Annotated in this window: 56 protein-coding genes (1 of these 56 running past the window's edge); 17 read left to right on the forward strand and 39 right to left on the reverse strand. The window is 65.6% G+C overall.

Going from position 1 to position 55,934, the window contains the following annotated elements; all coding sequences use genetic code 11:
* Window positions 1–102: 102 nt before the first annotated feature.
* The 9 genes from ALC15_RS13510 to phnG are packed head-to-tail and all read right to left on the reverse strand — an operon-like array spanning window position 103 to window position 7,076.
* Complete coding sequence (locus ALC15_RS13510) at window positions 103–714, reverse strand: pyridoxamine 5'-phosphate oxidase family protein (RefSeq protein WP_050627644.1); 612 nt, start codon at window positions 712–714, stop codon at window positions 103–105.
* A 35-nt stretch (window positions 715–749) separates the two neighbouring features.
* Complete coding sequence (gene phnN / locus ALC15_RS13515) at window positions 750–1,343, reverse strand: phosphonate metabolism protein/1,5-bisphosphokinase (PRPP-forming) PhnN (RefSeq protein ID WP_050627645.1); 594 nt, start codon at window positions 1,341–1,343, stop codon at window positions 750–752.
* Window positions 1,340–2,494, reverse strand: coding sequence for an alpha-D-ribose 1-methylphosphonate 5-triphosphate diphosphatase (locus ALC15_RS13520; protein WP_050627646.1), 1,155 nt, complete (start codon window positions 2,492–2,494; stop codon window positions 1,340–1,342). Before ALC15_RS13520 ends, phnN begins: the two co-directional genes overlap by 4 nt.
* A gap of 13 nt (window positions 2,495–2,507) precedes the next feature.
* Entirely contained in the window at window positions 2,508–3,206 is a 699-nt protein-coding gene (gene phnL / locus ALC15_RS13525; protein WP_050627647.1) for a phosphonate C-P lyase system protein PhnL, read from the reverse strand.
* A gap of 8 nt (window positions 3,207–3,214) precedes the next feature.
* Window positions 3,215–4,012 (reverse strand): phosphonate C-P lyase system protein PhnK, encoded by a 798-nt coding sequence (phnK, locus tag ALC15_RS13530; protein ID WP_050627648.1) that lies wholly within the window; start codon window positions 4,010–4,012, stop codon window positions 3,215–3,217.
* Window positions 4,005–4,889 carry an alpha-D-ribose 1-methylphosphonate 5-phosphate C-P-lyase PhnJ gene (locus ALC15_RS13535; protein WP_050627649.1) on the reverse strand — a complete coding sequence of 295 codons (885 nt, stop codon included), beginning with the start codon at window positions 4,887–4,889 and terminating at the stop codon, window positions 4,005–4,007. Before ALC15_RS13535 ends, phnK begins: the two co-directional genes overlap by 8 nt.
* Window positions 4,886–5,989 (reverse strand): carbon-phosphorus lyase complex subunit, encoded by a 1,104-nt coding sequence (locus ALC15_RS13540; protein ID WP_050627650.1) that lies wholly within the window; start codon window positions 5,987–5,989, stop codon window positions 4,886–4,888. Before ALC15_RS13540 ends, ALC15_RS13535 begins: the two co-directional genes overlap by 4 nt.
* 3 nt (window positions 5,990–5,992) lie before the next feature.
* On the reverse strand, window positions 5,993–6,601 hold the full coding sequence (gene phnH, locus ALC15_RS13545) for a phosphonate C-P lyase system protein PhnH (protein ID WP_050627651.1): 609 nt from the start codon (window positions 6,599–6,601) through the stop codon (window positions 5,993–5,995).
* Window positions 6,602–6,605: 4 nt separating this feature from the next.
* Window positions 6,606–7,076 (reverse strand): phosphonate C-P lyase system protein PhnG, encoded by a 471-nt coding sequence (gene phnG / locus ALC15_RS13550; RefSeq protein ID WP_094193865.1) that lies wholly within the window; start codon window positions 7,074–7,076, stop codon window positions 6,606–6,608.
* Window positions 7,077–7,180: 104 nt separating this feature from the next.
* On the opposite strand from phnG, the gene phnF reads away from it, so the two are divergent.
* On the forward strand, window positions 7,181–7,906 hold the full coding sequence (gene phnF, locus ALC15_RS13555) for a phosphonate metabolism transcriptional regulator PhnF (RefSeq protein ID WP_050627652.1): 726 nt from the start codon (window positions 7,181–7,183) through the stop codon (window positions 7,904–7,906).
* A gap of 181 nt (window positions 7,907–8,087) precedes the next feature.
* Here the strand turns inward: phnF and phnE (ALC15_RS13560) are convergent, their stop codons facing one another.
* The 4 genes from phnE (ALC15_RS13560) to phnC all read right to left on the reverse strand — a co-directional run bounded on the left by phnE (ALC15_RS13560) (window position 8,088) and on the right by phnC (window position 11,719).
* Window positions 8,088–8,936, reverse strand: coding sequence for a phosphonate ABC transporter, permease protein PhnE (gene phnE, locus ALC15_RS13560; protein WP_050627653.1), 849 nt, complete (start codon window positions 8,934–8,936; stop codon window positions 8,088–8,090).
* On the reverse strand, window positions 8,933–9,817 hold the full coding sequence (gene phnE, locus ALC15_RS13565; protein WP_050627654.1) for a phosphonate ABC transporter, permease protein PhnE: 885 nt from the start codon (window positions 9,815–9,817) through the stop codon (window positions 8,933–8,935). Before phnE (ALC15_RS13565) ends, phnE (ALC15_RS13560) begins: the two co-directional genes overlap by 4 nt.
* An 81-nt stretch (window positions 9,818–9,898) precedes the next feature.
* Window positions 9,899–10,828 (reverse strand): phosphonate ABC transporter substrate-binding protein, encoded by a 930-nt coding sequence (gene phnD, locus ALC15_RS13570; RefSeq protein WP_050627655.1) that lies wholly within the window; start codon window positions 10,826–10,828, stop codon window positions 9,899–9,901.
* A 75-nt stretch (window positions 10,829–10,903) separates the two neighbouring features.
* Window positions 10,904–11,719, reverse strand: coding sequence for a phosphonate ABC transporter ATP-binding protein (gene phnC / locus ALC15_RS13575; protein WP_021076809.1), 816 nt, complete (start codon window positions 11,717–11,719; stop codon window positions 10,904–10,906).
* A 210-nt stretch (window positions 11,720–11,929) separates the two neighbouring features.
* On the opposite strand from phnC, the gene ALC15_RS13580 reads away from it, so the two are divergent.
* The 3 genes from ALC15_RS13580 to ALC15_RS13590 are packed head-to-tail and all read left to right on the forward strand — an operon-like array spanning window position 11,930 to window position 14,466.
* Entirely contained in the window at window positions 11,930–12,595 is a 666-nt protein-coding gene (locus tag ALC15_RS13580; RefSeq protein ID WP_050627656.1) for an LbetaH domain-containing protein, read from the forward strand.
* Window positions 12,592–13,764, forward strand: a complete 1,173-nt coding sequence (locus ALC15_RS13585) for an alpha-D-ribose 1-methylphosphonate 5-triphosphate diphosphatase (protein ID WP_050627657.1) — start codon at window positions 12,592–12,594, stop codon at window positions 13,762–13,764. The genes ALC15_RS13580 and ALC15_RS13585 overlap by 4 nt, the downstream gene beginning before the upstream one ends.
* A gap of 9 nt (window positions 13,765–13,773) precedes the next feature.
* Window positions 13,774–14,466: a DUF1045 domain-containing protein gene (locus ALC15_RS13590; RefSeq protein ID WP_050627658.1), complete on the forward strand. Its 693-nt coding sequence runs from the start codon at window positions 13,774–13,776 to the stop codon at window positions 14,464–14,466.
* On the opposite strand, the gene ALC15_RS13595 is transcribed toward ALC15_RS13590, so the two are convergent.
* Window positions 14,463–15,413 carry a LysR substrate-binding domain-containing protein gene (locus ALC15_RS13595; RefSeq protein WP_244486056.1) on the reverse strand — a complete coding sequence of 317 codons (951 nt, stop codon included), beginning with the start codon at window positions 15,411–15,413 and terminating at the stop codon, window positions 14,463–14,465. The two genes, ALC15_RS13590 and ALC15_RS13595, sit on opposite strands and share 4 nt — an antisense overlap.
* Window positions 15,414–15,583: 170 nt before the next feature.
* On the opposite strand from ALC15_RS13595, the gene ALC15_RS13600 reads away from it, so the two are divergent.
* On the forward strand, window positions 15,584–16,714 hold the full coding sequence (locus ALC15_RS13600; protein ID WP_063781814.1) for an aromatic ring-hydroxylating oxygenase subunit alpha: 1,131 nt from the start codon (window positions 15,584–15,586) through the stop codon (window positions 16,712–16,714).
* A gap of 30 nt (window positions 16,715–16,744) precedes the next feature.
* Window positions 16,745–17,533 carry a crotonase/enoyl-CoA hydratase family protein gene (locus ALC15_RS13605; RefSeq protein ID WP_050627659.1) on the forward strand — a complete coding sequence of 263 codons (789 nt, stop codon included), beginning with the start codon at window positions 16,745–16,747 and terminating at the stop codon, window positions 17,531–17,533.
* Window positions 17,534–17,541: 8 nt separating this feature from the next.
* On the opposite strand, the gene hemC is transcribed toward ALC15_RS13605, so the two are convergent.
* From hemC to ALC15_RS13675, 15 genes are all read right to left on the reverse strand, one after another.
* Complete coding sequence (gene hemC / locus ALC15_RS13610; protein ID WP_094193866.1) at window positions 17,542–18,513, reverse strand: hydroxymethylbilane synthase; 972 nt, start codon at window positions 18,511–18,513, stop codon at window positions 17,542–17,544.
* Window positions 18,514–18,615: 102 nt separating this feature from the next.
* Window positions 18,616–19,236 (reverse strand): bifunctional nicotinamidase/pyrazinamidase, encoded by a 621-nt coding sequence (gene pncA, locus ALC15_RS13615; RefSeq protein WP_050627770.1) that lies wholly within the window; start codon window positions 19,234–19,236, stop codon window positions 18,616–18,618.
* Complete coding sequence (locus ALC15_RS13620) at window positions 19,236–20,054, reverse strand: aspartate dehydrogenase (protein WP_050627660.1); 819 nt, start codon at window positions 20,052–20,054, stop codon at window positions 19,236–19,238. Before ALC15_RS13620 ends, pncA begins: the two co-directional genes overlap by 1 nt.
* A complete protein-coding gene (locus ALC15_RS13625) occupies window positions 20,054–21,472 on the reverse strand; it encodes a M20/M25/M40 family metallo-hydrolase (RefSeq protein WP_063781818.1) in 1,419 nt (472 codons plus the stop codon). Before ALC15_RS13625 ends, ALC15_RS13620 begins: the two co-directional genes overlap by 1 nt.
* A 130-nt stretch (window positions 21,473–21,602) precedes the next feature.
* Window positions 21,603–22,103: a RidA family protein gene (locus ALC15_RS13630; protein WP_063781815.1), complete on the reverse strand. Its 501-nt coding sequence runs from the start codon at window positions 22,101–22,103 to the stop codon at window positions 21,603–21,605.
* A gap of 25 nt (window positions 22,104–22,128) precedes the next feature.
* Window positions 22,129–22,533 (reverse strand): c-type cytochrome, encoded by a 405-nt coding sequence (locus tag ALC15_RS13635; RefSeq protein ID WP_198960987.1) that lies wholly within the window; start codon window positions 22,531–22,533, stop codon window positions 22,129–22,131.
* Window positions 22,534–22,535: 2 nt separating this feature from the next.
* On the reverse strand, window positions 22,536–24,128 hold the full coding sequence (locus ALC15_RS13640; RefSeq protein ID WP_094193867.1) for an NAD(P)/FAD-dependent oxidoreductase: 1,593 nt from the start codon (window positions 24,126–24,128) through the stop codon (window positions 22,536–22,538).
* A gap of 124 nt (window positions 24,129–24,252) precedes the next feature.
* A complete protein-coding gene (gene cnbZ, locus ALC15_RS13645) occupies window positions 24,253–25,005 on the reverse strand; it encodes a 2-amino-5-chloromuconate deaminase CnbZ (RefSeq protein WP_050627663.1) in 753 nt (250 codons plus the stop codon).
* A gap of 502 nt (window positions 25,006–25,507) precedes the next feature.
* Window positions 25,508–26,728, reverse strand: a complete 1,221-nt coding sequence (locus tag ALC15_RS13650) for an ABC transporter substrate-binding protein (protein ID WP_050627664.1) — start codon at window positions 26,726–26,728, stop codon at window positions 25,508–25,510.
* 233 nt (window positions 26,729–26,961) lie between these two features.
* Window positions 26,962–28,431: an amidase family protein gene (locus tag ALC15_RS13655; protein ID WP_430649162.1), complete on the reverse strand. Its 1,470-nt coding sequence runs from the start codon at window positions 28,429–28,431 to the stop codon at window positions 26,962–26,964.
* Window positions 28,432–29,187, reverse strand: a complete 756-nt coding sequence (locus ALC15_RS47585; RefSeq protein WP_347336288.1) for an amidase family protein — start codon at window positions 29,185–29,187, stop codon at window positions 28,432–28,434. It lies immediately after the preceding gene.
* Window positions 29,187–29,849: an amidase family protein gene (locus ALC15_RS47590; RefSeq protein WP_347336289.1), complete on the reverse strand. Its 663-nt coding sequence runs from the start codon at window positions 29,847–29,849 to the stop codon at window positions 29,187–29,189. The genes ALC15_RS47585 and ALC15_RS47590 overlap by 1 nt, the downstream gene beginning before the upstream one ends.
* 24 nt (window positions 29,850–29,873) lie before the next feature.
* Entirely contained in the window at window positions 29,874–30,668 is a 795-nt protein-coding gene (locus ALC15_RS13665; protein ID WP_050627666.1) for a FadR/GntR family transcriptional regulator, read from the reverse strand.
* 122 nt (window positions 30,669–30,790) lie between these two features.
* On the reverse strand, window positions 30,791–31,909 hold the full coding sequence (locus ALC15_RS13670; RefSeq protein ID WP_050627667.1) for an amino acid ABC transporter permease: 1,119 nt from the start codon (window positions 31,907–31,909) through the stop codon (window positions 30,791–30,793).
* Window position 31,910: 1 nt separating this feature from the next.
* On the reverse strand, window positions 31,911–33,098 hold the full coding sequence (locus ALC15_RS13675; RefSeq protein WP_050627668.1) for an amino acid ABC transporter permease: 1,188 nt from the start codon (window positions 33,096–33,098) through the stop codon (window positions 31,911–31,913).
* A gap of 95 nt (window positions 33,099–33,193) precedes the next feature.
* Here ALC15_RS13675 and ALC15_RS13680 point away from each other — a divergent pair, with 95 nt between their 5' ends.
* From ALC15_RS13680 to ALC15_RS13700, 5 genes are all read left to right on the forward strand, one after another.
* Window positions 33,194–34,069 carry an SIS domain-containing protein gene (locus ALC15_RS13680; protein WP_050627669.1) on the forward strand — a complete coding sequence of 292 codons (876 nt, stop codon included), beginning with the start codon at window positions 33,194–33,196 and terminating at the stop codon, window positions 34,067–34,069.
* A gap of 5 nt (window positions 34,070–34,074) precedes the next feature.
* Window positions 34,075–35,424 (forward strand): aspartate aminotransferase family protein, encoded by a 1,350-nt coding sequence (locus ALC15_RS13685; RefSeq protein ID WP_050627670.1) that lies wholly within the window; start codon window positions 34,075–34,077, stop codon window positions 35,422–35,424.
* A gap of 12 nt (window positions 35,425–35,436) precedes the next feature.
* Entirely contained in the window at window positions 35,437–36,447 is a 1,011-nt protein-coding gene (locus ALC15_RS13690) for an amino acid ABC transporter substrate-binding protein (RefSeq protein ID WP_050627671.1), read from the forward strand.
* Window positions 36,448–36,618: 171 nt separating this feature from the next.
* Window positions 36,619–37,254, forward strand: a complete 636-nt coding sequence (locus tag ALC15_RS13695) for an aspartate/glutamate racemase family protein (RefSeq protein ID WP_050627672.1) — start codon at window positions 36,619–36,621, stop codon at window positions 37,252–37,254.
* Window positions 37,255–37,438: 184 nt separating this feature from the next.
* A complete protein-coding gene (locus ALC15_RS13700) occupies window positions 37,439–38,380 on the forward strand; it encodes a YiiG family protein (RefSeq protein ID WP_050627673.1) in 942 nt (313 codons plus the stop codon).
* Between the two features lie 183 nt (window positions 38,381–38,563).
* Here ALC15_RS13700 and ALC15_RS13705 read toward each other — a convergent pair whose 3' ends face one another.
* A complete protein-coding gene (locus ALC15_RS13705) occupies window positions 38,564–39,898 on the reverse strand; it encodes an MFS transporter (protein ID WP_050627674.1) in 1,335 nt (444 codons plus the stop codon).
* 315 nt (window positions 39,899–40,213) lie between these two features.
* On the opposite strand from ALC15_RS13705, the gene ALC15_RS13710 reads away from it, so the two are divergent.
* Window positions 40,214–41,413: a multidrug effflux MFS transporter gene (locus ALC15_RS13710; RefSeq protein ID WP_430649163.1), complete on the forward strand. Its 1,200-nt coding sequence runs from the start codon at window positions 40,214–40,216 to the stop codon at window positions 41,411–41,413.
* Between the two features lie 17 nt (window positions 41,414–41,430).
* Here the strand turns inward: ALC15_RS13710 and ALC15_RS13715 are convergent, their stop codons facing one another.
* Window positions 41,431–41,850: a DUF983 domain-containing protein gene (locus ALC15_RS13715; protein WP_050627676.1), complete on the reverse strand. Its 420-nt coding sequence runs from the start codon at window positions 41,848–41,850 to the stop codon at window positions 41,431–41,433.
* A 134-nt stretch (window positions 41,851–41,984) separates the two neighbouring features.
* Here ALC15_RS13715 and ALC15_RS13720 point away from each other — a divergent pair, with 134 nt between their 5' ends.
* From ALC15_RS13720 to ALC15_RS13730, 3 genes are all read left to right on the forward strand, one after another.
* On the forward strand, window positions 41,985–43,322 hold the full coding sequence (locus tag ALC15_RS13720) for an aminotransferase-like domain-containing protein (RefSeq protein WP_244486060.1): 1,338 nt from the start codon (window positions 41,985–41,987) through the stop codon (window positions 43,320–43,322).
* Between the two features lie 108 nt (window positions 43,323–43,430).
* Window positions 43,431–44,732 carry a serine hydrolase domain-containing protein gene (locus tag ALC15_RS13725; protein WP_430649160.1) on the forward strand — a complete coding sequence of 434 codons (1,302 nt, stop codon included), beginning with the start codon at window positions 43,431–43,433 and terminating at the stop codon, window positions 44,730–44,732.
* Between the two features lie 261 nt (window positions 44,733–44,993).
* Window positions 44,994–45,998: an NHL repeat-containing protein gene (locus ALC15_RS13730; RefSeq protein WP_050627678.1), complete on the forward strand. Its 1,005-nt coding sequence runs from the start codon at window positions 44,994–44,996 to the stop codon at window positions 45,996–45,998.
* Between the two features lie 183 nt (window positions 45,999–46,181).
* Here ALC15_RS13730 and ALC15_RS13735 read toward each other — a convergent pair whose 3' ends face one another.
* Window positions 46,182–47,414 carry a rhodanese-like domain-containing protein gene (locus ALC15_RS13735; RefSeq protein ID WP_050627679.1) on the reverse strand — a complete coding sequence of 411 codons (1,233 nt, stop codon included), beginning with the start codon at window positions 47,412–47,414 and terminating at the stop codon, window positions 46,182–46,184.
* Window positions 47,415–47,661: 247 nt separating this feature from the next.
* Between ALC15_RS13735 and glgC the strand changes: the two genes are divergently transcribed.
* Both glgC and glgA read left to right on the forward strand, forming a co-directional pair.
* Window positions 47,662–48,924, forward strand: a complete 1,263-nt coding sequence (gene glgC, locus ALC15_RS13740; RefSeq protein WP_050627774.1) for a glucose-1-phosphate adenylyltransferase — start codon at window positions 47,662–47,664, stop codon at window positions 48,922–48,924.
* Entirely contained in the window at window positions 48,921–50,372 is a 1,452-nt protein-coding gene (glgA, locus tag ALC15_RS13745) for a glycogen synthase GlgA (RefSeq protein ID WP_050627680.1), read from the forward strand. Before glgC ends, glgA begins: the two co-directional genes overlap by 4 nt.
* Window positions 50,373–50,456: 84 nt before the next feature.
* Here the strand turns inward: glgA and ALC15_RS13750 are convergent, their stop codons facing one another.
* The 7 genes from ALC15_RS13750 to ALC15_RS13770 form a co-directional block, all read right to left on the reverse strand.
* On the reverse strand, window positions 50,457–50,774 hold the full coding sequence (locus ALC15_RS13750) for a hypothetical protein (RefSeq protein ID WP_050627681.1): 318 nt from the start codon (window positions 50,772–50,774) through the stop codon (window positions 50,457–50,459).
* A 141-nt stretch (window positions 50,775–50,915) separates the two neighbouring features.
* On the reverse strand, window positions 50,916–51,296 hold the full coding sequence (locus tag ALC15_RS46155) for a serine hydrolase (RefSeq protein ID WP_244486079.1): 381 nt from the start codon (window positions 51,294–51,296) through the stop codon (window positions 50,916–50,918).
* Window positions 51,182–52,045, reverse strand: coding sequence for a serine hydrolase (locus ALC15_RS13755; protein ID WP_244486062.1), 864 nt, complete (start codon window positions 52,043–52,045; stop codon window positions 51,182–51,184). The genes ALC15_RS46155 and ALC15_RS13755 overlap by 115 nt, the downstream gene beginning before the upstream one ends.
* 173 nt (window positions 52,046–52,218) lie before the next feature.
* Window positions 52,219–52,383 (reverse strand): hypothetical protein, encoded by a 165-nt coding sequence (locus ALC15_RS44140; protein WP_157860907.1) that lies wholly within the window; start codon window positions 52,381–52,383, stop codon window positions 52,219–52,221.
* A gap of 182 nt (window positions 52,384–52,565) precedes the next feature.
* Window positions 52,566–54,788 (reverse strand): fused MFS/spermidine synthase, encoded by a 2,223-nt coding sequence (locus tag ALC15_RS13760; protein ID WP_200914670.1) that lies wholly within the window; start codon window positions 54,786–54,788, stop codon window positions 52,566–52,568.
* A 175-nt stretch (window positions 54,789–54,963) separates the two neighbouring features.
* Window positions 54,964–55,452: a DUF417 family protein gene (locus ALC15_RS13765; RefSeq protein ID WP_050627682.1), complete on the reverse strand. Its 489-nt coding sequence runs from the start codon at window positions 55,450–55,452 to the stop codon at window positions 54,964–54,966.
* A 140-nt stretch (window positions 55,453–55,592) separates the two neighbouring features.
* A protein-coding gene (locus ALC15_RS13770) for an ABC transporter substrate-binding protein (protein WP_050627683.1) crosses the window boundary here: on the reverse strand, window positions 55,593–55,934 show its final stretch. 876 nt of this gene lie beyond the right edge of the window; the window shows 342 of its 1,218 coding nt (coding positions 877–1,218); its start codon lies beyond the right edge, outside the window; its stop codon occupies window positions 55,593–55,595.

Below are 55,934 nucleotides of genomic sequence, written 5' to 3' on the forward strand. Positions count from 1 at the left end.
GGGTGAGGGGGACTCACCGCATATCTCACGCTCACCGTCATCGCGGCACGACCCCTCACCCCGACCCTCTCCCCGCAAAAGCGGGGCGAGGGAGACAAGACATCACCACATCGTCTGCCGCGCGCGCTCCGGCCATTCCCGATCGTACTTCTCGCCGCCGACCGTGTGCTCGCTCATCTCGGCAAGGATCTGGCCCGGCGTCGGCAGGGTTGCCGGATCGATTCGCTTGTCCGGATTCCAGAGGTCGGAGCGCACGATCGCGCGGGCGCACTGGAAGTAGATCTCCTCCACATTCATCACGATGACAGTGCGCGGCGCCTTGCCTTCCATCATGAAGGAGGCCAGCAGCTCCGGCTCGGCCATAATGAAGGCGCGGCCGTTGACGCGCAACGTGCTGCCCGATCCCGGGATCAGGAACAGCAGCCCGACGCGGGGATCGCGCACGATGTTGCGCAGCGAATCGCAGCGATTATTGCCGCGGCGATCCGGCATCATCAGCGTCTTCGCATCATGGATGCGCACGAAGCCCGGCAGGTCACCGCGCGGCGAGCAATCGAGCCCTTCGGGGCCGGAGGTCGCCAGCGACACGAACGGTGATTTCTCGATGAGCACACGATAGAGCGGCGTCACGTGATCGGCGACCTTCACGGTCGACGCGTCGTTCGGGAAACCGTAGATCGCCTCAAGCTGCTCGATCGTAGAGATCACCGACATCAGTGCTGTTCTCCTTTGTGGCCACTCGTGTGCTGTCACTCGTCCCAGCGTTCGCCCTTGATGATGCGGACGAGCTGTCGCGCGTGATACTCGGCGGTGCCGGAATTGACGATGGTGAAATCGGGCGTCGAGGTGCTCTCGTCGACGGTGCGGGCCAGCCGCTGCGCGAGCAGGCCGTCGCTGCTGCGCGCCCGCATCGAGAGCCGGGCGGCCAGCACATCCGGCGGCGCCGTGACCAGCACCACAACGGCACTGGCATAGTTGCGGCGGGCGGCCGCGATCACCATGCGCGAGACGTTGGCGATCACGGTACGTCCGGCGCGGATCTCGTCGTTGATGGCCCGCGACAGCGCATAGCGATGGCCATGCGCTTCCCAGTGCATGGCGTATTCGCCGGCCGCGGCCGCTTGCTGGAAAGCCTCCGCGCCGATCTCCTCATTGTCTTCCGACGCCGAGGCCTGGCGGGTGATCAAACGGCGCGGAAACACGACGTCGCGATCATCGGCGCAGGCCGCTTTCGCCAGCCCAAGCAGCGTATCCTTGCCGGCGCCGCTCGGTCCGACCACCAGGATCAACCGGCCCGGCCCGATCGCAGCGCGCTGCTCGGCGATCACGGACGCTTCGGTCACGCGACCCTCCCCCCTTCGCGCCAGACGCTGCGCACCACCGGCAGGTCACGCGCGACGTGCACGCGGATCAAATCGGCGCGCCGGCCGACCGCGATCTCGCCACGATCGGACAGGCCGACCGCTTCGGCCGGCGTCTTGGTCACGGTGCGCACGGCGGAGGCAAGGTCGATCGCCGGCACATGCCGCGGCAGTTGCAGCGCCGCCATCAACAGGCTCGACGGAATGTAGTCCGACGACAGGATATCGAGCATGCCCTCATTGGCGAGATCGACGGCGGCGATGTTGCCGGAATGCGAGCCGCCGCGCACCACGTTCGGCGCACCCATCAGGATGTCGATGCCGGCGGCGTGCAAGCCCCGCGCGGCTTCCATCGTGGTCGGGAATTCCGCGACCGCGACCCTGTCGTTGACGGCGTCGACCACGTTCTCGTCGGTGGTGTCGTCGTGGCTTGCCAGCGGGATCTTGTACTCATGGGCCAACGCGACGATCGCGCGGGTGTTCGCAACGGCATATTCCTTCTGATAGGCGAAGCGCCGCGCGAACAGCACATCGAGCTGGGCGTCGGTCATGCCGCCGCCCTTGCCACGGTAGTAATCGCGCAGCTTGACCTCGTCGCGGAACTGGCGTTGGCCCGGCGTGTGGTCCATCAGCGACATCAGCCGCACGTCCGGCCGGTCGATCAGCTCCTTGGCCTCGGCGACGACGTCAGGCATCGGCACCTCGCAGCGCAGATGTAGGAAGTGATCGGCGCGCAGCAGGTTCTCCTCGCGCGCCGCCGAGATCGCCGCCGCCAGCACGCCGGCGCGGCCATCGACGTCCTCGGCGCCGTCCTCGCGCCAGACCCGCAGCGAGTCCAGCACCGTGGTGATGCCCGAGGTCGCGAGCTGCCCGTCATAGGAGATCACGGCGGCGACCGGATTCCAGAACACCTTGGGCCGCGGCACGTAGTGCATCTCGAGATGGTCGGTGTGCAGCTCGATCAGCCCGGGCATCACGAGGTCGCCGCCGGCATCTTCGGCGGCCTCGGGCGCCCTGCCCTCGCCGAACTCCGCGATCTTGCCGTCAACGATAGCCACCCAGCCCTGCTCGATCACGCGATCGGCGAGGACCAGCCGAGCGTTGCCGATGATGGTGTCTTGCTTGGCAGTCATTTCAAACGGTCCTTCAGGCAGCAGCAGCGAACGAGGTCACATCGACGATGCGATCGGCAATCAGATGACGGATTTCGTCGTCATGGACAATCGCGACCATCGCGACGCCCCTGGTCTTTTTCTCCGCAATCAGCTCGACCACCACTGCGCGATTCGCCGCATCGAGCGAAGCGGTCGGCTCGTCCAGCAGCAGGATCGGCAGGTCCGAGATGAAGCCGCGCGCGATGTTGACGCGCTGCTGCTCGCCGCCGGAGAAGGTCGAGGGCGGCAGGGACCAGAGCCGCTCCGGAATGTTGAGCCGGCGCAGCAGCTTCCCTGCGCGCTCGCGGGCTTCCTCGCGCGCCACGCCATTGACGATCAGGGGTTCGGCGACGACGTCGATGGTCGCCACCCGGGGCACGGCGCGCAGGAACTGGCTGACATAGCCGATGGTCGAGCGGCGGATGCTCAGCACCTGGCGCGGCTCGGCGGTCGCAAGGTCGATCACCTTGCCGTGGTGGCGGATGCCGATTCGGCCGCTGTCGCAGCGATAATTGCCGAAGATCATCTTCAGGATCGAGGATTTGCCGGCGCCCGACGGGCCCGACAGCACCACGCATTCGCCGGGATCGGCGTGGAACGAGACGCCGCGCACCACGGGCAGCTCGACGCCGCCCTGCAGATGCATGGTGAAAGTCTTCTCGGCGTTGGCAAGTTCGATCATCGCGGTCATTGGCAAGCTCATGGCGGCAGAATCGAGGAAACGAGCAGCTGGGTATAGGGCTCGCGCGGATCGTCGAGCACCTGGTCGGTGAGGCCGGTCTCGATGACGCGACCGCCCTTCATCACCATCACGCGATGCGACAGCAGGCGCGCGACGGCAAGGTCGTGGGTCACGACGATCGCGGCAAGGCCGAGCTCGCTGACGAGGTTGCGCATCAAGTCGAGCAGGCGCGCCTGCACCGAGACGTCGAGGCCGCCGGTCGGCTCGTCCATGAACACCAGCCGCGGCTCGGTGACGAGGTTGCGCGCGATCTGAAGCCGCTGTCGCATGCCGCCGGAATAGGTCTTCGGCGCATCGTCGATGCGGCCGACATCGATCTCGACCCGATCCAGCCAGGTCGACGCGGTGTCTCTGATACGACCGTAGTGATTCCAGCCGACCGCCATCAGCCGTTCGCTGACATTGGCGCCGGCCGAGACGCCCATGCGCAATCCCTGCGCCGGGTCCTGATGCACAAAACCCCAGTCGGTACGGAACAAGAAGCGCCGCTCCGCCTCGCCGAGCTCGGCGAGATCGCGCAGCACGCCGTCGCGCATCCGGTAGGAGACGCGGCCCGCGCTCGGCGCGAGCTGCGCGGAGAGCAGCTGCAGCAGCGTCGACTTGCCCGAACCGGATTCGCCGACGATCGCCAACACCTCGCCGGGATAGAGCGCGAACGAGACATCGCGGCAGGCCGGCAGCCGGCCGTAATTCTTGGCAAGTCCTTCGGCCACCAGCAGCGGCTGGTCGTTGTCGGGGCTCGAAAGCTCAGACATGCGCCTTCTCCTTGTGCGGTGCCGCGCTCTCGGTGCCATGATGCCCGGCGGCCTGGCGCTGCTCGCAGAAGTCGGTATCGGAGCAGACGAACATCCGGCCGCCCTTGTCGTCGGTGACAATCTCGTCGAGATAGGAATTGTCGGCGCCGCACAGCGCGCAGGGCGCGTTGAAGCGGTAGCGCGTGAACGGATGATCCTCGAAGTCCAGCGAGACCACCGTGGTGTAAGGCGGGATCGCGTAGATGCGCTTCTCGCGTCCGGCGCCGAACAACTGCAGCGCCGCGCAATTGTCCATCTTCGGGTTGTCGAATTTCGGCGTCGGCGACGGGTCCATCACATAGCGCGCATTCACCTTCACCGGATAGGCGTAGGCGGTCGCGATGTGGCCGAAGCGCGCGATGTCCTCGTACAGCTTGACATGCATCAAGCCGTATTCAGCGAGCGCATGCATGCGCCGCGTCTCGGTCTCGCGCGGCTCGAGGAAGCGCAGCGGCTCGGGGATCGGCACCTGATAGACCATCACCTGCCCCGCATGCAGCGTCGCCTCGGGAATGCGGTGCCGGGTCTGGATCACGGTCGCATCGGTCGTCGAGGTCGTGGTCGCGACTCCCGCGGTCTTGCCGAAGAACTTGCGGATCGAGATCGCGTTGGTGGTGTCGTCGGAGCCCTGGTCGATCACCTTCAGCACGTCGTCGGGACCGAGGATCGCCGCCGTCACCTGCACGCCGCCGGTGCCCCAGCCATAGGGCATCGGCATCTCGCGGCTCGCGAACGGCACCTGATAGCCGGGGATCGCGATCGCCTTCAGAATCGCGCGGCGGATCATCCGCTTGGTCTGCTCGTCGAGATAGGCGAAATTGTATGCCGGCGCGTTCATTCCGCGGCCTCCTGCAGTTCGACCGCCTGATTGGCCTCCGCGAACTCCTGCCGCAGCTTGCGCAGCAGGCCGAGTTCGGACTGGAAGTCGACGTAATGCGGCAGCTTGAGATGTTCGACGAAGCCGGTCGACTGAACATTGTCGGAGTGCGACATCACGAATTCCTCGTCCTGCGCCGGCGCCCCCGCCTCCTCGCCGAGCTCGCGCGCACGGAGCGCACGGTCGACCAGCGCCATCGACATGGTCTTGCGCTCGCTCTGCCCGAAGGCGAGACCATAGCCGCGGGTGAAGCACGGCGCCTCGGTGGTCGAGCCCTTGAACTGGTTGACCATCTGGCACTCGGTCAGCTCGATCGAGCCGAGCGGCACGGCGAAGCCTGCATCCTCGGCGAAGAACTCGACCTCGACCTCGCCGAAGCGGATCTCGCCGGCGAACGGATGATTGCGGCCGTAGCCGCGCTGCGTCGAATAGCCGAGAGCAAGCAGGAAGCCTTCGTCGCCGCGCGCCAGGTTCTGCAGCCGCAGGTCGCGATCGGCCGGGAAGCTCAGCGGCTCGCGCGTGAGGTCGCCGACCGGCGCGTCGCTTTCTGCCTGCGGCGACGTCTCGATCAGGCCGTCGCGGCCGAGAATGTCGGTGACCCGCGGCGTGGCCGCCTGCGAGGCCTCCGCCGTCATCGGCTGCTCCGGCACGAAGCCTTCCGCGAGCTGCGGATCGAGCAGGCGATGGGTGTAGTCGAAGGTCGGCCCCAGGATCTGGCCGCCCGGAACGTCCTTGAAGGTCGAGGAGATGCGCCGCCACACCTGCATGTCGCCGGTGTTGACCGGCTCGGTGGCGCCGAACCGCGGCAACGTGGCGCGGAAGGCGCGCACCAGGAAGATCGCCTCGATCAAGTCGCCGCGCGCCTGCTTGATCGCGAGCGCCGCAAGCTCGCGGTCGTACAGCGAGCCTTCGGTCATCACGCGATCGACCCCGAGCGCGAGCTGCTCGGAGATCTGCGCCAGCGTCACCTCGGGCACATCGCGATCGCCGCGCCGTTCATGCGCCAGCAGCCGATGAGCGTTCTCGATGGCGCGCTCGCCTCCCTTGACGGCTACATACATCGCTCACACTCCGCTTGCGATCAGCCGCGTGGTGCGCGGAATCGCGACAATCTTGTCGTCATGGACCAGCACGACATCGATGCCGCGCGGGAACAGGGCTTCGTTGATCGACAGCCGCTGGAACAGGTCGCGCGGCTTGATCATCGCCTGCAGCACCGCGCTGCCGTCGATGCCCGGTCCCTTCAGCTCGAAGGCCGGCCCCTGGGTCAGGCTGTCGACCTGCAGGATCAGCGTGGTCGACCGGTCCGGATATTCGCTGCTGCCGAACGCGAAGCGCTCCAGCGCCGGCAGGTTCGCGGCATCGCCGATCAGCGCGAAGCTCGCGATCGAGGAATCCGCGATCACCGGCGCGCTGGCGTGAAATTTCAGCCATCGCGCGACGTCCGGCGTCGCCGACATCGCGGCGTCGAGCCAGATCGGCGTGTCGTGATCGAACAGCGTCAGCGCAATCGCGGCCGAACCGCGCATCATGCCGGCCGGCGTTCCGACATCAGCGGCGACGCGCTGCACGCTGCCCGGGCGCGCCATCGCATCCATCACGGAGCGGAACGTTGATTGCGCCGACAGCACCTTGTCGGCAAAGCCTGCGGGCATTTCGGCAATCGTCGTCATTGCATCATCCCTCACCGCGCACCATCGTGTAGAAATCGACCCTCGTCGCCGCGGTCTCAGCCGCCTTGCGGCTGCGCTCGGCATCCACAGCGGCACGCAGCGGCGCGATCACCTTGGCCTCCACCTCGCCGGACAATTCCGCCGACTGCACCATGGCGTCGCACAGCGCGATCATCCGCGCCTTCTCGGCGTCACGGCCGAGCGTGTAGCCGAAGCCGACCTCGCCGCTCGCAAGCCGCACCGCCGCGCGCGACACCGTCGCTTCGCCGAGATTGAACGGCGCGCCGTCGCCGCCGACCCGGCCGCGCAGCATCACGAGGCCGTTCTCCGGCTCGCGCAGGTTCTCGTGCTTCGGGATCGCGATCGCCGCCAGCCGGCCTGCGATGTCGGCAGCGGCCGAGTGCGCGAGCACCGTCATCGCAGCCTTGCGCTGGGCCTGCTTGCTGTTTGGTCCGGTCGAACTGGTCGAACTCATGTGCAACCTTGCGTGCATCAAGTTGTCTATGTTAATAGACAACTTGATAGCCGAGCGCCATGACTGTTTCGTGACAAGCCGAAGATTTCTGGTATCACCGCGCGATGAGCATGCAGGAAAGTTCCGGCGTCGCCTTGTGGCGGCAAGTTGCCGACGGCATCGAGCGCGGCATCGCTGACGGCCGCTTTGCCGCCGGCGAAAAGCTGCCGGGCGAGATGGAGATCGCGGAGACGTACCGGGTCAACCGCCACACGGTGCGGCGCGCGCTCGCCGCACTGGCCGAGCGCGGCCTGGTGCGCGCCGAGCGCGGCAGCGGCACCTATGTCGAAGCTCAGCGCCTGGCCTATCCCTTGCGCTCACGCACGCGATTTTCCGAAATCGTCGGCGCCGGTGGTCACGAGCCGCGCGGCCAGTTGATCGATGCCGGCGAGGATATTGCCAACCGCGAGATCGCGCGCGAACTCGGCCTGAAGATCGGCGCCCCGCTGATCCGGATCGAAGCGGTGCGGCTCGCCGACCGGACGCCGATCTGCGTTTCCACCACCTGGCTGTCGGCCGAGCGGTTTCCCGATGCCGGCAGCGTGTTCGCCAACGTCCACTCGATGACCAAGCTGCTCGCGCATTACGGCGTGAAGGATTACCACCGCGCGTCGACCCGGATCACCGCGGCGATTGTCGATGCGACCGACGCCGCCCGGCTTGATTTGCCGCTGGGACGGCCGGTGCTGGTGGTCGACGCGACCGACGTCGATATGCTGGACCAGCCGCTGGTGACCAAGCGCTCGCGCTTCGCCGCCGAGCGCATGGAGTTCCTGGTCGAGAACGGTTGACGGCATACGCGCTCGCTCCGCACGATTTCGGAATACTGGAAATCTATCCCTGAGTTGCCCGACGCGTCAAGTTGCCTTGTCGAATGCCGGCGACCGCCGGCTCCTTTGCATGGGGTTGTTTTCGTTATTTTGGCTGCGCGCAATGGCGGCAGCCGCACGCGGGGAGAGGCGAAAGGAGAAGCTATGCTACCGCCCGCTGGCCGATGATGGCAAAGCGCAGCTTGCTGGAGATGAAGTCGATCGCGGCGACCGCGATCAGGATCATCTGGATCAGGAACGACACCTTCTGCCATTCCAGCACGCGGATCTGCTCGGCGAGCTGCAAGCCGATGCCGCCGGCGCCGACGATGCCGATGATGGTGGCGGAACGGGTGTTCGATTCGATGAAGTAGAGCACCTGGCCTGCGATGACCGGCAGCACCTGCGGCAGCAGTCCGAACCGGATCTCATGCAGCGCATTGCCGCCAGAGGCACGGATACCCTCGACCTGCTTGCGGTCCGCCGCCTCGATTGCCTCCGAGAACAGCTTTCCGAACGCGCCGAAGTCGGAGACCATGATCGCCAGCACGCCGGCGAACGGGCCGAGGCCGACGACGTTGATCCAGACCAGCGCCCAGATCAGCGTATCGACGCCGCGGATCGAGTCCAGGAAACGGCGCACCGGAAAGCGGATCAGGTTGGACGGGATGATGTTGCGCGCCGCCAGCAGGCTGACCGGCAGCGCGAACAGCGCTGCGAGCGTGGTGCCGAGCAGCGCGATCGACAGCGTCTCGCCGAGCGCCTGCATGTAGAGCGGGAACGATGAGCCGGGGTTCGGCGGGATCATCATCATGGTGATCCAGCCGAGCTGGCTCATCCCGGTGATCAGCTTGGTCGGCGAGAAGTCGAGATCGACCAGGCCGTAGACGAAGATCGCGAGCGCTGCGGCGATCATGGCCGGCATTGCCAGCCGCGCCGACGCCGGACGTTCGAACACGCCGGGATATTTTCCGCGCAACTCAGCGGTGTCCGGTTTCGGCATCTGGCTCATCGGCGGGTCTCCTTGCCGAACAGCCGGCCGCGCAGCCAGCCGGTCGAGATGTCGATGATGAAGACGGTGACGATGATGGTGACGAGGATGGCGCTGACGTCGGAATAGTAGAACTTGCGGATCGCGACCACGAGCTCCTGCCCGATGCCGCCGGCGCCGACGAAGCCCATCACCGACGCTTCGCGGACGTTGATCTCGAAGCGCAGCAGCGCGTAGCTGGCATAGCCCGCCGAGACCTGCGGCAGGATGGCAAAGCGCATGCAGGACAGCCAGCTGGCGCCGGTGGAGCGGATGCCCTCGACCGGCTTCATGTCGGCATTCTCGACGATCTCGGCGAACAGTTTTCCGAGCGCGCCGGTGGTGTGGATCGCGATCGCCAGCACGCCGGCCATCGGCCCGAGGCCGAACGCGATCACGAAGATCAGCGCGAACACGATGCCGGGCACTGTGCGGGCGAATTCGAGCAGCCGGCGGATGATGAAGCGCACCCACGGTCCCGGCGAAGTGTTCTGGGCGGCAAAGAAATTCAGCATGAAGGCGAACACCGCACCGGTCAGGGTGCCGACGTAACTGATCAGCAGCGTCTCGCCGAGCAGGCGCAGCCACTTCTTCAGCCCCCAGAACCATTCCAGCGGGTCGGTCCAGACCCGCGCACCGGAGTCCAGCGTCAGGATGCGGTCGAAATAACTGAGGAAGTTGCCGAAATAGGTGAAGAACGTGTGCAGGTTCACTTCGGCGCCGAGCGCGGCGATGAACAGTGCCGCGCAGAACACCGCGGTCGCCACCGTCGCCTTCAGCCGCTTGCGCGCAACCGCCTCGCGATAGGCATCGTTCAGCGTCGCCAGTTGCTGCGATGGAAGGATGGATATGGCGGTCGCCATCGATGCGGGCCAGTCTGCTGGATGGATGAACGAAAAGGGCCGGGTTGTCGAAACCCGGCCCAAGTCAGCGACGATGTGTGATCAGGAGCCCTTCTTGCGCAGGGCGTCGACGAACTTGATCAGCTCGATGGTCTTGTCGTAGTCGGCGTTGGTGACCGTCTGCCACGGCAGGTTCTTGCCGTCGGACAGCTTCTTGAAGGCTTCCGGATCCTTCTTCGGCATGTCGAGGAAGGCCTGCTTGATCTTCGCCTTCATGTCGTCGGGAAGGCTCTCGAGGTAAGCGTAGGGCGAGTTGATGATCAGGTCGGACTTCACGATGATCCGGAAGTCTTCCTTCTTCAGCGGCGTGCCGTCGCTCGACTTCACCATGTTCTTGGCGAGCATGCGGGTCAGGTTGGAATCGTCGTCGGCATTCCACCAGTTGGCGGCAACGTCGACGGTGCCCTGCGCCAGCGCCAGCACCGCGTTCTCGTGGCTGCCGGTGAACACCACCTTGGAGAAATAGGTCTCCGGATCGATGCCCGTCGCGTTCAGCTTGAAACGCGGCATGTTGTTGCCCGAGGTCGAGTTCGGATCGACCAGGCCGAGGTTCTTGCCCTTGAGGTCCTCGACCTTCTGGTACGGGCTCTTGGCGAGCACGTAAAACACCGAATAGTAGCCCTTCGAACCATCGGCATTGACGTCGATCACGAACGCATCGGTCTTGACGCCGGTGAGACGGGCGCGGGCAAACGACGCCGGGCCGTAATAGCCGATGTGGATGTTGCCGGCGCGCTGGCCCTCGATGACGGCCGCGTAGTCGTTGGCGACGCGCAGGTTCACCTTGATGCCGAGTTCCTTGGTCAGATACTCCGTGAGCGGACCGTAGCGCTCGGTGACGCCGGAGCCGTTTTCGGCCGGGATCACGGCAAAGGTGATCTCCGGATATTTGGCCTTCCAGTCCTCGGCCGAAGCCGAGCCGGCGAATGCCAGTGCGGCTGCGCCGGCCAGAATGATGCGACGAGTGATCATGTTACCCCTCTTTGGTAGTTACGCCTGTTGGCCGGGCGAAATGCCCGGTCGTCCAGATTTTCGGTGATGCGACGCTCAGGCCGCGGCTGCGGTGCCGAGCGCCGGAGCAGTTGCGCCGTCGGGCGCCGGCAGCGGTGCTGCGCCGATGACGTCATTGGCCTCGAGGTCATAGAGCTCGCGGGCGATATGGTCGGTGAGCGCCGCCGGCGCTCCGTCGAACACCACGCGGCCGGCCGCCATGCCGACCAGGCGGTCGCAGTAAGTGCGCGCGAGGTCGAGCGAGTGCAGATTGCAGAGCACGGTGATGCCGAAATGCTTGTTGATGCGCAGCAGTGCATCCATCACGATCTTGGTGTTGCGCGGATCGAGCGAGGCGATCGGCTCGTCGGCGAGAATGATGTCGGGCTCCTGCACCAGCGCGCGGGCGATCGCGACGCGCTGCTGCTGACCGCCCGAGAGCTGGTCGGCGCGCTGCGCCGCAAGCTGGGCGATGTCGAACTGCTCGAGCGCAGACAGCGCCAGCGCCCTGTCCTGCTCCGGCCAGACCTGCGCCAGCGAGCGCCATGACGGGATCTGGGCGAGCCGGCCCATCAGCACATTGGTCAGCACGTCGAGACGGCCGACCAGATTGAACTGCTGGAAGATCATCGCCGAGCGCGCCCGCCACTGGCGCAGCGCCTTGCCGCGCAGCGCGGTGACATCGGTGCCTTCGAACAGGATACGGCCGGAGGTCGGATCGGCGAGACGGTTGATCATCCGCAGCAGCGTCGACTTGCCGGCACCGGAGCGACCGATCACGCCGACAAAGCTGCCCGGCGCAATCGAAAAGGAAGCGTTGTCGACTGCGGCTTTTGCGCCGAAACGGCACGTCAACCCTTCCACCACCAGCATGTAATGCTCCAACCGCGTCGCGTTGGGCCATCGCTATCCCCGGCGTTTTACAGTTATGTGACGGCTGCGCCGCGGTGCGGCGATCGTACACACCCTCGCGCGTCGCTCCCTTGCCGTCATCGCAACGTCATGATGTTGTCATCAAGCATCCCGATGACGAGCGCGCATCCCACGGAAGCCCAAGATTCTTCGAGATTTGCGGAGGCCCTGATGGCCGGAAAAACACTCTCGGTTGTGCCGACTGTCGACCCGACTGCGTCGGTGCGCGAGAGCAAGCTCGGCAAATACACCGAGGTCGGCGCGCGCACGATCCTGCTTGAAGTCAGCATGGATGACTATTCCTACGTCGTGAACGACAGCCAGATCACCTACACCTCGGTCGGCAAGTTCTGCTCGATCGCGGCAATGACGCGGATCAATCCCGGCAACCACCCGATGCATCGCGCGACTCAGGCACATTTCACCTACCGCGCCAGCGCTTATTTTCCCGGAGAGAGCGACGACACCGACTTCTTCGACTGGCGACGTGCGCATCACGTGCATATCGGCCATGACGTGTGGATCGGTCACGGCGCGATTTTACTGCCGGGACGGAACGTCGGAACCGGCGCGGTCGTCGCCGCCGGCGCGATCGTGACCAAGGATGTCCCTGCCTATACCATCGTTGCCGGTAATCCGGCGCGTCCGGTGAAGCGGCGCTTCTCCGAGGCAACAGCGGATCGCCTCACTGCGCTCGCGTGGTGGGATTGGGATCACGAAACACTTCGTCGTGTCCTGCCCGACTTTCGCAGGCTGGCGGTCGAGGAATTCCTCGACAAGTATGAGGCCGAGGCCGTATCCCAATCACAGGACAAGCAACGGAGCGCCGCATCGTGACGGACATTTTCATCGAGGGCGGACGCACGCTGGTTGACGGTGCCCTGGTCGAGACCTCGCTGCGGACCTCGGGCCGCGACATCGGCGCGCTCGACGCCGAGCAAGGCCGCGCCGCGCTCCACATCGATGCCCGCGGCCTGCTGGTGCTGCCCGGCATCATCGATCTGCACGGCGATGCGTTCGAGCGGCAGATGATGCCGCGGCCAAGCGTCGACTTCCCGACCGACGTGGCGTTGATCGACAGCGACCGGCAGGCGATCGCCAACGGCATCACCACCGTCTTCCATGGCACGACGTGGTCGTGGGAGCCCGGCCTGCGCAGCGCGGAAAATGCGCGCAAGCTACTCGATGCGATCGAGGCGCTGCGGCCGCAGCTTGCCGCCGACACGCGCTTCCATCTGCGCCACGAGACCCACAATCTCGAAGCCGAGGCCGAGATCATTCAATGGCTCACCGAAGGCCGCATCGACCTGTTCGCCTTCAACGACCACAGCAATGTCAAGCCGAAGAAGCGCAACCAGCTGGCTGAGCGCACCGGGCTCTCGCTCGAGGCCGTCAACGACATGCTCGATCGGATCGTGTCGCGCCGTGCCGAGGTGCCCGCCTCGATCGCGCGGCTTGCGGCGGCCGCACGCGCGGCTGATATCCGGATGCTCTCGCATGACGACAACAGCCCGGCGATGCGCCAGGAGTTTCGCGCGCTGGGCGCCACGATCGCCGAATTCCCCGTCAATGAAGAGACCGCGCGCGACGCCGCCGCGGCCGGCGACTTCATCGTGTTCGGCGCACCCAACGTGGTGCGCGGCGGCAGCCACACCGGCTGGACCAAGGCATCCGACATGATCGCGCAGGGCCTCTGCTCGGTGCTGGCCTCGGACTACTATTATCCGGCGCAGCTGCTCGCAGCGTTCCGGCTCGCCGCCGACGGCATCCTGCCAATGACCAAGGCCTGGGACCTGATCTCCTCGGCGCCGGCGCGCGCGGCGGGACTCGCCGATCGCGGCGTGCTCGCCGCCGGCCGCCGCGCCGACATCATCGTCGTCGACGACAAGGTGCCGCTGCGCCCGCGTATCGTCGCGGTGATCGTGGCGGGACACCTGGTACATCTGGCGGATGCGAGCTGCCTCGTTCATTCGCTCGCGCCGCGCAAGACGGTTGCGGCGGCGTAGCTCAGCCCCATGGCCAACACTCCACGCTACGCGATCTATTATGCGCCGTCACGCGACAGCGCCCTGCACCGCTTTGGCTCAACGCTGCTCGGCTACGACGCCGTTGACGGCCGCGACCTGCCGTTTCCCGACGGCGTTGCACCCGACTGGCGCGAGGTCACCGAGGACCCGCGCAAATACGGCTTCCACGCCACGCTGAAGGCGCCAACCGCGCTCGCCGATGGCAGGACTGAGGCCGAACTGCTCGATGCCTGCGCCGCCTTCGCCGGCCAGGCCCGGCGGATTCCCGTGATCGAACCGGTGGTCGACGCCATCAGCGGCTTCATTGCCGTGATCCCGGCGAGCCGCTCCGACGATCTGCAGCAGCTTGCCGCCGACTGCGTCGCGGAATTCGACACCTTTCGTGCGCCTCTGACGCCGGAAGATCGCGCGCGGCGCAAACCCGAACGTCTCACCGAGCGGCAGCGCGATTATCTCGACCGCTGGGGCTATCCCTACGTCATGGAGGAATTCCGCTTCCACATGACGCTGACGGGACGGCTGAGCGACGAGCGGCGCGGCCCGATCGTGGCACGGTTGCGCGAGCGATTCGCGGCGATCGAGCTTGCGACGCTCGCAATCGACCGCATCGCGCTATTCAAGCAGACGGACAGCGCATCACGCTTCCGCATCATCGGAAGCTGGCCACTGCAGGCGAACTAGTCCGGCTTGGCGATCTCGGCGAGCAGCCACTTCTTGAAGGTCTGCAGCGCGCGATTGCGCTGCGCGCCCGGCGGATGAACCAGCCAGTAGCTGCCGGTGACGTGGCCGACCGGCAGGAGCCGGCGGATCGTGCCGCGCCGTTCGCTTTCGGCGATGAAGGGCTCGAGCGCGAGCGCAACGCCCGCACCGCGTTCGGCGGCCTGCAGCGCGGCGACAAAGCTGTCGACCGAGATCGCGCGCGCCGCGGCCGGCGCCGGCTCGCCGGCATGCTTGAACCACAGCGGCCAGGCTGCCGGAAATGTCGTGACGTGGATCAGCACGGCGCGACCGAGGTCGGCGGCGGTGCGCAGCTTCAACCGCCGCGCCAGCGCCGGTGCGCCGACCGGAACGGTTCTTACCTCCATCAGGCGATGCGCGACGACGCCTTCGGGCTTGTCAGGCCCGAAACTGATGCCCGCGTCGAACGTCTCGGTGTCGAAATCGACATTGCGGTTGGAGGTCTCGATCGCGAGATCGATTTCGGAATGCCGGGTGAGGAACGCGGATAGCCGCGGGATCAGCCAGGCCGACGCGAATTGCGGCAGCACCTTGAGCCGCAGCCGGCGTTGACCGGCCGCCTCGACCGCCGACTCCGCCTGCGCCAGCAACGCGAACGCGCGGCCGGTCGCAGCAGCCAGCTTCTCGCCGGCATGGGTCGGCCTGGTAACGCGATGGGCGCGATGAAACAGCGCGACGCCGAGATGGACCTCGAGATTGCGGATGCGATGGCTGATCGCCGAGGCGCTGACGTTCAGCACGCCGGCGGCCTCCTTGAAGCTGCCGAGCCTGACCGCGACGTCGAACGCCTGCAGCGCCAGCAGATGCGCCGGCCTGAGGCTCGCGGCAGCGAGGTCGTCCCGCTCCTGCGCTGCGGGCCGGCGGCCCGGCCTTGGGTTGTTCCTGCTCATCGGCCGATCCTAACGGCCGGCCGCCGCCGATGTCGCGTGGAAAATCCACTTCAGATGAATGTCATTCATGCGAGCCGGGCTCCTTTCGCTTGTCGCATGCGGGACAATGGGAGAGTCTGTCCCTGAAGCGGGACCGGGCGGCAAGTCCGGCCAATGTAGGGAGAACGGCGATGACGACACAGCTCGCGGACGAAGCCGCCATCGTTGAGCGCATCCTCAGGCATATCGATGCGAAATCGACCGATCTCAGCGACGGCGTCTGGCACGAGCCCGTCGCGCATTATCAGTCGCAGGATCGCTTCGCGGCCGAGATCGAACAGGTGTTCCGCCGCACGCTGACACCGTTCTGCCCGTCCGCCGCGCTCGCCGAGACCGGCGCCTATGTTGCGCGCGACGCGGCGCTGACGCCCGTTGTCGCAATCCGCGGCGCCGACGGCATTGCGCGTGCGTTCCGCAATGCATGCCGGCACCGCGGCGTGCAGCTTGTCGACGGCGCGGGCTGCAAGAAGGCGCTGACTTGCCGCTATCACGGCTGGACCTACGGCCTCGACGGCCGGCTGCGCGGTGTCCCCGACGACCATGGTTTTCCCGGGCTCGACAAGAACACGCACGGCCTTGTGCCTGTCACCTGCATCGAACGCGATGGCCTGGTGTTCGTCGCGCAGGACAATCCCGCCGCAACCTCGGACGCGACCGGCATGCCGGCGTTGTTCGGTGACGACTGGAAGCTTTACTCGACCGCATCGCAGGAGGTTGAGGCCAATTGGAAGATCGTCGCCGAAGGCTTCCTCGAAGGCTATCACATCCGGTCGACGCATCAGGATACGTTCTATCCGCTGCAATACGACAATCTCAACGTGATCGAGGCCTTCGGGCGCAACAGCCGGATCAGCTTCCCCTATCGGCGCATCGAGAAGCTGCGCAACGTGCCGCCACGCGAGCGCAGAACGGCCGGCATGCTGACGCATGTCTATCACCTGTTCCCGAACGTGATGCTGTCGACCTTCCCGACCAACCGGTTGATGACGGTGCTCGAGCCGCTCGCGGTGGACCGCACCCGGCTCGTTACCTACACGCTGTCGAACCAGATCGCCGCGGAAGATGGCCGCGCCGCGGTCGCCCAGGGACGCGACTTCGTCACCGCGGGCGCGGCTGAGGATCGCGAGATGGCTTGCGCCGCGCAGCACGGGCTCGCAACGCGGGCCAACGAGCACTTCACCTTCGGCCTGTTCGAAGGCGCGATCAGGCATTTTCACCAGAACCTGGCCGCGATCATCGACAGCCGCACCGGCGCGCGTTGACCCGTTGCACCACTGCCCAGAGGACCGAGCATGCAGGACCACCCGACCGTCAAATACCGAACCGAGCAGGCCATCGCGATCGTGACCATCGATCGCTATGACGAGGCGCGCAACGCGGTCAATCCGGAGACCGCGCAGGGCCTGGCCCAGGCCTTTCGCAGCTTCGATCGCGATCCGTCGCTGTCGGTCGCGATCCTGACCGGCGCGGGCGGCGCGTTCTGCGCCGGCTTCGACCTCAAGCGCACCGCGGCCGGGCATCGCGGCCACCGCGTCGAGAGCGGCGACGGTCCGATGGGCCCGACGCGGATGAAGCTGTCGAAGCCGGTGATCGCCGCGGTCGAGGGACCGGCGGTGGCAGGCGGACTCGAGCTTGCAATCTGGTGCGATCTCCGCGTCGCGGCGCGTGACGCCACCTTCGGCGTCTATTGCCGGCGCTTCGGCGTGCCGTTGATGGATCTCGGCACCGTGCGCCTGCCGCGGCTGATCGGGCACAGCCGCGCGATGGACATGATCCTTACCGGCCGCGGCGTCTCCGGCGAGGAGGCCGTAAGGATCGGCCTCGCCAACCGCGTGGTCGCACCGGGCACCGCGCTCATGGAGGCACGCAGCCTCGCCCACGATCTGTGCCGCCTGCCGCAGGCGGCGCTGCGCAGCGACCGGCTCTCCGCGATCGAGCAATGGGAGCTCGGCTGGGAGCAGGCCACGCTGAACGAATTCCGCCTCGGGCTTGCGACGGTCGCGAGCGGCGAGACCGAGGCCGGCGCCCGCCGCTTCGCCAGCGGCAAGGGCCGGCACGGCGATTTCGCCGACATCGCCTGAGCAGCACGCTACTCGTCTGGCCGGGTCCGGGCGATGATCTCGGCGGCGCCCTTCTCCAGGAGCTCCATGCCGACGGCGCGACCGAGCTCCCGCGGCCGATCGGCGGGCCCACTCCGCGTCACCTCGATGAAGCCGGCACCGGCTTCATCCAGCACCGAGGCGCGCAGCGTCATCTCAGCTCCCGCGAGCGTCGCGTGGCCGGCGATCGGCGAGTTGCAATGGCCGTTGAGCACCCAGAGCACCTCGCGCTCGGCCTCGGCGGCCAGCCGTGACGCTGTGTTGTCGATCGCAGCGAGCCGCGCCCGCGTCGCCCAGTCGGTCTCGACGCATTCGACCGCGACGATGCCCTGGCCGACCGCGGGCAGCATCTCGCCGACCGAGAAATCGTGGGCGATGCGCGCGGTCATGCCGATGCGCTCGAGGCCGGAGCGCGCCATAACAAGCGCATCGGCCGGCCCCACCTCGCCGCCATCGGGCAGCCGCTGCTTGTCGCCACGATCGAGTTTTGCAACACGCGTGTCGGCGGCGCCGCGATAATGGATCACGGTCGCTTCCGGAAACAGCCGGCGCAGATAGGCGGCACGGCGCACGGCGTTGGTGCCGATCATGAAGCCCTTGCCGCGCGCGGCGCGCAGGGTGTCCAGCGACAGGCCGGGCCGCAGCACGAGACTGTCATTGGCGGCATCGCGCGCCAGCATGGCCGCGAGGACGAGGCCCGGCGTCTCTTCATTGCCCGGCACGTCTTTCAAGGAATGCATCGCGGCCTGCAGCGTGCCTGATCGCATGGCCTCGCGGATCTCGGCGACGAAGGCGCCGCCCTTGCCGCCATGGCGCAACAGCTTGCTGGTTTGGTCTTGATCGCCGCGGGTCTCGAACTTGACGATCTCGACGGCAAGGTCGGCCGCCGAGGCACGCAACAGCCGCGCGACCTCGTCCGTCTGCGCGAGCGCCATCGCGCTCTTGCGCGTCCCGATCCGCAAAACCTGTCCCGACACGAAAGCTCCGCTGCGTGGTCATCAACGGCTGGGGAATAGAACAAAAGGCCAGTTAAAACAATGGTTTTCGCCCCCATTTGGCGATGCTCAGGCAATCTCCTCAACAAGCGCGACGCCGGCCTCGCGCATCGCGGCGGTGGCAACAGCAAGCGAACCGCCGAGATCGATGGCACGGCAGGCGGACAGCACGACCGTGGTCTCAAAGCCGAGCCGCCGCGCATCGAGCGCCGAATATTGCACGCAAAAGTCCGTCGCCAGCCCGGCCATCACGATGCGCCTCAGGCCGCGCTCGCGCAGATAGCCGGCGAGCCCGGTCGGCGTGGTGCGGTCGTTCTCGAAGAACGCCGAATAGGAGTCGATCGCGGGCCGGAATCCCTTGCGGATCACGAGCTCGGCCCGGTCGGCCGCAAGCCCGCGGTGAAGCGCGGCGCCCGTTGTGCCCTGGATGCAATGATCCGGCCACAGCGTCTGCGGCCCATAGGGCATGGCGATCGAGGAGAACGGCGCCGCCCCCGGATGCGAGCTCGCGAACGAGCTGTGACCCGCCGGGTGCCAGTCCTGGCTCAGCACGACATGGTCGAAGCGCGCCGCGAGCCGGTTGACCACCGGCACAACGGCATCGCCGTCCGCGACCGCCAGCGCGCCGCCCGGGCAGAAATCGTTCTGCACGTCGATGATCAGCAGCAGGTCGTCGGGCCCGATCTTCATCATGTGCCGATCCGCAAGGAGGCGCGCAGCTTGCGCAGGCAGGCGATCACCGACAGCGCGGTGATGCGGCCGGTCTTCGGATTCTCCGAGGGAATGTTCTCGATCATCATCGAGAACCGCGCGGAATCGGAATCGACCTCGATGCGGTGGGTGTTGCGCGTCACCGTCGGATCCGCCCAGATCTCGACCCTGGTGCGGTCAGGGCCGATGCCGGCGAGCGACAGCGCCACCGCGACGTTGAGATTGGCGGGAAAGCCCTTGGCGGCATCGCGCGCGCTGCCTTCGAAGATGCGCAGCGGCTCGGTGATCCCTTCGATCTTGATGTTGTTCTCGACCAGATGCGGCGCGCCGAGCAGGCCCGCGACCGGCTTCCGCGTCACCAGCTTGGCCGAATGAATGGTCCCGATCGCCGCTGCGGTCACGGCGTCGAGCCCGATCAGCGCACCGGTCGGCACGATGATCTGGCCGCCATGAGCCCTGGCGAGATCGACGAGATCCTCATTCTGCAACAGTGCGCCGACGCTGAGCACAACAGCGGTCTTGCCGCGCTCGACCACCGGCGCCACGATCGAGCGGACCACCTTGCTCGGGGCGCACTCGACCACGATGTCGGCGACATCAGCCAGCTGCTCGATCGTCACCAGCTTCGGCGCGGACTTGAGCTCCGCAACCCAACCGCGGTGCTTGTCCGGGTTGTTCGCGGACACGGCGACCAGCGTCAGGCCTTCGATGCCCTGATCGAGCGCCTTGACGACATCAGTGCCGATCGCACCGAGACCTGCGACCGCTACCCGCAACTTTGTCTGGTTGTCAGCCATCATTTCCCGCCGGCGAGCATCTTGACCAGGCGATAGAGATACTCCTGCCCTTCATAGAACGATTTGACGAGCACGCGCTCGTCCTTGCCATGGTTCCGGTTGTCATCGACATCGGCGCCGAGCCCGGAATGACCGTAGGTCGGAATTCCCGCGTTGCGCAGGTAGCTGCCGTCGGTGGCGCCGGTGCTCATGACCGGAACGATCGCGGCATCCGGCCAAAACTCCTTCGACAGCTTCTCGATCGAGCCCATGATCTCTTCGTTCAGGGGCGACGGCGGGCTCAGCACGGCCTTGCCGGTCGGGGTCACCGCAATCTGCTTGTCGTCGAGCACGCGCTCGATCGCCGCCTGAACACCTTCGACCGGTTCGCCGGGCAGGATCCGGCAGTTCACCTTGGCGGTTGCCAGCTGCGGCAACGCGTTGATGGCGTGGCCACCCTCCAGCATGGTGGCGACGCAGGTGGTGCGGAGCTGCGCATTGTAGCCGGGATTCTCCGACAGCCGCGCCAGCGCCGCCGCGTCGGGTTGCGGCGCCAGGATGGCCTTGATGTCGTCGGCATGCGACTTGTCGACCTCAGCGGTCTTGGTGAAATAGATCCGCGTCGTCTCGTTGAAATTCATCGGGAAGTCGTATTTGGAAAGCCGGACGAGGCCTTCCGCGAGGCGGTAGATCGCATTGTCCTTGCGCGGCAGCGACGAGTGCCCGCCGCGATCCTTCACGGTGAGCTGATAGCCGATCGAGACCTTCTCGCTGGTCTGCACGGTGTTGCGGATCGCCTTGCCGTTCTTCAGGCCGACGCCGCCGCCTTCGTTGAGCGCGAACTCGGCATCGATTAGGTCGCGGTGGTTCTTGATCAGCCATTGCATGCCGAGACCGTTGGCATCGAGGATCTCCTCGTCAGTCTCGAGGGCGACGATGATGTCGCGGTCGGGCTTGTAGCCTTCCTTCTTGTAGCGGATCAGGTTGGTGATGAAGGAGGCGGCCATGTACTTGTCGTCGCTCGAACCGCGGCCGTAGAAATAGCCGTCCTGCTCGGTGAGCTTGAACGGATCGACCGTCCAATCCTCGCGCAGCGCAGGCACGACGTCGATATGGGCGACCAGGAGGATCGGCTTGCGGGCGCCGGAGCCGTGCAGCCGCGCCACAAGATTACCCTTGTGCGGCGCGGGCGAGAACACATGCACGTCGGCCTCGGGGAAGCCGGCCGCACGGAGCCGCGCGCCCATCGCCTCGGCCGCCTTCTGGGTGTCGCCGGTCGCGGTGGTGGTGTTGATCTCGACCAGCTCCTGATAGAGGCCGCGGGCAAATTGCTGCTGCTCGGTCAGCCCTTCCGCACTGGCGCCAGACGCGAGCAGCATCGGAGCGAGCGCTGCCGCAAATTGCAGCGATCGAACCATGTTTCGGGCGTTGTGCGACATCGTGCTCTCCCAGAATTCCACCACCTGATCGGCGACGAATTCAGACAGGCGGCACACGCTTTGGCAAGACGGCTAGCCCTTCAATTTCCGCGCGCATGCTCCGCAGTTTCGCGCATGCTATTTGGAGCCCTTATTTGGCTTCCCTATTAGTATCCTTGGCCGCGATCACCTCGATCTCGACCAGGAAGCCGGGATTGGCGAGGGCTGCGACGCCGACCACCGAGCGCGCCGGCAAGTTCGGCTGGCTGCCGCCGAAGAACTGGGTGTAGCCCTCCATGAAGGCCTTGAAGTCCATCGGCGCGGAGGCGTTGTGGACCAGGAACACCTGCATCTTGACCACGTCACCCATGCCGAGCCCCTGGCCTTCCAGAATAGCCTTGATGCGGTTGAGCACACCGACGGTCTGGGTCTTGGTGTCGCCATAGGCCTGCGGGCTCGACGGGTCGGCGTCCTTGTTGACGACAGGGGGCACCTGGCCGCTGACATAGACCGTCGTGGTGTTGCCGGTGACCGTCACGGCCTGCGCAATCGGGAATGTCGAGTTCGGAATCGGATGCCTGACCACGTCAGCCGAGGCCGCGGTTGCCATCGCCGACAGCGCGGCGCCCAGCACAATACCGATCAATTTCATCAAACTCTCCCCATGAGTTGCGTGGTCAGCGGCGGGCGTCCTGAACGTCCTTGGTCGTCACCGCGTCCTGATAGCTGTTGCCGAAGTGTGTCCGCAGATAATTCACAACGGCGGCCACCTGACCATCGGTCATCATGTCGCCGAACGCCGGCATGCCGCGGCGGCCGTTGATGACGAGGTAGATCGGATAGCTGCCGGATTCGAGAGCCTTGTTGCCGGCGAGCGAAGGATAGGTGCCGGCGCCGCTGGCGCCCGTGGCATCCGGCATGTGACAGCCCTGGCAGACATTGGCGAACAACTCCTCACCGGTCATCTCGACGAAACGGTAGCCCGACGAGAAGGTGCGCTTGCCCGCCCCGCTGTCCTGCCCGAGGGCCGCGGACGCCGACAGCAGCGCCAGCGTAGCGATCACAGATGTTGCGGTCCGCATCATCATGTCTTCACCACGCGTTCGTGCAATCGGGTAATCGCGTCGAGTGCGGACAGGATTGCGCCCTCCTGCCAGGCCGGCAGCTGCGAGGCGTGCTCGCCCGCCAGCACGATGCGGCCGTCGATCTGGCAGAGATTGCGGTAATGCTGCGCCCGTCCGGCCTCGGTCCATTCGCCGGCGCAGCCGAGCGTGAACGGCACGCGATGCCAGGCCACCGCGACGCCATTCTCGAATTCGCTCTTGTATTGCGGATGGATCTTGGAGCCGAACTCGACCGCGCTGGCGACGCGCTCGGCCGGCGTCATCGCGGTGAACTCGAAGGAATTGGCGCCCTCATAGAGATAGGCGCCGAGCAGCACGCCGCGGCCGCCGCGGTTGAAGTCATAGTTCGGATAGCCGATATTCCGGATCGGCAGGTCGGTGTAGCTGATGCCGCCATAGATCGCCTCGTCCTCCTCCCAGAACCGCCGCTTGAACTGCAGCCCGACCTTTACCGAGGCGGCATAGGGCAAGGAATCGATCGCATTTTTCATTGGCCCACCGACGTCGACCGGCAGCTGGCTCAGGATCGGCAGCGGGATGGTGCAGATGCACCAGTCGGCGGTCGCCTGCTGCACCGCGGATGGACTGGCGGTGTCGACATAGCTCACGGTGACACCCGAGCCGTTCTGCTGGATCTGCGTCACCTTGGAATTGTAGCGGATGAGATCGCCGACCTCGCGCGCGAACGCCTTGCCGATCATGTCCATGCCGCCGACCGGCTGGAACATCGTCATCTGGAAATCGTAGCGTGCAAAGCTTTGCAGATAGCGCCACATCCGCGACCGCAGGAGCTCCTGGAGCGGGATCGGATCGCTCGGCAGCGGATCGCCCATCAAACCGCCGCCGGGATCGCGCGCATAACCGCGGAACTCGGCGGAGCCGAGGTTGGCATTGTACTTGTAATCGCGATCCAGCGCGCCCCAGTCGCGCAGCGCCTGGAGCAGGATCTCCTGATCTTCCTTGGTGACGAACTCGTCGAGCCTGCCTTGCTGGCTGACCTTCGCCAGCAGCTCCGCCACCCCGCCCTGGAAATCGGCCTTGATGCTGCGAAAGCGCTGCGGCTTGCCGCTGAATGCACGCGTCGCGTGCAGATAGGCGTTGTGATTGAGCTGGATGAAGGGTTCCAGCGTCACGTTGAGCCGGCGGCAGTAATCGAGCAGCGCACGGTGATGATAGGGAATCCGCCACGGACCTGGATTGAGATAGAGCCCCTGCTCGAACTGGCAGGTCTGCTTGAAGCCACCGAGCTCGGTGAAGCTGTCGCCGCCGCGGATTGACCAGTTGCGGCCGCCTGGACGGCTGTTGAATTCGAGGATCTGGACCTTGTAGCCGGCCTTGCGCAGCTCCAGCGCCGCCGTCATGCCGGCAAGTCCCGCGCCGAGGATCAGCACCGAAGCGCCCTTCACGTCGCCCGCGAGCTTGAGCGGTCCCTTATAGGCGGACTCGGATGCGAAGCCGAGGCTCGTCATCGCGTGATACATCGCCGAACTGCCGGCGATGGTCCCGATCAGCGCCAGCAAATCCCGCCGCCTGATCACAGATTCGTTCTGCACCCGCGTTCACCCAGCCACTGACGTCGATGCAGAAGGGAAACGGTTGACGCGATCCGTGTCAAGAAAGGGCACACGCTTCCACATGCACCCACACGCGCTTTTGATGCGTGACGCGACCGATACATCACACCACACGCTCGAGATGCACGCGCCGGCAGTCCATTTCGAAATCGAGCCCGACCACCGGCGGCCGGTCGAAATGCCAGGTCAAGCCATTGCGCAGCACGCCGCGACGGCCGAGCTCGCTTTCGAGCACCGGATAGACGTCATGCACGGTGTAGAGCTGCACCGAGGTGGTGTCCCGCCAGGAACCACCGAAAGCGCTCATCCGGCGTTCCATCTCGTTAGCCACGAATGTCGCCTTCGCCAGAATGCCGGCGGGGCTGGTGTCGCCGGGCGCCACGGTATGATCGCGGTAATTGGCCTTGCCCTCGACCGACTCGCCGCTGCCGGCCACGACAAAACTCGTCGGCGCATCCTTCGCAGCCGGCACCGTGTAGCAGAAGGCGTGGAAGCTCGGCTCGCCAGGCGGATCGAGCTTTGGACAGACATTGCTGCGCGCCACCGGATTGACGCCATCGCGCATCACGCCCCAGGTGATCAACGTCTCGATGTAGATCTCGTTGAAGGCCTTGAACCCATCCTCGGTGAACGGCGCCGGCGAGCGCAGTTCACAGGCCCCGAATGCCGTCAGCGGACGACCCGCCGCCTTGATGATGTCGGCAATCCGCTCGAAACCCGCGCTCAGCGGCACCGGCTCGGAGAACCTGACCCGCTCGATGGCAAAGCCGGGCAGCGCGCCGATGCCGCAGGAATACTGACTGACGCCGGGCATGAAGCGATAGCCGCCGTCGGGGGTGTCGATGGTGCTGGTCATGGTTCCTCGCGATGTGGAGTGATGCGGCCGTCACGATGACGTCGCACGATGCAAGATACACGCGAACGGCCCGATTTCATCACCGCTGTCGTCCCTGCGAAAGCAGGGACCCATACTCGGCGGCGGATGTTGTGAACCGGACTCGTCGTTCCAGCGTCGGACGGCAATGACCAATGGCGGTTATGGGTCCCTGCTTTCGCAGGGACGACACTGAGTTTGTTGCACCGCCTGCGTGTCACGCTTCCGCGTTCTCGCCGCACGTTTTGGCCGAGCTTTGCTGTTCGTTTTGCCCTCTATCGAACAGAGGGCGCAGGGAAAGCCGGGTGCCGATCGCACCCATGGGTGAAAGGCTTGACGCATTTTGCTGAGTTGCCCGTCGGGCAACTCAGCGCGTCGTCATTGTGAGGGAGCCACCGGCGGCAGGGTTCCCTCTCCCCTTGCGTGAGAGGGAGCCTGAGAGGCGTGCTCACCTCACCGCGTTCCGGGCAGCGCGCCGCATGCGTTACTGCGCCTTCGCGATGTACGGGCAACCGCCTTCAGCGAGCGGACGGAAGGCCTGGTCGCCCGGCACGGTGGCGAGGTACTCGTAGAGGTCCCACTTGTTCTTGGACTCTTCCGGCTTCTTGATCCGCATCAGATACATGTCGTGCACCATGCGGCCGTCCTCGCGCACGACGCCGTTCTGGGCAAAGAAATCATTCACCGGGGTCTTCCGCATCTGTGCAATCACGGTCTCGGAATCGACCGAGTTGGTGGCGGCGACCGCCTTGAAATAGTGCCGCAGCGCCGAGTTGACGCCGGCCTGGTAGGCCGTCGGCATCGCGCCGTGGCGCTTGAAGAACTCCTGGGCGAAGACGCGGGTCTCGGGCGTACGATCCCAGTAGAAGGAATCGGTGAACAGCAGATCGTGCGCATGCGCGAGGCCGAGCGCCGGCACGTCGGTAAGCGTCACTTGCAGCGCGACGAGCTGCATGCCGGCGCGGATGTTGAACTCGTCGGCCTGCGACACCGCATTGCGGAAGTCGGAGCCGGCATTGGCCAGCGCCAGGATTTTTGCGCCGGAAGATTGCGCCTGCAGCAGGAACGACGAGAAGTCGGCGGTATCGAAGGGATGGCGCACCGCGCCCAGCACCTTGCCGCCGGCCGATGTCACGGCCTTGCTGGCGTCGCGCTCCAGCGCCTGGCCGAACGCATAGTCCGCCGTGAGGAAGAACCAGGGCGTGCCGCCGCGTGCCACCACGGCCTTCGCCGTCGCGTTCGAGGAAGCGTAGGTGTCATAGGTCCACTGCACGCTGGTCGGCGAGCATGGCTTGCCGGTGAGATCGGATGAACCGGACCCCGAGATCAGGAACAGCTTCTTGCGTTCGCGCGACACGGTCTGGATCGCAAGCGCCACCGCGGAATTGACGCCTTCGGCGATCACGTCGACACCCTTGTTGTCGATCCAGTTGCGCACGATGCCGGTCGCGACGTCGGGCTTGTTCTGGTGATCGGCCGAGATGATCTCGATCTTGCGCCCGGCGACCGTGCCGCCGATCTCCTCCGCGGCCATCTGCGCCGCGATCACCGACCCCGGGCCGTTGCCGTCGGAATATTGCCCGCTCATGTCGGTGATGATGCCGACCCGCAGCACACCATCCTCGGCCCGGGCAGCGCCGGCTGCAAAGGAGAGACAGACGGCGGCAATTGCGACCAGGAGATGCGAGCGTTTGGTGATGGACATTTCGTTCCCAGGGGTTCGGATGGTTCGGGCGATCTCCTGAAGGAATCAGGCATCGCCGACAACCCCGTGGCCGGCATGGCGCTCTGCAATTCCGCGCAAGAATTCCGGGAGGAGGAACGCGGCCGGCGACGCGGCTCGCGCGCCACGCTCATCACGCAAACGCCGCGACGAGATTTCGCGGCGCGCGCCCTGGATGATACCAATGGACTATGTGAGATGGCGTCGAGATCGCCTCAGCACCGTTCCCACAATTGCCTGGTCAAAATGCCGGCCTTGCGCTCGATCGCCTCGGCGGCGTCGAGGCACATGTCCTCGCGATAGCGCGAGCCGACGATCTGGACGCCGACCGGCAATCCCTCATGCAGGCCGACCGGCACCACGGCCGCCGGCAGCCCCAGCACGTTCATCGACGAAATGAAGCGCAGGTCGTTCCAGAACAGCTCCTTGACGCGCTGATCGCCACCGAGATCGGCGTTGACCTCCGGCGTCTTGCGCACCGAGGTCGGCATCAGCACCAGCGGATACTGCTCGAGGAAGGTCATCCAGTTCCTGATGTGGCCCGACCGCGCGGCGATCGCCTTCATGTAGCCGGCCTGGTCCAACTGATTTGCCAGCGCGATGAAGCCGTGGAACGTCTTCTGGAAGTCGGCGCTGCTCACCGCCAGCATCTGGTCCTGCTGCAACACGCGGGTCTCGGTCATGATCAGGTCGCACCAGAGCTGCCAGACCTTGTTCAGATCAGGGACCTCGACCTCGCTCACCGCATAGCCGGCATCGGCGAGATGATCGGCCGCCTTGCGCTGAAGCGCGATCACGCCGCGATCGGTCACCATGTCTTCGGGAATCTTCGCGAGCGCGACCTTGACCGGCGCGGCAGGCTTCGGACCCTGTAACGGCGCCGGCACGTACCAGGGATCGCGCGGATCGCGCTGCGCCATCACCTCGAGGCCGAGGCGCACGTCGGCGACATGGCGCGCCAGCGGTCCCTGCGACGACATGAACTGCGCCATCAGCGGCCGTTCAGCCGTGGCTGAGGGATTGAACGCCGGAATGCGGCCCTGGGTCGGCTTGATGGTGGCAATGCCGTTGCAATGCGCCGGCCAGCGCAGCGAGCCGCCGATATCGTTGCCATGCGCGATGGTGCCGATGCCGGCCGCGATCGACGCGCCGGCGCCGCCGGATGATCCGCCGCAGGTCACCTCCGCGTTCCAGGGATTGCGCGTCAGGCCGTGCAGCGGATTGTCGGTGAAGCCGCGCAGCGAGAATTCCGGCGTGTTGGTCAGACCGATGATGACGGCGCCGGCCTTCCTGAGATTGGCCGTCACCGGCGAGTCGCCCGGCGCGATATTGTCCTTGAAGGCGACCACGCCGTTGGAATTGGCCTGACCTTCGACGTCGATATTGATCTTGATCGTCACCGGCACACCGTGCAGCGGGCCGACCTCGCCGCCGTCGCGCTTGCTCGCCGCCAGCGTCTCGTCGGCGGCTTTAGCGGCCTGCATCGCCGACGCGCCGAGGTCGACGACCACGGCGTTGAGCGCCGGGTTGGCGGCATGCATGCGGTCGAGATGGGTGCGGACCACCTCTTCCGACGTTACCTTGTTGTTCCTGATCGCCGCGGCGGTCTCGACGGCGGACCATTGCCAGATCGGTGCATTCGTCACTTGGTGTTCTCCCGTTGTGCTCAGAGCCTTGTTGTTGATTCAGTCGCGCGGATCGATCGGCGTCAGCGTCGAGGCGCGCGCCTCGATCACGGCGGCCACCGCGAGACAGATGTCCTCCCGGAAGCGGCCGGCGATCACCTGCACGCCGACCGGCACGCCACCGGCGGTCCCGGTCGGCACCACGACCGAGGGAAAGCCGAGCGCGGGCACCGCGAGCAGTGGCCGCTGGGCATCGAGCAGCGCGCGGACGACGTCAGCGTCCTCCTGATCCTGGTCGAAACGGAACGGCAGTTGCGCCGAAACCGGCAAGATGATCACGGGGCAACGCTCCTGGAACAACTGCCAGGCCCGCACGATCGAAAGCCGCTGCTCGAAACAGGCCAGCACCTGATCGCCGTCGAGTTCGGGCGCATAGGCGATGTGGCAATCCAGATTGTAGCGAGACCTCGCGTCGCCGAACTTGCGGATCATCGGCGCCAGCACGCGCCGCTCCTCATTGATGACGAGGCGGTGCCAGAGATCGGCAGCCTCCGCGAGCCGCGGCGGCAAGGTCTCCTCCACCGCAAAGCCGGCCTCCGCGAGCCAGCGTCCGGCGGCGCGGACCGCAGCGCTCACCTCCGGCGCCTCGTCGCCGAACGGCGCCGGCGCGATCGCAACCCCGATCGGCCGCTTGAGCTGTGCGCCTTGCAGCGGCACCGACAGCCAGGTGCCGTCGCGCGCGTCCGGCTGCGCCATCGCGGCGAGCGCGACGCCGAGATCGGCAACCGAGCGGGCGAGCGGCCCCTGCACCGACATCATCTGCGCGGTGATCGGCCGATCGCTGGTCGCGGACGGATTGAACGACGGAACCGGCCCGGGGTCGGACGCAACCCGGCGACGCCGCAGGCGTAAGCCGGATAACGGATCGAGCCGCCAAAATCATTGCCATGCGCGATCGCGCCCATGCCGGAAGCGACCGCGGATGCGGCGCCACCGCTGGAGCCACCCGGCGTCAGCCGGCGGCTCCACGGATTGTAGGTCGCGCCGTGCAGGTCGTTGTTGGTGAACCAGCGGTGCGAGAACGCCGGCGTGTTGGTGCGGCCCACGATGACGGCGCCTGCCTTGCGGAAATTCGCGACCACCGGGCTGTCTTCGGCCGCGATCACGTCGCGGAAGGCGACGACGCCGTTGGTGGTGGCATGACCGCGCTGATCGACATTGACCTTGATGGTCACCGGCACGCCATGCAGCACGCCGAGCTCCGCGCCGGATTTCACTGCGGCATCCGCTGCATCCGCGGCCGCCAGCGCTTCGTCCGTCAGCACCTCGACCACGGCGTTCAGCGCCGGATTGACCTGCGTGATGCGATCGAGGCTCGACTGCACCGCTTCGCGGCTCGAGATCGCACGCGTCGCGATCGCACGCGCCAGATCGACCGCCGACCAACTCCACAACTCATTCTCGCGCTGCGTGACCATTGTCGTCGCCTCCTACGCAAATCTTCAGTCGAGCCGCAACGGCTGGTGAAAGACCGGCAGGTCCATGCGGCGGTCTTCCGCGGGGACGACCACGGCCTCGGCGCTCAGCACGTGATCGAGCATGACGCGGCGGGCGCGCGCGGCGTTGCCGGAGCGGAACGCAGCCATCAGTCGCTTGTGAAACTCGATGTTCTCGCAGGTGAAGCTCGATGCGAATTCCTGCACGCCGAGCTTGCCGATCAAATGGCGGATCGCCTCGTTGACGAAGCGGGCGACCAGGCCGAGCAGCGGATTCGGACAGGCCTCGATCAGGATGTCGTGGAAGTCGATCTCGGCGTGGCGGTGATGCTCCCAGTCTTCCGCGCCGCCGGGATGATGCTCCTGAACCGCGATCGCCTTGTCGAGCGCCGCAAAATGCGCCGCCGTGAGGTGGCCGACCACGCTGAAGGCGAGCTCCGGCTCGATCAGGCGGCGGATCTGGTAGATCTGCGCCGTACTGATCGACTGGAAATAGAAGTAGTTGCTGAGCAGGCCGACGATCCGGTTGATCGACACCGGCGCGACCCGCGCGCCGCCGCCGGGCCCAGTGGTGTTCTGCACCAACCCCTGCACTTCCAACGATTTGAGCGCCTCGCGGATGGTCGAGCGGCTGCAGCCGAACATCTCGATCAGCTCGCCCTCCTGCGGTAGCCGGTCGTTGGGCTGCAACCCGGCCTGGAAGATGTGGCCGCGGATCAGGTCCGCGACGGCGTCGGAGCGCTTGCGCTTGATCGAGGCGCGCCGGGACGGGTCCAGGGGTGGCAGAGCTGATTTATCCATTTTATGATCATAAATAGGATCCGGACGGATTGGCAAGGGCGATCGCCCAAAAGGCCCTTGCCCGGAGCTCATCCGGGCATGGCGGCAAACCCAACGTTCAGGAATTGGCGAGCGACGATCGCTCAGCTCGTTCCGCGCTGCGCCTCGAGGCTGCGGCTGTAGCGCGACATCGCGAAGCAAAACATGAAGTAGATCACGCCGACGAAAACGTAGACCTCGACGCTGAACGACTGCCAGGCCGGATCGACGATCGCGGTCTTCGCCGTCGTGAGCAGGTCGAAGATGCCGATGATCAGGACCAGGCTGGTGTCCTTGAAGAAGGCGATGAAGGTGTTGACCAGCGGTGGGATGACGTGGCGGATCGCCTGTGGCAGCACGATCAGCGCGTGCTTCTCCCAATAGGACAGGCCGAGTGCATCGCCCGCTTCATATTGTCCACGCGGCACCGCCTGCAGGCCACCGCGCACGACTTCGGCGAGATAAGCGCCGGCATAGAGGATAAAGGCGATCTGCGCGCGCAACAGTTTGTCGATGTTGACGCCGTCGGGCATGAACAGCGGAAACATCACGCTCGCCATGAACAACAGGCTGATCAGCGGCACGCCGCGGATCAGTTCGACATAGAGCACGCAGAGCGAGCGGATCGCCGGCAATTTCGAGCGGCGGCCGAGCGCGACCAGGATGCCGAGCGGGAAGCCGAACGCCAATCCGAACGTCGCCAGGATCAACGTCACCGGCAGCCCGCCCCAGCGGTCCTGGGTGACGAAGCTGAGGCCAAGGAAGCCACCCCACATCAGGCAGCCGATCACGATCAACGCGGCGGCCCACAGCAGGAACAGCTCCTTGCGCCAGAAGCTGCGGCGGCTCGAGACCGCGAACAATGCGATGAAGATCAGCACCGCGAGCGCCGGCCTCCACTGCTCGTCGAACGGATAGGTGCCGAACAGGATGAAGCGGTACTTCTCGGGGACGACGGCCCAGCAGGCGCCGACGCCGCGCAGCGCGCGGCAGGCGCTGGTGTCGTTGCCGGAGACGAGCCAGACCGCGTTGGCGATGCCCCATTGCCAGAGCCCGATGCAGGCCTTGCCGAGCACGAACAGCAACAGCAAGGTCATGATGCTCGACGGGATCGAGGCGAACAAATTGGCGCGCAGCCAGCCGATGGGACCGCCGAGCGCGCGCGGGGCGGGGCGCGGGCCGATCGGCAGCGGATCCTGCGGGACGTGGGCGACCGAGCTCATGTCAGCGCTCCACCAGCGCGATCCGCGCGTTGTACCAGTTCATGAACAGGCTGATGCCGAGGCTGATGGTGAGGAACACCATCATGATCAGCGCGATCGACTCGATCGCCTGCCCGGTCTGGTTCAGCGTGGTGTTGGCGACCGACACGATGTCCTGGTAGCCGACCGCGACCGCGAGCGAGGAGTTCTTGGTCAGGTTCAGATACTGGCTGGTCATCGGCGGGATGATGACGCGCAGCGCCTGCGGCAGCACGATGTGTTGCAGCACGAAGCCGCGCTTCAGCCCGAGCGCCTTGGCCGCCTCCGACTGGCCGCGCGGCACCGCCTGGATGCCGCTGCGCACGATCTCGGCGATGAAGGCCGAGGTGTAGGTGACGAGCGCGATCAGCAGCGCGAAATATTCCGGCGCCAAGGTCAGACCGCCGACGAAGTTGAAGCCGCGCAGCTCGGGCAGCGTGATGCTCCAGCTCGCGCCCGAGAGGAACGACACCAACGCGGGCAGCGCGACGATGAGGCCGAGCGCGTAAGGCCAGGCGGGACGCGCCCGGCCGTCGCGCATCTGCTGCGCGATCAGGCGGCGCCTCACGATCATGAAGGCGACGACGCCGGCGACCAGCGCGAGCACCGTCCACCAATTGGCCTCATGCAGCGGGACCGACGGCAGGATCAGGCCGCGATTGGACAGGAATACGCCCCCGATCGGCTTCCACGCCTGGCGCGCCGCCGGCAGGCCTTGCATCAGCACGTACCAGAACAAGAGCTGAAGCAGCAGCGGCAGGTCGCGCAGCACCTCGACATAAACGGCGGCAAGTCGCGCCAGCAGCCAGTTCGACGACAGCCGCGCGATGCCGACCAGCGTGCCGATCACGGTCGCCAACACGATGCCGATCACGGCGACACGCAGCGTGTTGACGACGCCGACGATGAAGGCGCGGAGATAGGTGTCCTTCGGCGTGTAGTCGATCCAGCTGTCGGCGATCGGCATGCCGGCCTCGCGGCCGAGGAAGGCGAAGCCGGTCGAGATGCGCCGTACCGAGAGATTATGGACCGCGTTCGACCACAGGAACGCGACGACGGCGACTGCAATGGCGACCACCAGGACCTGCCAGAACAGGCCGGCGACGCGGGGATCGCTGAGCGAAAGCCGCCAGGGCCGAGCGGGTGGGCGTTTCGGCGTCGATGTCGTCACAGCACAAGGATCCCGGTGAGAAGCGATCTTCTGCCATGCGCTATGTGCGCGCGTCATATGTTGCACCAAATTGATAACTGTGCAACATATGTTTCATGGCCCAGGCTCAGCCGAAACCATCGCCCCTGACCGAATTGTGCAGCGCATTGCCGTCGCTGCCAATGCGCTTGCAGGAGGTTGGTCGGTTTGTCGCAGCCAACGATTACGACGCCACCACCCGCTCGATGCGCGAGCTCGCATCCGTCGCCGGCGCCGATCCCGCCTCCTTTACCCGTCTGGCAAAAGCACTCGGCTATTCCGGCTGGGACGAATTGCGCGCCGCACTCACCGAGGCGCGACGGCCGGCGCAGGGCTCGCCGTTCTCCGGCCGCGCGAAGAGCCGCCGCGGCGGACCGAATGCCGACGTCAAACTGGTTCACGACAAGCTCGAAGCCGAAGCCGCCGGGCTTGCACGCATTTCCGCGAACGCAATAGCGGACGCCGCGCGTGCGCTGCACACGGCAAGCCGGATCTGGATCACGGGCTTTCGCAGCTGCCGCAGCGTGGCGGAACTGCTGACCTATCAGCTCCGCCTGTTCCGTCCCGACGCCGTGCAGCTGGTCGGCGGTTCCGGTCCGTTCGATCTCGACCATGGCGCCTTTCGCGCCGAGGATGCCGTGGTCGTGATCGGCTTTGCGCCCTACACTTGGGTCAGCGTCGAGACGGCGCGTGCGGCGCATCAGGCGCGCGCCACGCTGATCGCGATCGCCGACACGATCAGTGCGCCGATGGCCGAGGGCGCCGATCATCTCTTGCTGTTCGAGGCCGCCTCCTCGCCCGGCTTCTTCCCGAGCCTCACCGGCGCGATCGCGGTGGCGCAGTCGCTCGCCGCCGTCGCCTTCACGCTCGGCGGCGCCGGAGCGAAACGCAAGCTGGAAGAAGCCGAAGGCCGGCTTGCCAGGATGTCGCAATATACTGTCGAGAAAGGATGAGTGTCATGGCAGCCAACAAGAGCCGCGTGATGCATCGCAGCCTGCGCGAAACCCCGCCGAAAGCGATCGGCGGCGACGGCGTCTGGCTGATCGCGGAGGATGGCCACCGCATTCTCGACTCCTCGGGCGGCGCGGCGGTGTCGTGCCTCGGCCATCAGCACCCGCGCATTCTCGCCGCGATCGCCAAGCAAGCGTCGAAGATCGCCTATGCACACACCGGCTTCTTCTCCTCCGAGCCCGCCGAAGAGCTCGCCGAACGGCTGGTCGGCCACGAGCCCGGCGGCCTCGGCTATGTCTACTTCGTCAGCGGCGGATCGGAGGCGATCGAGGCTTCGATCAAGCTGGCGCGGCAATATTTCATCGAGCGCGGCGAGCCGAAGCGCGCGCGCTTCATCGCTCGCCGCCAGAGCTATCACGGCAACACACTCGGCGCGCTGTCGGCCGGCGGCAATGCCTGGCGCCGTGAGCCCTATGCACCGCTGCTGTCGCCGTCGTTCAGCCATGTCACCCCAGCTTTTGCCTATCACGAGAAGCCCGACGATGAATCGGAGGCCGCGTTCGTGGCGCGCCTTGCCGCTGAACTCGAGGCCGAATTCCAGCGGCTCGGCCCCGAGAATGTCGCCGCCTTCATCGCCGAGCCGGTGGTCGGCGCCACCGCCGGCTGCGTGCCGGCGCCGGAGGGCTACTTCAAGGCGGTGCGCGAGATCTGCAGCCGGCACGGCGCGCTCCTGATCCTCGACGAGGTGATGTGCGGCATGGGCCGCACCGGCACGCTACATGCGTGGGAGCAGGAAGGCATCTCGCCCGACATCCAGGCGATCGCCAAGGGCCTCGGCGGCGGCTATCAGCCGATCGGCGCGATGCTTGCGAGCGGCAGCATCGTCGACACCGTGCGCAACGGCTCCGGCGCGTTTCAACACGGCCATACCTACCTGGCGCATCCGCTCGCCTGCGCCGCCGCGCTCGAGGTGCAGAAGACGATCGCCGAGGAGAAGCTGCTCGATCAGGTCAAGGAGCGCGGCCGCCAGCTCGAGCAGCGGTTGATCGAACGCTTCGGCAATCACCGCCATGTCGGCGACATCAGGGGCCGCGGCCTGTTCTGGGGCATCGAGCTGGTCGCCGATCGCGGCACGCGGCAGTCGTTCGATCCCAAGCTGAAGCTGCATCAGCGGATCAAGTCCGCGGCGTTCGCCGGCGGGCTCGGCTGCTATCCGTCGGGCGGCACCGCCGACGGCCAGCGCGGCGACCACGTGCTGCTCGCCCCGCCCTATATCGCAACTTCCGGCGACATCGACATGATCGTCGAAAGGCTCGGCGCTGCAGTAGACAGCGCATTGAAAGATGTCGGTCATTAGGAGGAGGACAGAATGAGGAACGTACTGATCGCGGCGAGCCTGCTCGTCGCAAGTGTCTCAACCGCAGGCGCGGCGACGCTCGACACCATCAAGCAGCGCGGCACGCTGGTGTGCGGCGTCTCGACCGGCTTTGCCGGCTTCTCGGCGCCGGACTCGCAAGGCAATTTCAAGGGCCTCGACGTCGATTATTGCCGCGCGCTCGCCGCCGGCATCCTCGGCGATCCCGCCAAGGTGCGCTACGTCGCGCTGACCGCGCAGAACCGCTTCACCGCGCTGCAGTCCGGCGAGATCGACGTGCTCTACCGCAACTCGACGCAGACCTATCTGCGCGGCACCACGCTCGGGCTGCGCCAGGGTCCGGTCAATTTCTACGACGGCCAGGGCTTTGTGGTGAAGAAGGACCTCGGCGTGAAGGAGCTGAAGGATCTCAAGGGCGCCACCGTCTGCGTCGCGCAGGGCACCACGCATGAGGTGACGCTCGGCGATTACGGCCGCGCCAACGGCATCGACTGGAAGCCTTTGGTGTTCGATCGTCCCGACACCATGTACCAGACCTTCTTCGGCGGCCGCTGCGATGCCATGACCCAGGACGCCTCCGCGCTCGCCGGCGCGGTCGCGACCGCAGCGCCAAAGGCCGACGACTACGTCGTGCTGCCGCAGACCATCAGCAAGGAGCCGCTCGGCCCGTTCACCCGCAACGGCGACGAGGTGTGGAGCGACATCATCACCTGGCTGCATTACGGCCTGGTCGAGGCCGAGGAGCTCGGTGTCACGCAGGCCAATGTCGACGAGATGACGAAGTCGCAGGTGCCGGCGATCCAGCGCCTGCTCGGCGCGTCCGGCGATCTCGGCTCCCGGCTCGGCCTCGACAACAAATGGCTGGTGGCGGCGATCAAGGCCGGCGGCAATTACGGCGAGATCTTCGAGCGCAATGTCGGCAAGGCGAGCCCGCTGAAGCTCGAGCGCGGCCTCAACGCCACCTGGAGCAAGGGCGGCTTGATGTACGCGATCCCGTTCAAGTGATGGCCTGAAAAGCCTTGAACCTGTTGCTCCCGTCATTGCGAGCGAAGCGAAGCAATCCATCGCGCCACAAGTACGGCGATGGATTGCTTCGTCGCTATCGCTCCTCGCAATGACGAGTTGATGGATCAGCCTCCAACCTCCCCGACTTGCGGAGAGAGGGAGAAGAAAATCATGCGCATCACCCTCATTCATGCCCTGAAGCACTCGATCGTGCCGATCGAGGCCTCGTTCGCACGGCATTGGCCGGAGGCGCGGCTGATGAACCTGCTCGACGACAGTCTTTCGGCCGATCTCGCGCGCGATGGCAGGCTGACCGAGCGCATGACCGAACGCTTCCTCACGATGGGCCGCTATGCGGCCGGCACCGGCGCCAACGGCATTCTGTTCACCTGCTCGGCATTCGGGCCCTGCATCGAGGCGGTGGCACGCGCGCACGCGCCGATGCCGGTGCTGAAGCCGAACGAGGCGATGATCGAACAGGCGATCGCACGGGGAAAGCGGATCGGCCTGCTCTCGACCTTCCCGCCGACGCTGGTGTCGATGCCGCCGGAATTTCCGTCGTCCGTAACGCTGGTGCCGAAGCTCGCCGAGGGCGCGCTGGCCGCGCTCGATCGCGGCGACCGTGCCGAGCACGACCGCATCGTGGTCGAGGCCAGCAAGGACTTGCGCGACTGCGATTTGATCGCGCTCGCCCAGTACAGCATGGCGCCCGCCGCCGAGCGCGTCGCTGAAGCCACCGGCCGCGAGGTGCTGACAACGCCCGACAGCGCGGTGCTCAAGCTGAAGGCGATGCTCGGAATCAACTAAGCGCGCTTTTACGCGCCGAGTTCCAGCGATCAATCGACGGCGATTGCCCCGTAGCCGACCAACAAGTCTAACGATAATGTGCCGCACGGCCTCGGCGGAGGCTTCGTGACGTCACCTTCTGCCGTCACATAATCTTCCTAGACTTGCGCGGCCGACTTCCGGCTGAGATGAGGGCAAACTCCTGATGCGAAATGCGACTTTCCTTGTGATTGCGGCTGTCATTGCCCTTCTCGAGCCGGCCGCCGCCCAGCAGGCCCCGCCCGCGTCGCCAGCGAATGCGCAACTGACGCAAAAGATGAACGCCTATGTCGGGTGCATCAACCGTCTCTCGGCACGATCGTACGAATCCCGCGACCGCTATTTTTCCTGGGCCGCCAAGAACGGTCCCACCGGCAAGGAGCGGATCATCTACGGCACCTACACGATCTACGACACAACCGACTGCAAGACGAATGTCGCGGCCGCCAATGCGGCGGAGCCGCACGACGCCGGGCTTGAAGCCGCTGCGAATGCCTATGTGGCCGCCGTCACCACGCTCGAGCCGCTGTTGAAGGAGGCGGACGACTACTACACCCAGGAGAACTACAAGGACGACAAGATGGCCAAGGGCAAGGCGCTGCATCCGCGCCTGGTCGCGGCCTGGGATGCGTTCGCCGGCGCCGACAAGGCGTTGCGCGCCGGCGTCGAGGCGATCAATGACAAGCGCGCCGCCGAGCAGCTGGCCGCGATCGAGGCGAGCGAAGGCCGCAAGACGCACTACTATGTCGAGGCCCTGATGATCCAGGCCAAACGCGTGCTTCGCGCGCAGCAGGCCGACAAACCCGACATCGACGCGATAACCCAGGCGCTCAACGAGTATGAGGCCACGGTGAAGGCAACCGAGGACGCCTCCGGCAAGGACGGCGACGCCAAGCTCGGCTCGATGTTCATCGGCAGCGCCAAATCATTCCTCACCACGGCGAAGCAACTGATGCGCCGGGTTCGCGACAAGGTGCCTTACAGCTCGGGTGAGAAGATGATGCTGAGCAACGCCGGCGCCGGCTGGATGGTGGAAGGATCGCCGCCCCGGCTGATGCGCGACTACAATCAGCTGGTCGACGGCTACAACCGCGGCGCCCGCATTTGAGTGGCCGTGCCCGACATTGCGGCGCTGCCTGGGGCATGATCTCCGTCATTGCGAGCCAACGGGTCGCGCGAACGCGCGCCCGATGACAGGCTCAGCGAAGCAATCCGTCGCGCGGCATACGCGGAGCCGTGAATTGCTTCGTCGCTATCGCTCCTCGCAATGACGGGAGACACCCCTCATAGCCTACGTACCCGCGTCATTCACGTTCAGATCGACGCCCTGCGGGTCCTTGATGGTCGACACCGTGATCAGCGAGATCAGCGCCAGCACCGCGATGTAGACGCCGACGCGCCACGACTCGCCGTAGGTGCCGATGATCCATTGCGCGATCATCGGCGCGAACGCGCCGCCGAAGATGGCGCCGAGCGCGTAGCCGATCGACACGCCGGAATAGCGCACCTTGGCCGGAAACAGCTCGGCATAGAGCGCCGCCTGCGGCCCATAGGACAAACCAAGCGCGATGGTGAGGCCGACGGCGCTGACGAAGAACAGCAACAGGTTCTTGCTGTCGATCAGGAACCACATCGGCACCGCCCACAGCACCATCAGCCCGTAGCCGATCTGGAAGCAGCGGACGCGGCCGATCTTGTCACCGAGGATGCCGCCCAGTAGCGTGAAGACGAACCAGCTCACCGCCGCCAGCGTGCCGACCAGCAACAACTGGTCGGACGGCATCTTCAGCGTGTTGGCGCCGTAGCTGATCAGGAACGCGATCAGGATATAGCCGGCCGCATTGTTGGCCATGAAGATCAGCGCCGTGCGGAAAATCTCCTTGGCATGATTGCGCATCAGCTCGCGCAGCGGCGCGGAGGATTCCTTGTGCCGGCGCTGCATCGCCTTGAATACCGGGGATTCCTCCACGGTGCGGCGGATCACGATGCCGACGACGATCAAAAGGATCGACAGCAGGAACGGAATGCGCCAGCCCCACTCGATCATCGCCTGCTTGCCGAGCGTCGTGGTGAGCACCCACAACACGCCGGTTGCCAGGATCATGCCGAGCGGCGTGCCGATCTGCGGGAACGAGCCGAAGAAGCTGCGCTTGTCGCGAGGTGCCGATTCCACCGCCATCAGCGCCGCGCCGCCCCACTCGCCGCCGGCCGAGAAGCCTTGCAGGATGCGAAGCAGAATAAGGAGTGCTGGCGCCCAGGCGCCGATCTGCGCATAGGTCGGCAGCAGGCCGACCAGCGCGGTCGCAGCGCCCATCAACAGCAGCGTGACCACCAGCATGTTCTTGCGCCCGAAGCGGTCGCCGAGATGGCCGCAGACGATGGCCCCGAGCGGACGGAACAGGAAGGACAGGCCGAGCGTCGCGAACGAGACGATCTGTGCCAGCAGCGGATTGTTTGCGTTCATCGGCGCGAAGAACAGCGCGCCGAACACCAGGCCCGCCGCCTGGGCGTAGACGAAGAAGTCGTACCACTCGATGGTGGTGCCGACGAGCGTCGCGGTAAGGACCTTGCGCTCCTCATCCGACAGTTCAGCGCTGCGCGAGCGCGCGGACATTTCGATGGACATATGGCCTCCCCAAACCCGTTCTTGGCCGCGCGGCGTGATCGGCGCGATGCGCCAGCCCCGTGCGGATGCTGGTACGGGGGATAGCAGAGGTTTTCGCGCGGCACGAGCTAAATAGTTGCAGCAGCAACGATATCTCCCCAGCCGAGGCCCGCGGTCCGGTTCCATGAACGGATTACCTCAGCCCTCGCCGACGGTCTCCCATCTGGAAATGCCGATTGTGCAACGCAGCAAGGCAACTATGATCCGAGGCTCTCCACGAGGTCGTAAGTGTCTGACATCAATGCCGACGCCTGGGTTTCCTCAGGCCACCGCCCGATGGGCTTTCCCGAATTCGTCGTCGTCATCGCCTCGATCATGGCGCTGAACCCGCTGGCGATGGACATGATGCTGCCGGCGCTGCCTAACATCCGCTCCGCGTTTGAGATCGCCGACGCCAACCGGCCGCAGATGGTGCTGTCGATCTTCCTGGTCGGCTTCGGCGTCGGCCAGTTCGTGATGGGCCCGCTGTCGGACCGCTTCGGCCGCCGCCCGGTGCTGCTCGGCGGCATGACCGTCTACACCATCGCCGGCCTGCTCGCGATCATGGCGCCTTCGTTCGAGACGCTGCTGCTGGCGCGCGCGCTGCAAGGGCTCGGCACCGCAGCCACCCGCGTGATCGCGACCTCGATCGTGCGCGACTGCTACGCCGGACGGCGGATGGCGAGCGTGATGTCGCTCGCGATGATGGTGTTCATCGCAGTCCCGGTGATCGCGCCGTCATTCGGCCAGGCCGTGATGCTGCTGACGCATTGGCGCGGCATCTTCGTGCTCTTGATGATCTACGGCGTGATCGCACTGGCCTGGAGCGCGATGCGGATGCCGGAGACGCTGCCGATGGAATTGCGCAAGTCGCTGGCGATCCCGGACGTACTGTCCGCGTTCCGCCAGACCGTCACCAACCGCCAGACGCTCGGTTATGCGCTCGCCGCCGGCGGCGTGCAGGGCTCGCTGTTCGCCTTCGTGTTCTCGTCGCAGCAGATCTTCACCGAGATCTTCAAGCTCGGGCATTACTTCCCGGTCGCCTTCGCGGCCTGCGCGGTCGGCGTCGCGATCGCCGGCTTCCTCAATTCACGCATCGTCGGCCGCATCGGCATGCGGGTGATCTCGCACGCCGCGCTGACCGGCTTTGCCGTGGTCGCCGGAGTGCTGTTCCTCACCGTGAAGACCGGCACGCTGTCGCTGCCGCTGTTCATGGTGCTATCAGGCCTGATGATGTTCGCGTTCGGCCTGATGATGGCGAACTTCACCGCATTGGCGATGGAGCCGCAGGGCAAGATCGCCGGCACCGCCTCCTCGCTGTACGGCACCATCACCACCTTGCTCGGAATCGGTGTCGGCACTACGATCGGCCAGGATTACGACGGCACGCTGCTGCCGTTCGCGACCGGCTTCTTCCTCTGCACGCTGGCCGCGCTAGCAGTGGTGCTGGTGACCGAGAAGGGCCGGATGTTCCGGCCGCATCATCATCCGATTTGACGAACCCGTAGCCCGCGTCAGGCTTCCCTGGTCCGAGCAACGTTAGCCCGAACCGGAGCCGCTGCACGCCGCGTCGCCGCAAATCCCTCCATCCCGAGTTGCCATTGCAGGCCGACGATCGCGCCCTTGGTCGGCTGCAGCAGCGCGAGTGCGCTGAACAGCGTCACCGGCAGCCAGATCGCGAGTTGCAGCCACGCGGGCGGCGCGTAGGTCATCTCCATCCAGAGCAGCGCCGGCACCACGACGTGGCCGACCACGACGATGACGAGATAGGCCGGGAAATCGTCGGCGCGCTGCGGGGTGAAGTCCTCGCTGCACACCTCGCAATGATCCGCCACCTTGAGGAAGCGCCCGAACAGATGGCCGCGCCCGCAGTTCGGGCACTTCATCGTGAAGCCGCGCCACATCGCCTTTTGCAGGGAAACCGTCTCGGTCATTGCCGTCGTCCTTTGACTGTTGTCCTTGACCTGATCTGATGATCCATACAATATGCCTCGTAGAGCATACAATCAAAGACAAAGCGCCGGATTGCATGGATTGGATCCCTACAGTTTCGGAATGGCAAGGCCCGATGTTCCTGCGCATCGTCGACGCGCTCGCCGCCGACATCGCCAGCGGCCGGCTGGTCCGCGGCCAGCGGCTGCCGACCCATCGCGCGCTGGCGACCGCGCTCGACATCGATCTCACCACGGTGACGCGCGCCTATGGCGAGGCGCGGCGGCGCGGGCTGCTCGACGCCCGCGTCGGCCAGGGCACCTTCGTGTCGGAGACCACCGCGCGCGCAGCGTCCGAGCTATCAGCCCCCGTCAACATCGACCTGTCGATGAACCTGCCGCCGCAGCCGGTCGAGGCCAATCTCGACCTGCGGATCGCACAGGGACTTGCGACCATCCGCTCCGAGGCCGGGTTCTCCGCCTATCTCGGCTATGCCCGGCCCGGCGGCACCGCAGACGAGCGCGAGGTCGGCGCGGCGTGGCTCGCACCGCGCGTGCCGCAGGCAACCGCCGACCGCATCGTGATCTATCCGGGATCGCAGGCGATCATCTTCAACGCGCTGCTGGCGCTGACATCGCCCGGTGATGTGGTGGTGACGGAGGCGTTGACGTTTCCCGGCATCAAGGCTGCGGCCGCGCGGCTCGACGTCCGCCTCGTCGGCGTTGCGATGGACGCCGAGGGCGCCAGACCCGACGCGCTCGACGAGGCCTGCCGCAAGCACAAGCCGAAGGCGGTCTATCTGGTGCCGACGCAGCAGAACCCGACCACGGCGACGATGGGTGCTATCAGGCGCAAGGCAGTCGCCGACATCATCAGGAAGCGCGGCTGCGTTCTGATCGAGGACGATGTCTACGGCCCGCTGGAACCGCAGGTGGCGCCGATTGCCACCCTGATTCCAGAACGCACCTACCTTGCCGCGAGCATCGCGAAATGCATCGCGCCCGCGCTGCGCGTCGCCTATCTGCTGGCGCCCGATGCGAGCGCCGAGCAGCGCATGCGCGCGGGCATGCAGGCCACCATGCAGATGCCGCCATCGCTGATGGTGGCGCTGGTCACGCAATGGCTGCGCTCCGGCGTCGCCGGCGACATCATCCGCGCCATCCGCAACGAGGCGGCCGCCCGCCAGCAGCTCGCGGCCCGCTTCCTCAAGGGCGTGACCTACGCGGCGCGGCCGGCCAGCCACCATCTCTGGATGCCGCTGCCAAAGCATTTCGACGGCACCGACCTGCTGTCGCATCTGATGCGCAATGGTCTCGCCGTGGTCGGCGAAGATGCCTTTGCGGCTGGAGACGCCGCGCCGCGCGGCCTACGGGTGTCGCTCGGCGCCGCGCGCAACCGCGCCGAACTGAGCCAGGCGCTGCAGGTGCTGTCGAATGCCGTGCGGACGCCGGTCGGCGCCACGCAAATTGTCTGAATTTCGACCATCGTTAGGGAATAATGTCGCCTGAAAATGATTATGGTGCGGGGGCGCCTGCGCTAAGGCTGCGGCGTTCAAGGCATCAGGCAGGGGCGGCTTTTTTCAATGTCATGCGGATATGATCGGGCGACGATCCACCTCGCCGTGCGGACGCTTCGCGGAGCATTGACCGCAGTCGCCTGTCTTGCGCTTTTGACATCGGGCGTCGCGCGCGCCACCGGCGCCCCCGCCCCGTCGCCGGAGAAACTCGAACGGATCACCGAATTCTTCAACAACGAGGTCGCGAGCGGCAAGCTGCCCGGCGCCGTCATCCTGATCCAGCAGCACGGCAAGCCGATCTATCTCAAGACCTTCGGCTATCGTGACGTCACGACCAAGTCGCCGATGCGGCCGGACACGATGTTCGCGCTGCATTCGATGACCAAGCCGATCACCAACACCGCCGCCATGATGCTGGTTGACGAGGGCAAGCTGTCGCCGCAGGACCCGCTGTCGAAATACATTCCGGCATTCGCCGACGTGAAGGTCGCGATCGAACCGGACGGCGGCAACGATCCGGCCAAGGTGGAACTGGTGCCGCCGATCCGCCCGGTCACCATCGAGGACCTGATGCGGCACACCTCGGGCATCACCTACGAATATATCGGCGCCGACTGGATCCAGAAGATCTATCGCGCAGGGCATCTGTTCGACGGCAAATTCGACAACAAGGAGTTCACCGCGCGGCTGGCCAAGCTGCCGCTGTCGCGGCAGCCCGGCACGCTGTGGCGCTATGGTCATTCGACCGACGTGCTCGGCCGGGTGATCGAGATCGTCTCGGGCAAGTCGCTCTACCAGTTCGAGAAGGAGCGCATCTTCGATCCCCTGAAGATGAACGACACCCGATTTGTGCTCGATGCAGAGACCGAACGGACGCGGCTGGCGGAGCCGCTGCCCTCGGACACGATCCTGATCGACGGGGAGAACGACCGGCGCGCGCATCCGGAGTGGGAGTCCGGCGGCGGCGGCCTGGTGTCGACCATTCTCGATTACGCGCGCTTTGCGCAGATGCTGCTCAACGGCGGCGAGCTCGACGGCAAGCGCTATCTGAGCCCGGCCGCGTTCAAGGACATGACGAGGGACCATATCGGTCCGGGTTCCGGCGTCGGCCGCGACTATTGGTACTTCCCCGGCGACGGCTTTGGCTATGGTTACGGCATCGCCGTGCGCACCGATCCCGGCATCGCCAAGCCGCCGCCGCCCGGCTCGATCGGCGAGCTGAAATGGGACAGCGGCAGCGGAACCTATTTCGGCGTCGATCCGAAGCTCGACATGATCTACATCATGCTGGAGCAGACCCAGAACGAACGCCAGCGCATCACGCCGATCTTCCGCAAGCTGGTGTACGACGCGTTCAGCCCGGACTGAGTCGCGTCGGCTATTGTTTCGCGTCGCGCGCAGCGACGCGACACTCAGTGGTGTGATACCGATTCCCGTTCCATGACGCGCCTTCCGCCGTCGCAGCTTCCCGCTTCAGCTTCCCTTTCGCTATATACTATCGTATATATCGAGACGACAAGGCAGGCGGTGACGATCCGGTCGGGAACCCTGCGCACAACAACCATCGACCGGAGACGATCGCCTCACAATCCTGCCTGGTCCAACCAGGTCCATTGAGGAAACGCGATCATGATAAAGAACAATGGCGACGCGGGACGTCCGCGCGCAACGGGAGAAACGCTGGAGATCCGCCGCGCAACACTCAACAGCGCTGCGGCCGTCATCCTTGCGCTCGGCATGGCCGGCGCGGCTCGCGCCGAAACCGCTCCGGTCGGCGTTCCCGACAAAAGTTTTCCGGAGAGCGTAACCTCGACCTCCGACGGCACGCTTTATGTCGGCAGCTTCAATCATGGCGGGGTGACCAAGGTCTCGGGCGGCAAGGCCGAGCAATTGGTCAGGCCTGGCGCCGGCGACAGCCGCTCGACGCTGGGCGTGCTCGCCGACGAGAAGAGCGGCACGCTGTATGTCTGCTCCAACGACATCAGCGCGATGGGCGTCGCGGGGCCGAGCGACACCAAGGGCGCATGGCTGAAGACCTTCGACCTCAAGAGCGGCGCGCCGAAGGGCAGCTTCGCCCTGAGCGATCCGAAATCGTTCTGCAACGACATCGTGGTCGGCGCCGACGGCACGGCTTATGTCAGCGATTCCTTCGCGCCGTTCGTCTACAGCCTGAAGCCCGGCGGCACCGCGCTTTCGACCTTCGCGACCGATCCGCAGCTCGCGCCCGCCAAGGACGGGGTCGGGCTCGACGGCATTGCGATCGGCGCCGACGGCAATCTCTATGTCACGACCTTCATTCCAGCCAAGCTGTTCAAGATCGAGATGAAGGACGGCAAGGCCGGTGCCGTGACCGAGCTGAAGCCGTCGCGGCCACTCGACCACGCCGACGCGCTGCGCGCCCATGGCAGCGGTCTCCTGCTGATCGAGGGCAATGGCAAGCTCGACAAGGTCACGGTGAAGGGCAGCGAGGCCACGATCGACACCATCAAGGATGGTCTGGCCGAGCCGGTCTCGGTGACCCAGGTCGGTGATGTCGGCTGGGTCGCCGAGGGCAAACTGTCCTACGTGATCGGCGATAACAAAGGCAAGGATCCGGGCCCGTTCAAGCTGACGCCGGTCGCGCTGCCGAAGTAGGGAGCCGGATACATCCAGCCTCGTCATTGCGAGGAGCGATAGCGACGAAGCAACCCATCTCGCCGCATATGCGGTAGCGATGGATTGCTTCACGGAGCCTGTCATCGGGCGCGCATTCGCGCGACCCGTTGGCTCGCAATGACGGGGATAGGCCGCGGCGCATGAGCCGGGCCACACGGTTGCTCAGATCACGTAAAACCCGTGCGTGCCGTCGTGGCGAAGCTGGTCGACGAGGCCGTACTCCCAATCGAGATAGGCCTGCATCGCCCGTTCCGCGACATCGGTGCCCTCATAGGGACGCCGGTAGCGGTGCGCGGGGTCGGGCCTCGGCACGACGCGCGGCGGTCCGACTTCCAGCGGTCCATCATAGCCGCCTTCGAGCACGTACACCTCCCAGCCCATCTGCGCGAGCCAGGACGCCGTCATGTCGGCGCGGATGCGTCTGTCGTCGGTCAGCACGATACGCGCGCCGCGCACCGGCGCGGCCATGTCGATCTCCTGCACCAGTTGGCCGCCGGCATAACGCCGGAAGCCGGCGAGGTGACCGGCGGTATATTCCTCGGCATCGCGCACGTCGAAGCGATACAGCGTACGCCGTGCGTCGCCTTCCAGTGCGGCGAGATCGGCCGCGCCGATGTGACGGACGCCGGCCCGATAGGCGACGTCGCGCGCATTGTCGGCGGCGCCTTCGAACGGCCCGACATCGCCGCGCTTGCCGGCTCCGTGCTCAAGATCGTGTTTCGCCAGCGTCCAGCCGATCGTGCCGTTGCGCAGCGCCCTCACCTTGTTCGGCAGCCCGGCATTGATCAGCGACTGCGTGCCGATGATCGAACGGGTCCGGCCCGCGCAGTTGACGATGATCGTGGTGCCGGGATCGGGCGCCGCGCCGCCGGCGCGCAGCACCAGCTCGGCGCCGGGCACGCTGACCGAGCCCGGGATGTTCATGGTGGCATACTCGTCGAAGCGGCGGACATCGAGGATCGCGATGTTGGCCTTGTCCAAGATCAGCGCGGCGACTTCGTCGGCGCTGAGCGAAGGCGTATGGCGCCGCGCCTCGACCAACTCGCCGAACGCCTTGGCGTAGGAATTGACGTCCTCGAAGACCTCGTAGCCGGCTGCCTTCCAGGCCTCGAGGCCGCCGGCGAGCGAGGCGATGTTGTCATAACCCAGCGCCCGCAACTGGTCGGCCACGGCGGCGACCAGTCCCTCGCCATTGTCATAGAGCACGATCGGCGCGTCCTTGCGCGGCAGGCGCAACTCGGCTTCGAGCACGATCCGCCCGGCCGCCATGTTGGCGGCGAACAGCGGATGCCCGGTGGCGAATTCCGCCTCGTGTCTGACGTCGAGCAGCGCGATCTCCCGGCGCAGCAAAAGCGCTGCACGGACGTCCTGGGGGGTGACGGAAGAAACTGTCATGAGGGGGCTGGCCTGGGCGGGAAAATGCGCAGGCCTGCTCTAGGCCGAAATCGCGCGACGTCAATAGGCTTAACCAGCCCGCAACCCCGATCTTCACGAGAGAGGGGTACGGGAACGAAAACCCGCCATCCCGCTTTGCCCAACCGGGACGCGCTTGCTACGTTCCAATCGGCCCCGTTGGCGCCCGATCAGGCCTTCCGGACAAGAGAAGGTAGCGGGGCCGGCCTGAAGTTCTGGGAGGATGACCATGAGATCAGTCGGAAATGAACCATTGTCGCGTCACGCCCTCGCTTTCGTGCTGGCCGGCGGACGCGGCAGCAGACTTCAGGAGCTCACCGACAAGCGCGCCAAGCCTGCGGTGTATTTCGGCGGCAAGTCACGCATCATCGATTTCGCGCTCTCCAATGCGGTGAATTCCGGCATCCGCCGCATCGCGGTGGCGACCCAGTACAAGGCGCACAGCCTGATCCGGCATCTGCAAGGCGGCTGGAACTTCTTCCGTCCGGAACGAAACGAGAGTTTCGACATCCTGCCAGCCAGCCAGCGCGTGTCTGAGACGATGTGGTATGTCGGCACGGCGGATGCGGTCTACCAGAACATCGACATCCTCGAGGCTCACGGCACCAAGTACATCCTGGTGCTCGCCGGCGACCACGTCTACAAGATGGACTATGAGATCATGCTGAAGCAGCATGTCGAAAGCGGCGCCGACGTTACCGTCGGCTGCCTCGAGATGCCGCGGGCGGAATCGAGCGGCTTCGGTGTCATGCATATCGACGAGCACGGCGTGATCCAGTCTTTCCTGGAGAAGCCCGCCGATCCGCCACCGATGCCGGGCAAGCCCGACAAGTCGCTGGCCAGCATGGGCATCTATGTCTTCAATTCGGAATTCCTGTACGACGAATTGCGCCGCGATGCCGCCGACTCGAACTCGGCCCACGATTTCGGCAAGGACATCATCCCCTATATCGTCAAGCACGGCCGCGCAGTGGCGCATCAATTCAACGATTCCTGCGTCCGCTCCGGCGACGATCCCCGTTCCTACTGGCGCGATGCCGGCACCGTCGATGCCTATTGGGGCGCCAACATCGACCTGACCGACGTGGTGCCCGAGCTCGACCTCTACGATCGGTCATGGCCGATCTGGACCTATGCCGAGATCACGCCGCCGGCGAAGTTCGTCCATGACGAGGATGGACGACGCGGCCAGGCGGTAACCTCGCTGGTCTCGGGTGCCTGCATCATCTCGGGTGCATCGCTGCGGCGGTCGCTGCTGTTCACCGGCGTACACGTCAATTCCTACGCCAATGTCGAGAACGCGGTGATCATGCCCTATGTCAATGTCGGCCGCGGCGCACGGCTCAGGAACGTGGTGATCGATCGCGGCGTGCGGATACCGGAAGGGCTCGTGGTCGGCGAGGATCCCGAATTCGACGGCAAGCGCTTCCGTACCACCGAGAACGGGATCACGCTAATCACGCAATCGATGATCGACAGGCTCGGGACATGACGCCCATCCGCGTCCTCGCGGTCGCCTCGGAAGTCTACCCGATCGTCAAGACCGGCGGCCTCGCCGATGTGGTCGGCGCGCTGCCGGCCGCGCTGCAACAGCACGGCGTCACGACGCGGACGCTGGTACCCGGATATCCTGCCGTGCTCAACGCGCTGGCCTCGGCGGAAACGCTGCTGCACTGGGGCGAGTTCTATGGCGGGCCGGTCCGCGTGCTCGGCGGCACCCATGACGGCCTCGATCTCTATGCGCTCGACGCGCCGCATCTCTATACGCGGCCCGGCAATCCCTATGTGGGCCCCGAGGGACGCGACTGGCCCGACAACGGCATCCGCTTTGCGGCGCTGTCACGGATGGCGGCCGAAATTGGCCGCGGTGCAATCGCCTCCTTCGTCCCCGACGTCGTGCATGCGCATGACTGGCAGGCTGGCCTCGCGCCGGCCTACCTGCACTATGGCGGGCAGCCGCGGCCGGGCACGGTGATGACCGTGCACAACCTCGCCTATCAGGGCCAGTTCTCGCCGGACATGCTCGCGACCTTCGGTCTGCCCGGCGAGGCCTACTCGCTTAACGGCGTCGAATATTACGGCACCATCAGCTTGCTCAAGGCCGGCTTGCAATTCGCCGACCGTATCACCACGGTGTCGCCGACCTATGCGCAGGAGATCCAGAGCGACGAAGGCGGCATGGGGCTCGGCGGCCTGCTGCGCGAACGCGCCGACGTGCTGAGCGGCATCCTCAACGGCATCGACATCGAGGTGTGGAATCCCGCCACAGATCCCGCGATCGCCGCGCGCTTCAGCGCCGAGCAGATCGCGGCGCGCGCCGCCAACAAAGCGGCGTTGCAGCGGCGCTTCGGGCTCGATCCCGCATCGGACGCGATGCTGCTCGGCGTCATCAGCCGGCTGTCATGGCAGAAGGGCCTCGACCTGCTGCTCGAGAGCATTCCGACCTTGCTTGGCGAAGGCATCCAGCTTGCGCTGCTCGGCAGTGGCGATCACGATCTGCAGGATCGCTACGCCGCGCTGGCGCGCGACAATCCCGGACGGATCGCAGTCGTGATCGGCTACGACGAGGCGCTGGCGCACCTGATCCAGGCCGGCTCCGATGCGCTCGCGGTGCCGTCGCGGTTCGAGCCATGCGGCCTCACCCAGCTCTGCGCGCTGCGTTACGGCGCGGTCCCTGTTGTCGCCAATGTCGGTGGCCTTGCCGACACCGTACTCGGCTTCGACGAAGCCGCGGTCACCGGCAGTGCCGCAACCGGCATCAAGTTCGCGCCCGTCACCGCGGAGGCGCTCGCCCATGGCTTGCGCACAGCGAACTTGCTGTTCAACGACAAGGTGACCTGGCGCCGGCTGCAGCTCGCCGGCATGGCCACCGACGTCTCCTGGCACAATCGCGCCGGCCGCTACGCTGCGCTCTATCGCGAGCTCGCCGCCAGAGCATGATCCGGAAAAGTGCGAAGCGGTTTTCCCTCGCGACAAAGCGTTTGCGCGGAGATCATGCTCACAAGGTGAGCAGGTAAAGCCTGCTCAGTTCAACAGATCGCAGGACGCGATGCGGTTGATATCGGCGAGGCGTCGATCGGGATTGCCCTTGAGATCAAGGCTCGCGACGAGATCGAGCAGCCGGCCATAGGCGCGGTCGGCGACCGCAACGGGCAGCGGCTCCTCGTCAAAGGTTTCGACGTAATTGCCGACGAGACCGCTGAGCAGCCGGCAAACGCCGCGTTGCTCGGGGTCGTCCTTGCTCAAGGTCTCGAGTTTTTGCTGGAAGGTCCTGAAGGTCCGCAAGCCGTGCGGCTGCTGCGAAAGCCAAGTATGTAAGTCAGGATTTTGCAAATCGGTCATATCAGCCTCTTCAACATGGAGAAGAAGCTACCGGCTTATACAGCCGATCATGGTTCCGCGCCATCGCGATTTTTGCATGCATCCCCTGCCGGGCCGCGTCATCGGATTGGCACGCAGCATCGCTAGGGTATGTCGGTTTGATCAGAGCCGCGCGAGTGCCGGCAGAATCCTGTAGCGCGCGATCTCGTGCGGATAGTCACCGCGATTGGCGAGTAACACGATGCCGAACCTGCGCGCAGGCACCAGGCCGATATAGGCCGAGGCATTGTTGAGGCCGCCGGGCTTGTCGATGACGGTGACGCCGTCGAGCCGCACATGCTCCCATGCCATCCCCTGCCCGAACTTCGCGTCGACGCGAAAGCTCTCGCGCATGGTCATCTGCAATGCCGCGCGCAATTGCGGATCGATCACCCCGCCGTCGAGACAGGCACGCAGCAGGATGCCGAGATCGCGCGCCGACGAGAACATCTGGCCGGTGCCCGGAAAATCGTAATAGCTCTGCTGATTGCCAGGCGGACCGATCGGGATGCCTGATGGGAGTAACCCTGGACCATGCGTTGCATGATCTCCGGCAGCATCGCCGCGCGATTGTCCTCGCCGCGATCCGGAATGAACGTCGACGTCATGCCCAGCGGCTTGAGGATGCGGCTCTCGATCAAGGTCGCGATCGGCATGCGATAGCGCCGTTCCAGCACCAGCTGCAGCAAGACATAGCCGGCATGGCTGTAGATGCGTTGCCTGCCCGGCTGCACGTCTGCCGGCGGCGTCCACGCATTGAGCATCGCGATGAACTGATCGCGGCTGAAGGTCTCGTTCGGCCAGGGCGGATGATCGGTCGGCAGCAGCAGCCCGGATGTATGGTTGACGAGCTCGCCGACGGTGACGTGGCTGATATAGTCGCCGTGCAACTCGGGCAGAACCTTGCCGACGGGATCGTCGAGCCGCAATTCACCGCGCTCGGTGCCGAGCGCCACCAGCGCCGCCTCGAACAGCTTGCGCAACGAGGCGAGGTTGAACAGCGTGTCCGAGGTGATCGGGCGCTTCGCCGCGGCGTCGGCGAAACCGTAGTTGAACAAGGTGACCCGGCCGCCGGCATAGACCGCGGCGGCGAGGCCGCCCGGATCTGCTGCGGTTGCGGTCGGCGCGAGCTCCGCCTCGACGATGTCCCTGATCTGCGCATCCATGTCGGAATCCGCGCGCGCGCCTGGAAGTGCATTTGCTGCGACGGCAAGCACGATGGCCGCGATCCGGACGGGGAGCCACTGTTTCATCAAGGGCGAAATCGGAACGATGTTGCGACGGCAGGCTGATCTGTTCAGCCACCGCGAGATGGCGACATCGCGATCTTAAGCGACGGAACCTAGTCGTCCGCGTTCACGATTGCGCGCATTTCACCGTTACCTGTCCAGGCTGGGAAGGGGCGGCCCGATCGCTGTTCCGGCGGTCACTGCCGGAAACCGCGATCGCGACCGCCCTCCCACTCCAGCCACGGTGCGGGAACTGCAATGGAACTAAAAAAAGCGGGATCTTTAAAAATGCAGGGAATGTGCTTGGACGGAAAGGCGATACCGGCGTCTGCCGGGCCGGCCGCCGATATGTCTGACTTCATCACATTCCGCTCCCAACTGGGGACCGTTTCCTAGTAGCAACAATTCGTCAATCAACGGTTGCATAAGCCGATGGGATTCGATTGACAAGACACGGTTGCCTGCGACGAATTGTCCGGTTCCAGGTTCCGAGTTCCAGGTTCTCGATGCCACCTGCGCGAGCGCGCGTCCCTGGATGCCGCTGCTAGTCCAGACCGAGATAGTAGCGCCACTCCGTTCCCATGTTGTCGTCGGTAACGAGAACCTGATCGGTTGTCCGCGACAGCAGGGTCGGACACTGCTCGATCATCTCGCCGTCGATGCGGAACTCGTTCATCAGCTCGTCGAGGAAATCACGGTCGGTCTTGTCGGCCGGATTGAACTGGCGCTTTCCGTCGATCGTGTAGGCCTCCAGGACCGCCCGCCAGCGTGCATAGTTCCAGTCAAGCGGAGCATTCGACGCCACCATGTGGTTGGTGAACCGCGCTCCATGGGCAAACACGGTGCATGCCGTCTTCTGCATCCGTCGCGACGACGTCGTGTTGTAGAACACGATGCCGCCGGGTTTGAGATGGCCGCTGACCAGTTCGAGAAACTCGACCGAGAGCAGATTCGTGGCATTGGCGCGGAAATTCCAGGTGGTATTGGAGATGACCGCATCGAACTGCCGTCCCGGGTGGCGACGCGACCAGCGGCGTCCGTCATCCGCGATGATAGTGACTTTGGGATGATGCAACAGCGATTGCACCTCGGGCCGCTCTGCGATCAATTCGGTGTAGCCCGGATTGATCTCGACGATGGTGAGCGATTCGACCGCCGGATTGTTCGCGATGACCTGTGCCCACGACCCGGATGCAAGCCCGATCATCAGCACGTCGCGCGGCGCCGGGTGAAACAGGCTGAGCGCATAAGCGCGGATGACACCGTTACGATCGGATTTCAGGCTGGTGTTGAAGCGTCCGTCATACATGCCGTTGCCGTAGACGACGCCGTCGGCGTCGACGGTAATCACGCCGCTCCGGTTCTCGACCACCCGGGCGAAGGCCTGACCGGAAGTCGTATGGGTCTGGAGGTTTTCGAACAGGTGTCGCGACAGCGGCGGCGCAATGAGCGTTCCGGCGCATAGAACGGCAACTGCGGTTGCCGCCGCCCTGGCCCGCGCGCCCGCCACGCTGGGGGACTTGTAGATCAGGAGCAGCGAGCACAGGGTGCCAATCCCGAGCAGCAACATGCTGATCTGCTGCAGACCGAGGTAATTCGTCAGGACGAAGCCGGTGACGACGGCGCCGGTGGCGCATCCGGCGATGTTCGCGCTGTAGAGCAGCGCGGTCTGCATGCCGGCGCGATCGTCCGCCGCGATGCCGAAATGCGAGAGGAACGGCAGCAGTGCGCCCCATTGCCGCGCGATCAGGTAGATCCCCGCGAGCACGATCAGGATGAATCCGATTCCCATTCCCGCGGACTGGTTCGCCAGCGGCAGAAAGGCAGCGCCCGCAGCGTTGGCCAAGATCAAGCCCCTGGCGGCCTCCCCCATCGCATCCGCAGGCGAAAGCCGCGCGCAGACTTGCGCCGTGTTGTACGCACCGCCGGCAACGCCGGCCAAGAAGCCGCAGAGCACGAAGGCGAACGCCATCGAGCTCGACCCGGAGGCAAACGACACGGTCCGAAACAGAAAGATCTCGAAGGACAGCGAGACGAAACCGCCGACGGCGGCAAGCAGCATCACGAACGGCATTGAAAGGATCGGCGGCGCCGTTCGCGGGCGCTGCGCAACGATGCTCGCGTCGTTCGACTCCTTGCGGCGATAATGGGCGATGAACGCACCGGCAGCGACCGCGACATTGATCCCCGCCGCGATGTACACCGCCGCGTGCATCCCGAGATGAGGGAAGATCACGATCGCACAAAGCAGGCAGGCCGCCGAGGCCCCCAACGTGTTGACATAATAGAGAAGGCCGACCGAATGGGCCGTCTGCCCCGACGTTCTCACGAGGTGCGAGACCAGGATCGGCAGCGTCGCGCCCATCAGAAGCGTCGGGATCAGCACCAGCAACAAATTTATGGCGCCGATGGCCGGCAACGACCAGTCGAGCGCAAGGTCGCCGATCCATTCGAAGATCGCAAGCGACACGACGCCGAACGCCGCGGTGAGCAATTCAATGATACCGAGCAGCAGCAAGGGCTGCACGGCGCGCCGCCGCGTGCTCCATCCGCCGGCAAGGCTGCCGAGCCCGAGGCCCAGCATGAACGCGGTCACGACGATAGTGACGGATTCCGTATTGACCCCGAAGATGCGGAACAGGCTTCGCTGCCAGGTGAGCTGGTAAACGAGCGCGGGAATTCCGGAGAAGAAGAACAGGATCGGCAGGATCCGATGGCGCACAGCTGATGAGACCGAGCTTGCCGTCGACAGTTCAAGGGCAGTCACGTTTATCCCCCCAATTTCGGGAGATTTCTCATAGCAACAATATGTCAATCGACGGTTGCAGCGCTCCCTCGGATTCGAGCAACGGGAGCGGCGTTTCGGCCGAACGCTTCAACGCGGACACGTTTTGGTCGCCGCGAGATACCATTGATTCAGCGATCGTTAACCAAGGCGACAACTACCCGGTTCGCGACCGGACGATCGACCGCGGCAACGACGCCAGCAACAGCACGAGGCAGACGCACAGCAGCACGATGTCCTTGAACAGGAACTCGCCGGCCAGGTTCCAGGCCATCGGGTCGGTCGACAGGCTCCATTTCACCACCCCTGGTGTCGTGAAGAAGAACGACCAGGTCACGGCAAAGGTGATCACGCCCATCAGCGCGCCGATCGCCGACAGGAGCGGGCTGAAAGCGCCGGCGGCCAGCAGCACCGCGATGCCGAACTCGGTGACGCCAAGCACATAGGCCTCGCCGCGGAGACCGAACACCGACAGCCACGAGACGAACGGGCTGTTGCTGATGAACTGCGCGATGCCTTGCGCCGATTGCAACGTGAATTTCTGCATCCCGAACGACACGAAGATCACCACCATGACCCAGCGCAGGATCGCGAGGGGACGAAACGAGCCCTCGCCCTGTTCGGCGATGTTGAACGACAGATTCATGCGGATGTTTCTTCCCTTGCTGCGATGCCGCTATCGGCCGCCGTTGCGGCGTTCGTGACATGACTACGCAGCGCGCCGCGCGCGTGTTACGCGCGGCGTCCGTCCCATCCATCACAAGGATGTGCAGGCGATGTGATCAGTCAGGCTGCAGTGAGCAGCTCGCCGACCTTCTCATAGGCCTCGCCCTTGAACCGCATCAGCTGAAACTGCTTGACCGGCACATAGTCGCTCGGCGTGGTGTTGAGGGTGATGCCGGGAATCAGCAGCGGCGCGGCGAAGTTCTTCAGGTTGGTCGCCTGGTGCAGGATGTTGGCGCGGGTCAGCTGGTCGCCGCATTGGCTGACGACGTGGGCGGCGGTTGCCGCCGCGGTGTAGCCGATCGCATAGAGATCGTCGGCGCGATCGGCATTCGGGACGTAACGGTCGAGGAACGCCATATACTGCTTCATGTCCGGCGTATCGGCCCAGAGCGGATTGCCGGG

Source organism: Bradyrhizobium viridifuturi (assembly GCF_001238275.1).
Classification (GTDB): domain Bacteria; phylum Pseudomonadota; class Alphaproteobacteria; order Rhizobiales; family Xanthobacteraceae; genus Bradyrhizobium; species Bradyrhizobium viridifuturi.

Excerpts from the sequence above, each read along its gene's own strand:
- ALC15_RS13635 (WP_198960987.1), bottom strand. The coding sequence starts at position 22,533 with ATGCGGACCGCAACATCTGTGATCGCTACGCTGGCGCTGCTGTCGGCG.
- ALC15_RS13690 (WP_050627671.1), top strand. The coding sequence starts at position 35,437 with ATGAGGAACGTACTGATCGCGGCGAGCCTGCTCGTCGCAAGTGTCTCA.
- ALC15_RS13765 (WP_050627682.1), bottom strand. The coding sequence starts at position 55,452 with ATGAATCTGTCGTTCAACATCGCCGAACAGGGCGAGGGCTCGTTTCGT.
- ALC15_RS13630 (WP_063781815.1), bottom strand. The coding sequence starts at position 22,103 with ATGAAATTGATCGGTATTGTGCTGGGCGCCGCGCTGTCGGCGATGGCA.
- cnbZ (WP_050627663.1), bottom strand. The coding sequence starts at position 25,005 with ATGACCAGCACCATCGACACCCCCGACGGCGGCTATCGCTTCATGCCC.
- ALC15_RS13510 (WP_050627644.1), bottom strand. The coding sequence starts at position 714 with ATGTCGGTGATCTCTACGATCGAGCAGCTTGAGGCGATCTACGGTTTC.
- ALC15_RS13600 (WP_063781814.1), top strand. The coding sequence starts at position 15,584 with ATGACGACACAGCTCGCGGACGAAGCCGCCATCGTTGAGCGCATCCTC.
- ALC15_RS47590 (WP_347336289.1), bottom strand. The coding sequence starts at position 29,849 with ATGGTCACGCAGCGCGAGAATGAGTTGTGGAGTTGGTCGGCGGTCGAT.
- ALC15_RS13710 (WP_430649163.1), top strand. The coding sequence starts at position 40,214 with ATGGGCTTTCCCGAATTCGTCGTCGTCATCGCCTCGATCATGGCGCTG.
- ALC15_RS13725 (WP_430649160.1), top strand. The coding sequence starts at position 43,431 with ATGTCATGCGGATATGATCGGGCGACGATCCACCTCGCCGTGCGGACG.
- ALC15_RS44140 (WP_157860907.1), bottom strand. The coding sequence starts at position 52,383 with ATGAAGTCAGACATATCGGCGGCCGGCCCGGCAGACGCCGGTATCGCC.
- ALC15_RS13705 (WP_050627674.1), bottom strand. The coding sequence starts at position 39,898 with ATGTCCATCGAAATGTCCGCGCGCTCGCGCAGCGCTGAACTGTCGGAT.
- ALC15_RS13735 (WP_050627679.1), bottom strand. The coding sequence starts at position 47,414 with ATGACAGTTTCTTCCGTCACCCCCCAGGACGTCCGTGCAGCGCTTTTG.
- ALC15_RS13685 (WP_050627670.1), top strand. The coding sequence starts at position 34,075 with ATGGCAGCCAACAAGAGCCGCGTGATGCATCGCAGCCTGCGCGAAACC.
- ALC15_RS13665 (WP_050627666.1), bottom strand. The coding sequence starts at position 30,668 with ATGGATAAATCAGCTCTGCCACCCCTGGACCCGTCCCGGCGCGCCTCG.
- phnG (WP_094193865.1), bottom strand. The coding sequence starts at position 7,076 with ATGAGTTCGACCAGTTCGACCGGACCAAACAGCAAGCAGGCCCAGCGC.
- phnF (WP_050627652.1), top strand. The coding sequence starts at position 7,181 with ATGAGCATGCAGGAAAGTTCCGGCGTCGCCTTGTGGCGGCAAGTTGCC.
- ALC15_RS13720 (WP_244486060.1), top strand. The coding sequence starts at position 41,985 with ATGTTCCTGCGCATCGTCGACGCGCTCGCCGCCGACATCGCCAGCGGC.
- ALC15_RS13595 (WP_244486056.1), bottom strand. The coding sequence starts at position 15,413 with ATGAGCAGGAACAACCCAAGGCCGGGCCGCCGGCCCGCAGCGCAGGAG.
- ALC15_RS13730 (WP_050627678.1), top strand. The coding sequence starts at position 44,994 with ATGATAAAGAACAATGGCGACGCGGGACGTCCGCGCGCAACGGGAGAA.
- phnK (WP_050627648.1), bottom strand. The coding sequence starts at position 4,012 with ATGTCTGAGCTTTCGAGCCCCGACAACGACCAGCCGCTGCTGGTGGCC.
- ALC15_RS13750 (WP_050627681.1), bottom strand. The coding sequence starts at position 50,774 with ATGACCGATTTGCAAAATCCTGACTTACATACTTGGCTTTCGCAGCAG.
- phnE (WP_050627654.1), bottom strand. The coding sequence starts at position 9,817 with ATGGCGACCGCCATATCCATCCTTCCATCGCAGCAACTGGCGACGCTG.
- ALC15_RS13650 (WP_050627664.1), bottom strand. The coding sequence starts at position 26,728 with ATGTCCATCACCAAACGCTCGCATCTCCTGGTCGCAATTGCCGCCGTC.
- ALC15_RS13620 (WP_050627660.1), bottom strand. The coding sequence starts at position 20,054 with ATGGCTGACAACCAGACAAAGTTGCGGGTAGCGGTCGCAGGTCTCGGT.
- phnE (WP_050627653.1), bottom strand. The coding sequence starts at position 8,936 with ATGAGCCAGATGCCGAAACCGGACACCGCTGAGTTGCGCGGAAAATAT.
- ALC15_RS13680 (WP_050627669.1), top strand. The coding sequence starts at position 33,194 with ATGGCCCAGGCTCAGCCGAAACCATCGCCCCTGACCGAATTGTGCAGC.
- glgC (WP_050627774.1), top strand. The coding sequence starts at position 47,662 with ATGAGATCAGTCGGAAATGAACCATTGTCGCGTCACGCCCTCGCTTTC.
- ALC15_RS13755 (WP_244486062.1), bottom strand. The coding sequence starts at position 52,045 with ATGAAACAGTGGCTCCCCGTCCGGATCGCGGCCATCGTGCTTGCCGTC.
- ALC15_RS13700 (WP_050627673.1), top strand. The coding sequence starts at position 37,439 with ATGCGAAATGCGACTTTCCTTGTGATTGCGGCTGTCATTGCCCTTCTC.
- phnC (WP_021076809.1), bottom strand. The coding sequence starts at position 11,719 with ATGCTGGTGGTGGAAGGGTTGACGTGCCGTTTCGGCGCAAAAGCCGCA.
- glgA (WP_050627680.1), top strand. The coding sequence starts at position 48,921 with ATGACGCCCATCCGCGTCCTCGCGGTCGCCTCGGAAGTCTACCCGATC.
- ALC15_RS13520 (WP_050627646.1), bottom strand. The coding sequence starts at position 2,494 with ATGACTGCCAAGCAAGACACCATCATCGGCAACGCTCGGCTGGTCCTC.
- ALC15_RS13670 (WP_050627667.1), bottom strand. The coding sequence starts at position 31,909 with ATGAGCTCGGTCGCCCACGTCCCGCAGGATCCGCTGCCGATCGGCCCG.
- phnD (WP_050627655.1), bottom strand. The coding sequence starts at position 10,828 with ATGATCACTCGTCGCATCATTCTGGCCGGCGCAGCCGCACTGGCATTC.
- ALC15_RS13715 (WP_050627676.1), bottom strand. The coding sequence starts at position 41,850 with ATGACCGAGACGGTTTCCCTGCAAAAGGCGATGTGGCGCGGCTTCACG.
- ALC15_RS13605 (WP_050627659.1), top strand. The coding sequence starts at position 16,745 with ATGCAGGACCACCCGACCGTCAAATACCGAACCGAGCAGGCCATCGCG.
- ALC15_RS13540 (WP_050627650.1), bottom strand. The coding sequence starts at position 5,989 with ATGTATGTAGCCGTCAAGGGAGGCGAGCGCGCCATCGAGAACGCTCAT.
- phnH (WP_050627651.1), bottom strand. The coding sequence starts at position 6,601 with ATGACGACGATTGCCGAAATGCCCGCAGGCTTTGCCGACAAGGTGCTG.
- ALC15_RS13695 (WP_050627672.1), top strand. The coding sequence starts at position 36,619 with ATGCGCATCACCCTCATTCATGCCCTGAAGCACTCGATCGTGCCGATC.
- ALC15_RS13580 (WP_050627656.1), top strand. The coding sequence starts at position 11,930 with ATGGCCGGAAAAACACTCTCGGTTGTGCCGACTGTCGACCCGACTGCG.
- ALC15_RS13535 (WP_050627649.1), bottom strand. The coding sequence starts at position 4,889 with ATGAACGCGCCGGCATACAATTTCGCCTATCTCGACGAGCAGACCAAG.
- ALC15_RS47585 (WP_347336288.1), bottom strand. The coding sequence starts at position 29,187 with ATGTCGGTGCAGGGGCCGCTCGCCCGCTCGGTTGCCGATCTCGGCGTC.
- ALC15_RS13590 (WP_050627658.1), top strand. The coding sequence starts at position 13,774 with ATGGCCAACACTCCACGCTACGCGATCTATTATGCGCCGTCACGCGAC.
- pncA (WP_050627770.1), bottom strand. The coding sequence starts at position 19,236 with ATGAAGATCGGGCCCGACGACCTGCTGCTGATCATCGACGTGCAGAAC.
- phnL (WP_050627647.1), bottom strand. The coding sequence starts at position 3,206 with ATGACCGCGATGATCGAACTTGCCAACGCCGAGAAGACTTTCACCATG.
- ALC15_RS13625 (WP_063781818.1), bottom strand. The coding sequence starts at position 21,472 with ATGTCGCACAACGCCCGAAACATGGTTCGATCGCTGCAATTTGCGGCA.